Below are 57671 nucleotides of genomic sequence, written 5' to 3'. Positions count from 1 at the left end.
CCAGGTCTTCCGGTACACCGGGGACCAGGACGTCGCGAACCCGTGGAAGAGCGTCAACGGCAGCCTGAAGCGCATCGCCGTGGGCTCGCGGACGAACGTGTGGGGCGTCGACCCCGGCGGCAGCATCTATCGGTACACCAACAACGACGCCAGCGGTGGCAATCCGTGGATCAAGATCCCTGGCACGGCCGTCGACATCGCCGCCGGCGTCGACGGCACGGTGTGGCACATCAACAGCGGGGGCGAGATCTACCGGTACACCGGCGACCAGCCGAGCTGATCCCCGACCGTTCATGAGCGCCTCTGAGGCGGACGGGACGTGGCCCCCTGGTCGGCGAACGGGACCCGGCCACGGCGACGCCGGACGGCTCGCCATCCACCCACGCAACCGGGCGGACTGCTGACCGAGTTCACCTGGTGCACCACACGCCGCAGCACCCTGTCTGACTCGCTGATGAGCAGCTCAGATGGGGTGCGGCGGCGGCTTTTCGGCGTGGTGTCAGATGTCCCGGAAGATCTCGATCTGTGCTCCCACCGAGTTCAACCGCTCCGCCAGTTCCTCGTACCCCCGGTTGATGACGTACACGTTCCGCAGCACGGACGTGCCTTCGGCGGCCATCATCGCCAGCAGGACGACCACGGCGGGGCGCAGTGCCGGTGGGCACATCATCTCGGCCGCGCGCCAGCGGGTCGGGCCCTCCACGAGGACCCGGTGGGGGTCGAGGAGTTGGAGTCGACCGCCGAGCCGATTGAGGTCCGTGAGGTAGATGGCGCGGTTGTCGTAGACCCAGTCGTGGATGAGGGTCTGGCCCTGTGCGACCGCGGCGATGGCGGCGAAGAACGGGACGTTGTCGATGTTGAGGCCCGGGAAGGGCATGGGGTGGATCTTGTCGATCGGCGCTTCCAGCTTCGACGGCCGCACGGTCAGATCCACCAGCCGGGTACGGCCGTTGTCCGCCGTGTACTCGCTGGAGCGGTCGTGGTCGAGGCCCATCTCCTCCAGTACCGCGAGTTCGATCTCCAGGAATTCGATCGGCACCCGGCGGATGGTGAGCTCGGATTCGGTGACGACGGCAGCGGCCAGCAGGCTCATCGCCTCGACCGGGTCTTCGGAGGGCGAGTAGTCGACATCGACGTCGATGGTCGGCACGCCGTGCACGGTCAGCGTCGTCGTGCCGACGCCGTCGACGCGTACGCCGAGGGCCTCCAGGAAGAAGCACAGGTCCTGGACCATGTAGTTGGACGACGCATTGCGGATCACCGTCACCCCGTCATGGCGGGCAGCCGCCAACAGGGCGTTCTCGGTCACGGTGTCGCCGCGTTCGGTCAGGACGATCGGGCGGTCGGGGACGGTCGTCCGCTCGACCTGTGCGTGGTAGAGGCCCTCGGTGGCCGTGATGTCGAGCCCGAAGCGACGCAGCGCGATCATGTGCGGTTCGATGGTGCGGGTGCCGAGGTCGCACCCGCCCGCGTAGGGCAGCCGGAAGGACTCCACCCGGTGCAGTAGCGGTCCCAGGAACATGATGATCGAGCGGGTGCGACGAGCGGCGTCCGCGTCGATGGCGTCCAGGTCCAGTTGGGCCGGGGGCACGATCTCCAGGTCCACGCCGTCATTGATCCAGCGGGTGCGCACGCCGATGGAGTTGAGGACCTCCAGCAGACGGAAGACCTCTTCGATGCGTGCCACACGGCGCAGCACCGTGCGGCCCTTGTTGAGGAGGGAGCCACAGAGCAGTGCCACACAGGCGTTCTTGCTCGTCTTGACGTCGATCGCTCCGGACAGACGACGTCCGCCCACGACCCTCAGATGCATCGGGCCGGCGTAACCCAGGGACACGATTTCGCTGTCCAGCGCCTCGCCGATGCGCGCGATCATCTCAAGGCTGATGTTTTGGTTGCCACGCTCGATACGGTTAACCGCGCTCTGGCTGGTGCCGAGAGCATCGGCGAGTTGAGTCTGTGTCCAGCCGCGATGCTGCCGAGCGTCACGGATGAGCTTACCGATACGTACGAGGTAGTCGTCTGCCATGAGGAGGAGGCTATCTCAGATATGAGATGAAGCGCACGATGGGGGTGGCGTTCGGGTGAGCTTGCGGCGAGCCCCGCTCGCAGTTTGACGGTCCGTCGGGAGGGCTCGTGCGTCAAGCGGTGCGGGTCCATTCGGGTGTTGGGGGCGGTGTTCGGGATCCTGTCGAGAGTTCGCCGGGCGGTGTTGGGCTCGGGGGAGTCCAGGGCATGAGGGGCGGGCAGGGTGGGCTTCTGCCGTGAAGTCGCTGAATGGCTCTCATATCCGGACAATCATCACGATGGACGGTGATGGTCGTGATGTGTGCCGATGGGGCTCGGATCGGGCGCGGGGGCGATGTGCCCCGCGGCCCGGACGGTGGTCCCGTCGGTCTGTTCGATGGTCGTCGGAAGTCGACTCCGTCGCAGCGTGGTGCGCGGGTCTCGGCCCCCGCCATGGTGAATCGTCGCCGCCGGGACGGGTGGCCGCCGTGCTGGATCTGCTCTGACCTGGTGTGATCGTAGGTGGCGCCGCTTCTTGCGTTGGTGCGCTCCCGGGCGCGACGGAGGGCTGCATCGGGGTATGCGTGATACAGCACACCGCGCCCATCGGGCGCCCGGGCATGACCGAGCCGCACCGATGTACTAGAGTTATCTCGACATCGAGATATCTGCCGAAGACGTGCCAAGGGCCGCCACTCGGTAAGGGTTACCTAACTAAGCCCTACCTTAGCGGATCGGCGAGGAGCCGTGGCGGCAGCATGGACGTAGTACGCGCACATTGATGAAGGAGACTGTCGTGTCGGCGAACAGCTTCGACGCCCGCAGCACACTGCGCGTGGGCGACGAGTCGTACGAGATCTTCAGGCTGGACAAGGTCGAGGGCTCCGCACGCCTCCCGTACAGCCTGAAGGTGCTGCTGGAGAACCTGCTCCGCACCGAGGACGGCGCGAACATCACCGCCGACCACATTCGGGCGCTCGGCGGCTGGGACTCCCAGGCGCAGCCAAGCCAGGAGATCCAGTTCACTCCGGCCCGTGTGATCATGCAGGACTTCACCGGTGTGCCGTGCGTCGTGGACCTCGCGACCATGCGTGAGGCCGTCAAGGAGCTGGGCGGCGATCCGGCGAAGATCAACCCGCTGGCCCCGGCCGAGCTGGTCATCGATCACTCCGTCATCGCCGACAAGTTCGGCACCAACGAGGCGTTCGCGCAGAACGTCGAGCTGGAGTACGGCCGCAACCGCGAGCGCTACCAGTTCCTGCGCTGGGGCCAGACCGCCTTCGACGAGTTCAAGGTCGTACCCCCCGGCACCGGCATCGTCCACCAGGTGAACATCGAGCACCTCGCGCGGACGGTCATGGTCCGCAAGGGCCAGGCGTACCCCGACACGCTCGTGGGCACCGACTCGCACACGACCATGGTCAACGGCCTCGGCGTGCTCGGCTGGGGCGTCGGCGGCATCGAGGCCGAGGCCGCGATGCTCGGCCAGCCGGTCTCCATGCTCATCCCGCGCGTCGTCGGCTTCAAGCTGACCGGTGAGCTCACCCCCGGTACGACCGCCACCGACCTGGTGCTCACCATCACCGAGATGCTGCGCAAGCACGGCGTCGTCGGCAAGTTCGTCGAGTTCTACGGCGAGGGCGTCGCCGCGACCTCGCTCGCCAACCGCGCCACCATCGGCAACATGTCGCCGGAGTTCGGCTCCACCGCGGCCATGTTCCCGATCGACGGCGAGACCCTGAAGTACCTGCGTCTGACCGGCCGCTCCGAGCAGCAGGTCGCGCTCGTCGAGGCGTACGCCAAGGAGCAGGGCCTCTGGCTCGACCCGGCCGCCGAGCCCGACTTCTCCGAGAAGCTGGAGCTCGACCTCGCCACGGTCGTCCCCTCCATCGCCGGCCCCAAGCGCCCGCAGGACCGCATCGTCCTCGCCAACGCCTCCCAGCAGTTCGCGCTGGACGTCCGCAACTACGTGGACGACGACGAGGAGGCGGGCAAGGAGTCCTTCCCCGCGTCCGACGCTCCGGCTTCGGCGAACGGCGTACCGACTCGCCCGACCACCGTCACCGCCCCCGACGGTTCGACGTACGAGATCGACCACGGCGCCGTCACCGTCGCCGCGATCACCTCGTGTACCAACACCTCGAACCCGTACGTCATGGTCGCCGCCGCCCTGGTGGCCAAGAAGGCGGTCGAGAAGGGCCTCACCCGCAAGCCGTGGGTGAAGACCACGCTCGCCCCGGGGTCCAAGGTCGTCACCGACTACTTCGACAAGGCGGGCCTCACCCCCTACCTGGACAAGGTCGGCTTCAACCTCGTCGGCTACGGCTGCACCACCTGCATCGGCAACTCGGGTCCGCTGCCGGAGGAGGTCTCCAAGGCGGTCAACGAGAACGACCTGGCCGTGACCTCGGTGCTCTCCGGCAACCGCAACTTCGAGGGCCGGATCAACCCGGACGTCAAGATGAACTACCTGGCGTCCCCGCCGCTGGTCGTCGCGTACGCCATCGCGGGTTCCATGAAGGTGGACATCACCCGCGAGGCGCTCGGTGTCGACACCGAGGGCAAGCCGGTCTACCTCCAGGACATCTGGCCGTCCGAGGCCGAGGTCAACGACGTCGTTGCCAACGCCATCGGCGAGGACATGTTCAACAAGTCCTACCAGGACGTCTTCGCGGGTGACGCCCAGTGGCAGGCGCTGCCGATCCCGACCGGCAACACCTTCGAGTGGGACGCCGAGTCCACCTACGTCCGCAAGCCCCCTTACTTCGAGGGCATGCAGATGGAGACCACCCCGGTCGAGGACATCGCGGACGCCCGGGTGCTGGCGAAGCTCGGTGACTCGGTCACCACCGACCACATCTCCCCGGCTGGTGCGATCAAGGCGGACACCCCCGCCGGCAAGTACCTCACCGAGCACAAGGTCGAGCGTCGTGACTTCAACTCCTACGGCTCGCGCCGGGGCAACCACGAGGTCATGATCCGCGGTACGTTCGCCAACATCCGGCTGCGCAACCAGATCGCACCCGGCACCGAGGGCGGCTTCACCCGCGACTTCACGCAAGAGGGCGGCCCGGTGGCGTTCATCTACGACGCCTCCCGCAACTACATCGACCAGGGCATTCCGCTGGTGATCCTCGCGGGCAAGGAGTACGGCTCCGGCTCCTCCCGCGACTGGGCCGCCAAGGGCACCGCACTGCTCGGTGTGAAGGCCGTCATCGCCGAGTCCTACGAGCGCATCCACCGCTCGAACCTGATCGGCATGGGTGTGCTGCCGCTCCAGTACCCGGAGGGCGCGTCCGCCGAGGCGCTGGGCCTCACCGGCGAGGAGTCCTTCTCCTTCACCGGTGTGACCGAACTGAACAACGGCGTCACCCCGCGCACGGTCAAGGTGACCACCGACACCGGTGTGGAGTTCGACGCGGTCGTCCGCATCGACACCCCTGGTGAGGCGGACTACTACCGCAACGGCGGCATCATGCAGTACGTCCTGCGGAACCTGATCCGCGGCTGACCCACGGCACAGCTGAGAGCCGCATCTCGCGAACTGCGGGGTGCGGCTCTTCGCCGTACCCGGCCCCGATGGATTGGGCCCCTATATATAGGGAGTGCTCCGCGGCCTTCAGGGGGCCGGCGGTCCGTCGATGAGCCGGCCTTCCCCGTCGTACACCCAGGGGTTGGCCCGGCACCCCTTCAATCCCTTGATCTGCTGCATCATCGCCGGTGCCGGCTCACCGCTTCCCGGACAGGTGCGATGACCGTGGCCGAGGACATGGCCGACCTCGTGATTGATGATCAGGGCGTGGTAGTCGTCGGGCCGGTTCGGATACTGGTCGCTGAGCTCTATCCACCGCCGCACGTTCACCACGAGATCGGGGCGGTTGGCGCAGTTCACCTGGCCCCGCGTGTTCAGCCCCCAGGCCCCGCAGAGCTTGTCCGTGGTCGCGGGCGACGCCACGTGCACCAACATGTCGTACGGCGGTGAGTCGACCCGCTGGAAGGACGCCTCGCCCTTGCCGGTCCAGCCGCGGGGGTCCCGCAGGATCCCGTCGACCTCGGCGGCGATCGCGTCCACGTTCAGGCTGGTGCCGCCCTCCAGACTCACTCCGTACCGGATGAGGCGACCCCCGTTGCCGGCGCGAGAGCCGGTGCCCTTGGCCCAGGTGTAGGTGCCGGAGCCCTGCTCCCGGTAGGTCGCCGGACGTGAAGGTGTGGGGGAGGCGCGGGCCTTCGGAGCGGACGCGGTGGGGGCGAGCGGTGCGGCCGTGGGGCGCGGAGGGCGATCGGTCCCGGTCGGAGGGCCCTTGCCACTGCTGTCGGCGGACGGGTCCGACGGGTCGAACAACACCGTGGCGGCTCCCCACACCAGGGCTCCGGTACCCATCACGGTGGCCAGCCCGGCCAGGACCGGTCCGGTGAAGGGCCGGGTGCGGCGTTCGGGCGGGTGTCGGCCGCGCCCCGGCCCACCAGTCCCATCGGCCCGGCCCGTGCGCCGGCCGGAAGCGGGGCGCCGGCGGTTCCGCGGGGAAGCGAACCGGGTTGGTGACATGAGTCGTATCCACCTCGGGGCCGGGGACGGGGGCACTCATAGGGCTTGAGGGTCTGGAGCCCGGTTAGGTCACCTCCCGATGCCATGTTGTGACCAAGGGCACGTTCGATACCGCAACAAGGTAGATCGGAAGGTGGCAAATCGAGGGCGGGTGCAGTGGTCTCCTGCCCTTCGCCCTGTGGTCAGCCCCCAACGTCGTTGTCGGACGGCCCGGTTGGTCGGCGCCCTCCCGGTTCGCCCGTCCGGGATCGGGCCGGCCCTCGTGTCGAACTCCGGCCCTGCTGCCTGGGCGTTCTCGAACCTCGACCGGTCTCGGGCCGGTCTCGGGCCGGTCTCGGGCCGTACTTGGGCGGGCCTGGGCGGGCCTGGGCGGTCTCGGGCGGGGAGTGCGTTCGCCCGGACCGAGGAGTCGCTTCGGGGCTTGTTCGACGCTTCCTCGGCGAAGGGTTGGCCGGCTATGTCAGCTGATGTCTGTCCTGACCATTGCGAACCAGTGAAATTCGACCATATGGATCAATTGATTGCCATCGTCGCATGTCGCCTTGATTCTTCATCGGTCTGATCCATTGACTCAATAACATGTACGCGCCATCGAGTCGGGGCCCTTCCGTGCATGAGTCGATATCGCCCGGAATTCCCCGTGGGAAGCGGGTCATCTGCCCCCGAATGGTGCTTCCGTGCGCCCTGCCGGGGATTGGGACATTGCTCGTCGGGTAGCGGATGGTGATCGACCTGGAACGGGGTGGAATGTTGCCGTGCCGGATGATCTCGGGAGTCGGCGTTGCGCCCGAAGAAAGCGCCATCACGCCTGCCCAGTTCCCCATTACCGGCGGGTATTGCCCCTCTGGTCATGCCTCGCGACCGCCCGCTCGCCCCATGGGCGGCAGGCTTCGGCCATCAAATGAATCTTGGCCCGCCCAGGTGGGCGTTGGATCAGACAACGTTGTCCATTGTGGAACAGGGCGGTGCCAGAGGGTTGAGCGTTGCGCGATGTCAAGCCTGTCCCTGCGGTGTCGCAGTCGGAATATGGGGGTCCGCGAAGAATGCTGTGCTCGAATGGCCGCTCACGCGTGTCAGATATCCCCGAGGTCTCAACTCGGGAAAGACTGCCGACCAACCTTGCTTTCGATCTTGCTCCGTTGACGTGAAGTGGACTATACCTATCGGCACCCGCCCAGCTGTCGCACACACTGACGGGTCAGGGGGGACGGGGCCGGCCAGCAGTGTGCCTATTCACTGCTGCCGCGATCCGATCTCACCTGTGATCGTGCACGACCCGAGCTTCACTGATTTTCCTTCGGGAAAGCACAGCAACTGACTGCGGTAACGGGGCCCTTCGCCTGAGGCGACACGGACGGGCGACCGGTTCACCGCCTGAGTCCTGATGAAGGCGAGGACTTGAGCATGGGATCCACTTCCGCCCACAACAATGGGGGCCTCGGCCGTCGAGACGTGATCAAGCGTTCAGCAGCGCTGGGCCTGATCACTGTTCCCACGATGGGCTTCCTCTCCGCCTGTGCCACCGGTGGTGGCGGCGACAACGACAAGAAGACCGACGCGCCCAAGGGCGAGACCTCGGCCGAGAACCCGCTCGGCGTGAAGAACGGCGCCCCCCTGGAGGCGTTCATCTTCAAGGGCGGCCTGGGCGACCAGTACGCCAAGGACGCCGAGGCCGACTACAAGACGAAGTACAAGGCCGAGGTCAAGCACACCGGTACCCAGCAGGTCGGCCCGAAGCTCACCCCGCGCTTCGCCGGTGGCAACCCGCCGGACGTCATCGACAACTCCGGCGCCGACCACCTCGACATGAACAAGCTGTCCGGCCAGGGCCAGCTCCAGGACCTGAAGGCGCTGCTCGACGCGCCCTCGATGGACGACCCGACCAAGAAGATCCGGGACGTCATCCACCCGAGCACCCTGGAGAAGGGGATGCACGGCGACAAGTTCGACGTGCTCTACTACGCCTTCACCATCTACGGCACCTGGTACTCCCAGAAGCTGCTGGACGACAAGGGCTGGACCTACCCCAAGACCCTCGACGAGATGGTCACCCTCTGCGGCGAGATCAAGAAGGCCGGCATCGCGCCGTGGACGTACGCGGGCAAGTTCCCCTACTACGTCCACTTCAACCTGTTCGGTCAGATCGCCAAGATCGGGGGCATGGACGCCTGGATCGCGATCGACAACCTGGAGCCCAACGCCTGGACCAACAACGACGCGGTCAAGCAGGTCGCCGAGCACTACGAGGAGCTCGCGGCCAAGAAGTACTTCCTGGAGGGCAGCCAGGGCCTGACCCACATCCAGTCCCAGACGGCCTGGACCAAGAACAAGGCCGTCTTCATCCCCAACGGCTCCTGGGTCGAGAACGAGGCCGCCCCCACCACCCCGAAGGACTTCGGGATGTCGGTCGGCGCCCTCTTCGACGGGACGGGCGACAAGATGCCCACCGCGACCCTGCGCGGTGAGCCCAGCGAGCCGTACATCGTTTCGGCCAAGGGCAAGAACCCCACTGGCGGCATGGAGCTCCTTCGCATCATGCTCTCCAAGAAGCACGCGCAGAACTTCGCCACCAAGGTGAAGTCCCTGACGTGTGTGCAGGACGCCACCGAGGGCATGACGCTCTCTCCTGGTCTTGCCTCTGCCAGCAAGGCCGTGAAGGCGGCCGGCGCCAACCTGATCAGTCTTCAGCTCCAGGAGTGGTACCCGGCTCTCACCGACGAGAAGATCGGCGGCTTGACCGGCCAGCTGCTCACCGGAGACCTGAAGGCCGCGGACTGGATCAAGAAGACCCAGGCGGAGGCGGACAAGGTCGCCAAGGACTCCTCCGTCACGAAGTTCAAGCGCACCAGCTGACCTGACACGGACGTAGTCCATCGAAAGAGGGGAAGGGCCGGGAAGCACATGCAACACGGCAAATACCGATTCATCGTGGGCTTCCTGGCCCTACCTTTGATCATCTACGGGATCTTCGTGATCTCACCGTTCATCCAGGCGTTCCAGATCTCGCTGACGGACTGGTCGGGCCTGGTGGGCTCCTCCAAGTTCGTGGGTCTGGACAACTTCGAGCGGCTCTGGGAAAGCGACGACTTCTGGAACGCCCTGCGCCACAACGTCTACATGTTGGCGCTGGTCCCGGTGATCACCCTGGGCATGGGACTCTTCTTCGCCTTCATGCTCAACGTCGGCGGCAAGCGGAAGAAGAACGAAGTCGTCACCGGTGTGACCGGCTCCAAGGTCTACAAGTTCGTCTTCTTCTTCCCCCAGGTCATCTCGATCACCATCGTCGCCGTGATCTGGTTCAACATCTACAACCCCGACCCGAACGACGGAATGCTCAACTCGCTGCTGGGCGCGGTCGGGTTGGACGGCCTCCAGAACGCCTGGCTCGGCGAGAAGAGCCTTGCGCTCTGGTGCATCAGCGCCGTCATGGTCTGGGGTCACGTCGGCTTCTACGTGGTGCTGTTCTCCGCGGCCATGGCCTCCGTCCCGCGGGACATCTACGAGGCGGCGCTGTTGGACGGCGCCAACCGGTTCCACACCTTCTTCAAGATCACCCTCCCGCTGCTGTGGGACACGGTGCAGACCGGCTGGGTGTACATGGGCATCATCGCCCTGGACGCCTTCGCCCTGGTCCAGATCATGTCGGTCAACATGGGCGGCCCCGACGGGGCCACGGACGTCATGCCGCTGAGGCTCTACCAGACGGCCTTCCGCGACAGCCAGTTCGGATATGCGTCCGCGATGGGAATCGCGATGCTCATTGTCACGATGACGTTCGCACTGCTCACCATGCGCCTCGCGCGGCGTGAGCGGATTGAGTACTAGGGGTACAGCGGATGACGACCGAAGAAATCGATGTGGTGGCGAAGCGGGAGATCACGCCCGATCCGCCCGCCAAGGCCCCCGGCCCGAAGGACAACCGCACCACCGAGGGCGGGGTGCTGAACGTCTTCTCGCACGGCATCCTCATCGTCTGGGGGCTGATGGTCGGCGTGCCACTGCTCTGGGTGCTGTGGAGCGCGTTCAAGGACAGCAACGGGATCCTGTCCGACCCCTGGGGCCTGCCCACCTCCCTGCGCTGGGAGAACTGGTCCAACGCGTGGGACGACGCGAACATGGGCCAGTACTTCATCAACACCAGCATCGTGGTGGGCGGCTCGGTCGTCGGCACGATGGTGCTCGGCTCCATGGCCGCCTATGTGCTGGCGCGCTTCACCTTCCCGGGCAACAGGTTCATCTACTACCTGTTCGTCGCCGGAATGTCCTTCCCCGTCTTCATGCTGGTGATCCCGCTCTTCTTCGTGATGCGGGACTTCCCCGGCACCTCGCTCCTGGCGTCGTACCACGGACTGATCCTGGTCTACATCGCCTACTCGCTGCCGTTCACCGTCTTCTTCATGACGTCCTTCTTCCGCACCCTGCCCGCCTCGGTGGCAGAGGCGGCGATGATCGACGGTGCTTCGCACACGAGGACGTTCTTCCAGGTCATGCTCCCGATGGCCAAGCCCGGACTGATCAGCATCGGCATCTTCAACTTCCTGGGGCAGTGGAACCAGTACCTGCTGCCGATGGTCCTCAATCAGGAGGAGGACAAGTACGTCCTCACCCAGGGCCTGGCGATGATCGCCCTCCAGCAGGGGTACGAGAACGACTGGGGCGCCCTGATGGCGGGCATGATGATCGCCATGCTGCCGGTGCTCGTGGTCTACACGATCTTCCAGCGCCAGGTGCAGTCGGGTCTGACGGCGGGCGCGATCAAGTAGCCCTCCGGTTCTCCGCGCGGCCCTGACCCTCCGCGCATCGAGCGCCTCGTACCCCGAACACGCGGGCACGGACACGACCGACCGAGCGAAGACCCCCGCCCACGGCGGGGGTCTTCGCCGTCTCCTGGTCCCCGCGGGCTTGACGGAACGATCCCCCGGCAGTGAGGTTGGCCTTCAGAAGGTGGAGACAAGAAGGACGCTCCGCAGGGCCTCGCCGATGCACGGCACGATCGGGGCGCCCGGCGGGCAGGAGTGGACGGACCGATGCAGACTCCGGGATCGCAGACCTCCTTGCACCGGGCCAACCGCGAACGCGTCGTACGCGCGGTCCGGATGGCGGGGTCCCTCACCCAGGCCGAGATCGCACGCAGCACCGGTCTGTCGGCGGCCACGGTCTCCAACATCGTCCGCGAGCTCAAGGACGGCGGAACGATCGAGGTCACGCCCACCTCTGCGGGCGGTCGACGGGCGCGCAGCATCTCGCTGAGGGCGGATGCCGGCATCGTCGTGGGTCTGGACTTCGGCCATGACCGGCTGCGGGCCTCGGTCGCCAACCTCGCCCACCAGGTCCTCGCCGAGGAGTCGCAGCCGCTGCCCCCGGACGTCTCCGTCACCGAGGGCGTGGCCCGGGCCGAGGAACTGGTCGACCGTCTCGCCGCCACCACGGAAGTGGGCCGGCAGAAGCTGCTGGGGGTGGGGCTGGCCGTCCCGGCTCCCGTCGACGCGCGGTCCGGGGTCCTCGGCCCCACCTCGATGCTCCCGGGCTGGAGCGGCACGGACCCGGGCACGGCCCTCGCCGAGCGGCTCGGTGTCCCCGTCCACACCGACAACGACGCCAACCTCGGTGCGCTGGGCGAACTGGTCTGGGGCGGTCGCGGCGTGCGGGACCTGGCGTACGTCAAGGTGGGCGGCGGCATCGGTGCGGGGCTGGTGATGGAGGGCAGGGTCTACCGCGGGCCCGGTGGGACGGCTGGCGAGATCGGGCACATCACGTTGGACGAGTCGGGGCCCGTCTGTCGCTGCGGCAACCGTGGCTGCCTGGAGACCTTCGCCGCCGAGCGCCCGGTGCTGTCCCTGCTCACGCCGAGCCACGGGCCGGATCTCACCATGGAGGAGGTGGTCCGACTGGCCCTCGACGGTGATCTCGGCTGTCGTCGGGTCCTCGCCGATGCGGGCCGTCACATCGGCAGCGGGGTGGCGGGCCTGTGCAATCTGCTCAACCCCGCCCTGATGGTGCTGGGCGGCCCCATGGCCGCGGCGGGAGAGCTCGTCCTGGCGCCGATCCGGGAGTCGGTCGCCCGCTATGCGCTCCCCAGTGCCGCCCGACAGCTCACGGTGGTGTCCGGCGCACTCGGCGCCCGGGCCGAGGTGCTCGGTGCGCTCGCCCTGGTGCTCGGTGAACTGGGTGACGCCGACCTTCTGGACGAGGGGCGGACCCCCGCCTTCCGCTGAGTCCCTGCCCCTTTCCTTCGAGCCCCACCGCAACCGTTTCGGTGTGGGCTCACAGCGGACCCGCCCGAATGCACGTGTTCGGAGGAGAAACTCATGGCAGCGTTGTCATTGCGTTGAGTGTTGAAGCCTTGATGTCGGAGGCAGGAGTTCCGGATCCCTTGACCGCCCCCTGACCGATGGCCGGTCCCATGACGGGCCCGCTTGGATCCGACGGGTGGGACACCTCACACGTCCCCGGATGCCGGGAACCGCAGGGCCCGTCGATGCGTGGACTCGCACGAGGGGCGTGGGTCGGTGGCACCGCGCCGCGTCCGTACATCCCGATCTCCCGCACCGCTCGCCCCGGGGCGAGGCGGCCCGCATTGTCACGGACCGGAGTGGGTATCCGCCATTGGCGTGAGGCAGAACCCACCGCCCGATGACCAACGCCGGTCGCGGAACATTAGACTCGGTCAAATCGGCACTCCCGGCCGGTTCGATACGCAACGCTCGACCAGCTCAATACGCAAGGAGGCACGGGTGGCACTGCTTACCCGTATCAAGGGACCGCGCGATCTGGACCGACTCAACCCGGAGCAGCTGGATCAGCTGGCCGAAGAGATCCGGACCTTCCTCGTGGACGCCGTTTCCAAGACCGGAGGCCACCTAGGTCCCAACCTCGGCGTGGTCGAGCTGACCATCGCCCTCCACCGGGTCTTCGACTCCCCGAAGGACAAGGTCCTCTGGGACACCGGGCACCAGAGCTATGTGCACAAACTGCTCACCGGCCGTCATGACTTCTCGCGGCTCAAGATGAAGGGCGGCCTCTCGGGTTACCCGGCCCGCGCCGAGTCCGACCACGACATCATCGAGAACTCACATGCGTCCACGGTCCTCGGCTGGGCCGACGGCCTCGCCAAGGCCAACGAGGTGCTCCGGCGGGACGACCACGTCGTCGCCGTCATCGGTGACGGCGCGCTCACCGGCGGCATGGCCTGGGAGGCGCTGAACAACATCGCCGCGGCCAAGGACCGCCCGCTCGTCATCGTGGTCAACGACAACGAGCGCTCGTACGCTCCGACCATCGGCGGTCTCGCCAACCATCTGGCCACCTTGCGCACCACCGACGGGTACGAGCGGTTCCTCGCCCGCGGCAAGGACATCCTGGGTCGCACCCCCGTCGTCGGCAAACCGCTCTACGAGACGTTGCACGGCGCGAAGAAGGGCCTCAAGGACTTCATCGCCCCGCAGGGCATGTTCGAGGACCTCGGCCTGAAGTACGTCGGCCCGATCGACGGCCATGACATCGAGGCGTTGGAGTCGGCGCTCGCCCGCGCCAAGCGCTTCGGCGGCCCGGTGATCGTGCACTGCCTCACGGAGAAGGGCCGCGGCTATCAGCCCGCCCTCCAGGACGAAGCGGACCGCTTCCACGCCGTGGGCAAGATCCACCCCGACACCGGTCTGCCCATCGCCAGCTCCGGTCTCGACTGGACGTCCGTCTTCGGCGAGGAGATGGTCAAGCTCGGGCAGGAGCGCGAGGACATCGTGGCGATCACCGCCGCCATGCTCCAGCCCGTCGGCCTGGACAAGTTCGCCAAGGCGTTCCCGGACCGCGTCTATGACGTCGGCATCGCCGAACAGCACGGCGCGGTCTCCGCTGCGGGCTTGGCGACCGGCGGGGTCCACCCGGTCTTCGCCGTGTACGCCACCTTCCTCAACCGTGCCTTCGACCAGGTGCTGATGGACGTGGCACTGCACAAGTGCGGGGTCACCTTCGTACTGGACCGCGCGGGTGTGACCGGCACCGACGGTGCCTCCCACAACGGCATGTGGGACATGTCGATCCTCCAGATCGTCCCGGGTCTGCGGCTCGCCGCGCCCCGTGACGCCGACCAGGTCCGGGCCCAACTCCGCGAGGCCGTCGCCGTCGACGACGCACCGACCGTGGTCCGCTTCTCCAAGGGCGCGGTCGGCCCCGCGGTCAAGGCCGTGGGGCGCATCGGCGGGATGGACGTACTGCGCCACGCGGGCACGGACACCGCCGAGCGGCCGGACGTCCTGTTGGTCTCCGTCGGCGCGCTGGCGCCGATGTGTCTGGAGATTGCCGACCTCCTGGACAAGCAGGGCATCTCCACCACCGTGGTCGACCCGCGTTGGGTCAAGCCGGTGGACGAGGCGTTGGCACCGCTCGCCGAGCGCCACCGGGTGGTCGTCACCGTCGAGGACAACATCCGTGTCGGCGGTGTGGGTTCCGCGGTGGCGCAGTCCCTGCGGGACGCGGGCGTCGACGTCCCCCTGCGTGACTTCGGCATTCCGCCGAGGTTCCTCGACCACGCCACCCGCAACGAGGTGATGACGGAGATCGGTCTCACCGCTCCCGACATCGCACGTCAGGTCACCGGGCTCGTCGCCAAGTTGGACGGACGGTTCGCCGATGAGTCCACCACGGCCGGCGAGGCGGTGGAGCCGGTGCGCGACTGACACGTCTCGCGCTCCTGCAACGGAGCGAGCGTGTGAGGCATGAATCGGGCCGGGAGGGTCACCCTGGATGGGTGGTCCTTCCGGCCCATTCGCGTGAACCCCACCCGAAGGGCCGCCCGAGGGCCATCGACCGTCCCGATCATGACGGGACGACGAGCGTGGAGGTGCGCGGTGAGCACACACACAGACCCCACAGGCCGAACGGGTGTCTTTCGAACCAAGAGCATCGAGCAGTCCATCCGCGATACGGAGGAGCCGGAGCACGCGCTCAGCAGATCGCTGTCGGCGCTGGACCTCACCGTCTTCGGAGTCGGTGTCATCATCGGCACCGGCATCTTCGTCCTCACCGGGGCGGTGGCCAAGGAGAACGCGGGACCTGCGACCGCGATCGCCTTCGCCGTGGCCGGTGTCGTCTGCGGTCTGGCCGCCCTGTGCTACGCGGAGTTCGCCTCCACGGTCCCCGTCGCGGGGTCGGCGTACACCTTCGCCTTCGCCTCCCTGGGGGAGCTGCCGGCCTGGATCATCGGCTGGGACCTGGTGTTGGAGTTCGCCCTCGGTACGGCGGTGGTGGCCGTCGGCTGGTCCGGCTACGTTCGCTCGCTCATGGACAACGTGGGGTGGCACCTGCCCGACGCCCTCTCGGGGACGAACCACGAGTACGGGTTCGCCTTCGACCTGTTGGCGTTCCTCCTGGTCCTCGTCCTCACCGGTGTCCTGGTCCTCGGGATGAAGCTCTCCGCCCGGGTGACCTCGGTGGTCGTCGCCATCAAGGTGGCGGTCGTCCTGATCGTCATCATCGCCGGAGCCTTCTTCGTCAAGGCGTCGAACTACAGCCCGTTCATTCCGCCGGCGGTCAAGTCCGAGGGACAGTCCGGGCTCCAAGAGCCTCTGATCCAAGTGATGTTCGGGTACGCCCCGACCAATTTCGGCGTCCTCGGCATCTTCACCGCCGCCTCGGTGGTGTTCTTCGCCTTCATCGGCTTCGACGTCGTGGCGACGGCGGCCGAGGAGACCAAGCTCCCGCAGCGGGACATGCCGCGCGGCATCCTGGGTTCGCTGTTCATCTGCACGGCGCTGTACGTCGCCGTGTCCATCGTCGTCACCGGGATGCAGCACTACACCGAACTGTCCATCGACGCGCCCCTCGCCGATGCGTTCAAGGCCACCGGACACCCCTGGTACGCGGGGGTCATCAGCTTCGGCGCCGCGGTCGGCCTGACGACCGTCTGCATGATCCTGCTGCTCGGCCAGACCCGGGTGTTCTTCGCGATGAGCCGCGACGGACTGCTGCCGCGGTTCTTCTCCCGGGTGCACCCGCGGTTCAGGACGCCCTACCGGGCGACCGTACTCCTCGGTGTCGTGATCGCGATCATCGCGGGCTTCACCAGCATCGAGGAACTGGCGACGCTGGTGAACATCGGCACCCTCTTCGCCTTCGTGGTGGTCGCGGTCGGCGTGGTGATCCTGCGCCGCACCCGCCCCGACCTACCGCGCGCCTTCCGCACCCCGCTCGTGCCCTGGCTGCCGATCGCCTCGGTCGCCGCCTCTGTCTGGTTGATGCTGAACCTGCCCACCGAGACCTGGCTGCGCTTTGGCATCTGGATGTTGTTGGGGGTGCTCGTCTACTTCTGGTACGGCCGACGCCACAGCCGACTCGCGCCCCACCGCAGCACGTCGGGTACATCTGCCACGTCCGGCACGTCCGGCACGTCCGGCACGTCCGGCAGCAAGGAGGGGTCGTAGTACGGAAGCGAGGCCCTGGGCACGTGGCCTAACCCGCCGCGGGACCATACACCGTCCGCGGGCCCACGGTCTGGGCGCCCATCTGCGTCACCCGTAGTCGCAGCCCGCGATCCGCCGTCACCACCACACAGGGGCGGTCGCGGGCCTCGGCGGCGAGCTGGACGATGTGATCATCCCCACTGCCCCCGGCCTCGCTGACCGTCACCCCGGGGACCGATTGCACCCCGCGCGCCGCACCTTCCACCACGAGCACGACCTCCAGGTCACCGTGGATCCCGGGGAAGCCGTTCGGCGCCGAGGCGGCCAGTCGGTCCCGTAGCCGCCTCGCCGCCGCACGCCGATCCCGCCACCAGCCGTCGGGGACCGACCCGACCACATTGGCCCCGTCCACGATCAGCAGGGTCGTCGGGCCGTCCGCCATCAGCGCCCGGCCCAGGTGGCGGTCACGGTGTTCACGGCCGCGACCGCGCGGTCGGTGCGCCGCTCGTTGGTGCGCAGTCGATTGCTGAACTCGACGTGGAGGAAGGGGATGCCATCGGCCGCGGCTTTGCGTCCCTGCACATTGGTGCGGCCTTCCAGGGGGCAGTCGCGCACCCAGCCCCGGCACACCGCGAACCCGCGTGCCTTGAGGGCGTCGGCGAGGACGCGGCCCTCGGCCAGGGCCGCCTTGCCCTTGCCGGTGGAGGCCACGACATCATGATCGGGTACGGAATCGTCGGCGAAGCCGTGGACCTGCACCCCGGGCAGCCCGCGTTCGGTGAGTTCGTCGCAGACGGTGTCGAAGACCGTGTCCGTGCGATGCGCAACGTCGGCCTCGTCGTCCTTACCGGCTTTGCGATGCGCACCAGCAATCACCAGTGCGCCGCCCGGTGAGCCGCGGAGCACCTGGGCCCCGAGCCGTTCGGTGTTCTTGTCGGCAACGGGGTGGGGGACCTGGATCGACCATCGGATCGGCCCGTCGAGCGCCAGATAGACCCGACCCCAGCCGCGTGCCTTCGACGAGTTCTCCTTGCGGTCGGCGATCTCGGCGAAGGACCGTCCGGTGACCTTGTCGGAGACCGTGCGCACCTCGAACCCGATGCTGGCCAGGCGCTGCTTCGCCCGCTCGGGTTGACCGTCGATGAAGAGCCCGACACCCTCGGCGGCGGTCTTGCGGTCGGCCCGTGTGGGCGGTTGATAGCCGCGCTCCTCGGCGAAACCGGCGGTGTACCGCCCGATCCGTTGCACGAGGTCCTCGTCTACGGCTGTTGCCCGGCCGCGGTCGTCCTTCTCCCCCTGGGATGCGTCTCGTTGGGAGCGTTCCTTTAGCACAAGAGTCATGGTGATTGCGAGCGTGATCGTCAGCGCGATCATCATTGTTGCAATCGTTATCGTCTTGGTCCGGTTGACCATCATCGTTGTATAAAGATAGCCGAGTGATGAAACGCCCCTACCGCCGGTCGATGACGATCTCCGTGGCTCTCGTGGTGACGCTTTCCGGAGCCGTCGCCTGTGGCCCGTTCGGTTCCGATGACAAAGCCGTTTCCGGCGAACCCGCCTTCACGGTCGCCGCGGCCGGGGACATCCTTCCCCATCCCCAGTTGATCGAGCAGGCGCGCAAGGACGCGGCCAAGACCGGCAAGGGAGAGGCGGGGCTCGACTTCGACCCGATGATGGAGGGGATCAAGCCCGTCATCAGCAAGGCGGATCTCGCGATCTGCCACTTCGAGCCCGTCGCGGGCAAACCCGAGGGGCCCTTCGTCGGCTTCCCCGACTTCATCGTGCCGCCGCAGATCGCCACCACGATCAAGAACGTGGGATACGACACGTGCTCCACCGCGTCCAATCACGCACTCGATCACGGGGTGAAGGGTGTCAAGGACACCCTCGACGCCCTGGACAAGGCGAAGCTGAAGCACACGGGGACGGCGCGCACGGAAGAGGAGGGCGACCGCACGCTGATCATGGACGTGAAGGGCGTCAAGGTGGCCCATCTCTCGTACTCCTCCATGTTCAACGGGCGCGAGGTCCCCAAGGACGCCCCCTGGACGGCCAACCTGATCGACTTCAACGCGATCTCCGCGGCCGAGAAGAAGGCCAGGATGGAGGGCGCCCAGGTGGTGATCCTCAGCCTCCACTGGGGACGGGACAACTGGGCGAACCTGAGCAAGACCCAGCTCACCCTGGGCCCGCAGATCGCCAAGCGGACCACCATCGACCTCATCGTCGGCCACCACACGCACATCGTGCAGCCGATGGAGAAGGTGGACGGCACCTGGATCGCCTATGGACTCGGCAATCAACTCGCGCGCCACGATGTGCCCTCCGGCCTCAGTGAGGAAGGCGTCATCGGTTGGTTCGAGTTCATCAAGAAGGGCAAGGGGTGGGACGTGCGCGCCCGCTACGTGCCCACGTACGTGGACATTCCGCCGGACCCGGACGACGCCGGCAATGTCCCGAAGGACGCGGTGAAGGACCATCGGCTCGTGGACGTGGCCCGCATTCTGCGGGAGGACGACAAGCTGACCAAGGAGCAGCGGGCCCGCTATCGACTGGCTTTCGAGCGCACCGCGGGCACCATGCTCAACCGTGGCGCGGAGGGCGACGACCTGAAGCCGTTGCAGTCCCTTCCTGACTGAGCAAGAGGCGTTTGAGGTCACATTCGCTGAAACTTGTACAACCCTTTTACCGTATTGTCAGTCAGATCCTTCCGGCGCTGCACTTTCGTGCTGCGCTGCGCATTCCCGTGCCCTCCTGCCGTTGGGCGGCCCCGATGCGCAAGGTTTTCCATGAGAGGAGCCCCCTGTTGGCCGCTTCGCAGTCGAAGCGGCGGCACAAGGTCCGCCGACGGGCCGACATGTCGCTATTGGGCGGTATTCGTCCACCTATAGCAGTTCTGTCGGTTCTGCTCCTCGCCCTCGCGGGCATCACCGCCCTCACCCTCGGACGGGTCGACCAAGAACGCGTTCCCAAGGCCGTCCTGAACTCCCAGCAGTACTTCGCCGAGGACGGCGCGATAGCCCTGCGCGCCTCCATCGACGAGAGCGTCACCGACCTCACCCGGACCGCAGACCTCTTCAGCGCCTCGGGGCCGGTGTCTCCCGATGCGGTGCTCGACAAGATCGGCAACGTCTACCAAAAGTGGATGGGCACCGCCGTCGTCGAGATCGAGTCGGGCAAACTCCTCGCCGCCCGCGGTGAGAACGTCCCCCTGACGGTGGTCGACCGCTCCAAGCTCTCGGAGAAGAACGGCCTCGCACCCCGGATGGTCCGACTGGAGAACGGCGAGACGCGACTGCTCGCCTTTGCCGTCCTCACCTGGAAGGGCGAACCCCAGAAGCTGCTCGTCGCGTCCAGCAGCCTTCGTTTTCCCGGGATCAGCCTCGGTAAACTCCGCGCCATCGCCGTGATCGACGAGCGCGCCCAGGTCCTCAGCAGCGACGGCATCGACCCCGCCGAGCAGGTGATGACCGACTTCCAGCGGCTGGAGATCAAGGACTCCAAGAAGCAGCTGAAGGCGTTCTCCCAGTACGCGGCCAAGAAGGCCAAGCAGAACCCCCTCCAGTCCAAGGAGCCAGGCTCCGGCGGCTTCAAGGGCGTCAGCGGCAGCATCACCGGTGAACACTTCGCGGGCGACCGGCTCGTGGCCGGGTACGCCACCCTCGCCGCACCCGAACCCGGTGGTGCCACCGTCGCCACCAGCCTCGGCCTGACCGTCATCGCCATGGTGAAGATCGCCGACCCGCCGATGGCAGCGGGCGGGCCCGGGTTCGGTCTCGCCGCCGCCGGTGCACTGCTGCTGATCGGGGGCATCACCGTCGCCCTGCTCCTCGGCACCGTCCAGCGCCCGCTCATCAGGCTGTACCTGGAGAGCCGCCGGCTCACCCGGGGCGACCTCACCCGTCCCGTCACCGTGCCCAAGTACGGTGAAGCGGCCCGCATCGGCGATGCGCTGGAACGCATCCGCCGTCAGCTCAACGGCGAGGCCGACCCCGAAGGGCCGCCCCGCAAGCGACGCCTCGGCGCCCGCCCCCTGCTCGCCGTCGCCGCCGTCCTCCTGCTGGTCTGGTCGGCGCCTTTGATGCTGCTCCTCAACCGGGCGGGCGACTCCGTCGTCGTACCCCAGCAGATCATCAACGACCAGCGCGAGCGCACCGACACCCTCACCGACCGGGTGCGGCGCGCCCTCAACGAGGGCCATGCCGACCTGCTCTCGGTGGCCTCCCTGGTGGGCAAGGACACCGAGCGCGCCGAGATGACCGAGGTCCTGGAGCGCACCCTCGCCCAACACCTGCGCTACGAGTCGCTGTACGTGCTGGACAAGGAGGGCGAGGTCCTGGCCCGAGCGGGCGGCGATCCGCGCAGCGACGGCGTCGCTCCCTCCACCCAGCCGGTCCGCATCCTCGACAGCAAGGCCAAGGAACCGGTGATCATCGGTACGGCCGAGATCTCCGGGCGCGGCGGGGCCGTCGTGGGCGAGTTCCGCATCGACTTCCTCAACTCGCTGCTCAAGCGCCCCGGCCTCGGACAGGTGCGGGTCGTGGACGCCGAGCGCAGGGTCATCGGCGGCAACACCGGCTACCTCGCCTTCGAGAAGCTGGCCAACGGTCGTCTCGATGCGCTCGTCGCCGGCTCCAACCAGAAGGTCGGCCTCAGCGCACGCCCCAGCGGCGTCCTGTACCGCACCGGCGACGACATCCAGATCGCTGCAGCCGCACCCTTCGTCGGCGGTGGCGCCGCCAAGTCGCTCGGCTGGACCGTGGTGAGCTACCAGCCCGCCTCCGGCCTCGCGATCCCCGAGTACAGCCTGCAGAACCGCACCGTCCTGGCCGGACTGCTCGGCATCACCGCCGCAGCGGCCTGCCTCGGCTGGCTCCACATCGTGGTGGTGCGCCCGCTGCGTGCCGTCACCGACCAGGCCGAAGCCCTCGCGGGCGGAGACCGCCGTACCGTCCTCTACCCCCGTCACCACGACGAGGTAGGAGCCGTCACCCGCAGTCTGGAACTCCTCCGTCAGCAGTTGTCGGAGCTCCGCAAGCGCGACGGCGCCAAGACGCCGGCCGGAAGGAACTGAACCACCGTGCTCTTCCTCTACACCGTGCTGGTGGTGTGCAGCGCGATCCTGCTGGCGGCGGGCGTCGTCGAGCAGCGGCGGCACTACACCAACCTTGACCAGATCCCCACCCGGGTCCTGGTCAACGGCATCCGCGGCAAGTCGTCGATCACACGGCTGTGTGCGGGGGCGTTGCGCGGCGGTGGGCTGACCACCGTGGCCAAGACCACCGGAACCGCGGCCCGGTTCATCCACCCGGACGCCACCGAGGAACCGGTCTACCGCAAGTTCGGCATCGCCAACGTCGTGGAGCAGATCGGGATCGTCCGCCGCGCCGCCGCGTACCGTCCGCACGCCCTCGTCATCGAGTGCATGGCGGTGATGCCGGCGCTCCAGGAGATCAACCAGTCGAAGCTGATCCGCTCCACGATCGGCGTCCTGTGCAACGTCCGTGAGGACCACCTCGCCGAGATGGGTCCCACCCTCGACGACGTGGCCCGCTCGCTGTGCCGCTCGATGCCCGAGGACGGCATCTGCGTCACCGCCGAGAAGGACCGGTACCACATCCTCCAGGAGGAGGCCGACGCCCGTAACTGCAAGCTGATCTACGCCGATCCGGAGACGGTCAGCGACGAGGAGCTGCGCGGCTTCAGCTGGTTCACCTTCAAGGAGAACGTGGCGATCGCCCTCACCGTGGCGGACCTGTTGGGCGTCGAGCGCGAGACCGCCCTCCAGGGCATGTACGACGCCCCGCCGGACCCGGGTGTCCTCTCCGTCGAGCGCTATGTCACCGAGGACGACAAGCGGCTGCGGTTCGCCAACGTCTTCGCGGCCAACGACCCCGAGTCGACGCTGATGAACATCAACCAGCTGCTCGACCTCGGCGCCATCCACCGGCCCCTGAACGTGGTCATCAACTGCCGCCCCGACCGGGTGGAGCGCAACGGGCAGATGGGCGAGATCATCCCCGACCTCGACCCGGAGAAGGTGTTCGTGATCGGGCACCCGGCCAAGTCCGCCATCGACGCCATCCCCGCGGAGTTCCGCTCCCGGGCGGTCGACCTCGGTGGCGATCGACGTGACCCCGAGGAGTTCATGGCCGCGCTGATCGCCCAGCTCGGTCCCAACTCCTCCCTGGTCGCCATCGGCAACATCCACGGCCAGGGCGAAGTGCTCCTGGAGCACCTCGCCGAGCTCCCGGCCGACGAGACCCCGGACGACAGCACCACGCCGGGCGGCAAGCGGCCGGCCGCGGCCGAGAGCGCTGCGGTGCCCGAGCGCACCGTCGACCCATCGGAGACGATGCAGCTCTACGCGCCCCGGATCGACCCGTACCAGCAGTACTCGGAGGCGTACGAGTCCCGGTACTCCACCCAGCAGATGCCGCGCGTCGTGATCCCGGAGCAGCCCACCGGGGGCGATCACCACCAACAGCAGCACTACGCCGCCCCGCAGCAGGACTACCAGCCCGCGCCCGGCCCGCAGGGTGACCCGGCGGCACCGAGGGAACCCTGGCCCACCACGGTCCACAACGGCCCCGCACCCTACGGTGAGCAGCCGCAGGAGCGCGGCCTCTTCGAACCCCGCCGTCCGCCCGCCCCGCCCGCCGACGACCATCAGTGGCACAGCCCAGGAGACCAGCGTTGATCCCGTCCGTCCTCACCCCAGAGATCGCCGCCATCGGCATCGCTCTGGGCCTGCTCTTCTCGCTGGTCTGCTATCTGACGACCAATCTCTCGCCCGGCGGAATGATCACCCCTGGCTGGTTGGCGCTCACCCTGGTCGAGGACCTCCAGCGGGCGGCCATGGTGCTCGGTGTCACCGTGCTCACCTATGTGTCGACCCTGGTGATGCAGAAGTTCATCATCCTCTACGGCAAGCGCCTGTTCGCGGCGGTCGTGCTCACCGGTGTGATGCTCCAGGCCACCGTGATGATCATCCTCTCGCTCGAATTCCCGCTGATGTACAGCAACCAGACCCTCGGATTCATCGTTCCCGGCCTGATCGCCTACCAGCTGGTCCGCCAGCCCAAGGGACCGACGCTGTTGGCGACCGGTTCGGTCACGCTGATGGCCTATGTCGTCCTCACCGCCGGAATCCTCCTCGGCGTCATGCCGACCGCCTGATCACCCAGTGGAGCCGATCCCATGAGCCCCAAGAAGAAACGCCCCGTCGTCCACGGAGTCACCGTCCTCGCGCTGCTCGCCGGCAGCGCGTACCTCACCGTGGAACTCCGCAAGGACGAACAAGCCAAGGCGCCCAAGGTGCAGGCGGTCACCGACACCCCCAAGCTCCAGGGTGCGGCGGCCGGGAAGAGCGGCGCGCAGACCTGGGAGCGGCTGAAGAACCCCGAGCGCTCCGTGCTCCGGGACGGCAACGGCGAGGTGCTCGCCACCTTCACCGACAAGGCGCGAACCGCCACGCTGAAGGGCCCCTCCCGCACCTTCTCCGAACCGGCCAACACCAAGACCCGGGTGGTCACGGAGAACTGGGTCCGGCTGATGCCGGAGCCGTGGCGCAAGGGCGCCGAGAAGGAGAAGTGGTTCAAGGACTGGTTCAAGGAGTTCTTCGGCAGCGAAGAGGACGACATCTTCGCCATGGGCTTCCAGTACGTCCAGGACCAGCCCGTCAAGAAGGACGACGAGGGTCTCGCGTACGCGGGAGACGCCAACTTCGGGCCGCTGAACCCCAACGGAAGCTCCGGCAACGACCTCCGTGAGGAACTGTCCGACTTCTACGACTACCTCGGGATCTCGTACACCTTCCGGGACGGCGTCACGGCCCAGTCGGAGACCCGGCGGGCCCGCTCCGCGGACTGCTCCGGCTTTATGCGGCTCCTGTTGGGCTACCGCGCCCGGTATCCGCTGGCCTCGTCGGACAAGTCGGGCGACGGACTGCCGCGCACCGCCAACGGCATGGCGCGTTCCGACCTCGGTGCCAACGTCATACCGCTGACCAGCGTGGGCCCCGAGGGCCGACCGAAGTCCATCGACCTGCTCCAGCCCGGTGATCTGGTCTTCTTCAAGCTGGACGCCCGTACCAAGCAGCGCCTCGACCACATGGGGATCTACCTGGGCCATGACACGGAAGGAAACATGATCTTCCTGTCCAGCCGGGAAGAGGTCAACGGCCCCACGATCGGCGATAAGGGCGGCGCATCGCGTCTGAACGGCAACGGCTACTACGCCAAGACGCTGCGCAGCGCCAAGCGCCTCTGAGCGACCCGCACCTGCGTGGAGGGCGGTACGGAAGCTTCCGTACCGCCCTCCACGTGTTCAGCCGGTCCGTCAGGCGGGCACGCTCGCCACGCCCGCAGCCAGGAACGGCTTTCCGTTGACCCGCTCGGACACGCCTTCGCGGTCCAGGTACGGGGTGATGCCGCCCAGGTGGAAGGGCCAGCCCGCGCCCGTGATCAGACAGAGGTCGACGTCCTGGGCCTCGGCCACCACGCCCTCGGCCAGCATCAGCCCGATCTCCTCGGCCACCGCGTCCAGCACCCGGGCCCGGGTCTGCTCCTCGGTCAGGACCACATCGCCCTGGACCAGCAGGGCCGCGACCTCGGGGTCCAACTCGGGGCGCCCGGAGTCGTACACGTAGAAGCCGCGCTTGCCCGCTTCGACGACGGCCTTGAGGTTGGGGGAGACCGTGAAGCGGTCGGGGAAGGACCCGTTAAGAGTCTCGGATACGTGCAGTCCGATCGCCGGACCGACGAGTTCCAGCAGGACCAGGGGGGACATGGGCAGCCCCAGCGGCTCCACGGCCCGCTCCGCCACGACGACCGGGGTGCCTTCGTCGATGACGTTCTGGATCTCGCCCATGAAGCGCGTCAGGATGCGGTTCACGACGAACGCCGGTGCGTCCTTGACCAGGACGGCGGTCTTCCGCAGCTGCTTCGCCACGGCGAAGGCCGTCGCCAGCGAGGCGTCATCGGTCTGCTCGCCGCGCACGATCTCCAACAGGGGCAGGATCGCCACCGGATTGAAGAAGTGGAAGCCGACGACCCGCTCCGGGTGCTTCAGCTTCGACGCCATCTCGGACACGGACAGGGACGAGGTGTTGGTCGCGAGGATCGCATGGGCGGGGGCGACGGCCTCCACCTCGGCGAACACCTGCTGCTTGACCGTCATCTCCTCGAAGACGGCCTCGATGATGAAGTCGGCGTCCGCGAAGCCCTCCGCCTTGTCCAGCACACCGCTGACCAGGGCCTTGAGCCGGTTGCTCTTGTCCTGGTTGATGCGTCCCTTGTCGAGCAGCTTGTCGATCTCGCCGTGGACGTAACCCACGCCCCTGTCGATCCGCGCCTGGTCGATGTCGGTGAGCACGACCGGCACCTCAAGGCGGCGCAGGAACAGCAGCGCGAGTTGGGAGGCCATCAGGCCGGCGCCCACGACGCCCACCTTGGTGACCGGGCGGGCCAGGGACCTGTCCGGGGCGCCGACCGGGCGCTTGGCGCGCTTCTGCACCAGGTTGAACGCATAGATTCCACTGCGGAGTTCGCCGCCCATGATCAGGTCGGCGAGGGCCCGGTCCTCGGCGTCGAAGCCGGCCTGGAGGTCACCGTCCTTGGCGGCGGCCACGATGTCGAGGGCCCGGTAGGCGGCGGGGGCCGCGCCGTGCACCTTGGCGTCGGCGATCGCGCGCCCGCGGGCCACGGCCGCGTCCCAGGGCTCCCCGCGGTCGATCTCGGCGCGCTGGACGGCGATCTCGCCCTTGAGGACGGCAGCGGTCCAGGTCAGCGACTGCTCCAGGAAGTCAGCGCCCTCGAAGATCGCATCGGCGATGCCGAGCTCGAAGACCTGGCGCCCCTTGAGCTGACGGTTCTGGTTGAGCGAGTTCTCGACGATGACCGTCACCGCGCGGTCCGCGCCGATCAGATTCGGCAGCAAGGTGCAGCCGCCCCAACCGGGCACCAGCCCGAGAAACACCTCGGGCAGCGAGAAGGCCGGCACGGCGCTGGAGACCGTACGGTACGAGCAGTGGAGCCCGACCTCGACGCCGCCGCCCATCGCCGCGCCGTTGTAGTACGCGAAGGTGGGCACGGCCAGCCCGGAGAGCCGCTTGAAGACATCGTGGCCGCCCTTGCCGATGGCGAGGGCGTCCTCGTGCCGCTTCAGCAGTTCCACGCCCTTGAGGTCGGCGCCGACGGCGAAGATGAACGGCTTGCCGGTGAGTCCGACACCGATGATCGAGCCCTCGGCCGCCTCCTGCTCCACCTGGTCGATCGCCGCGTTCAGGTTGGCCAGGGACTTCGGCCCAAAGGTGGTGGGCTTGGTGTGGTCGAGCCCGTTGTCCAGGGTGATCAGGGCGAACCGGCCCGCGGCGAGCGGCAGATCGAGATGACGCACGTGGGCGCTGGTGACCACCTCGTCGGCGAACAGTTCGGCCGCGCCCTTCAGCAGCTCAGCGGTACTCACTTGTCGCCTCCGTTGAAGTGGGGGTTCTCCCAGATGACCGACGCGCCCATGCCGAAGCCGACGCACATGGTGGTCAGGCCGTAGCGGACCTGCGGCTGCTCCTCGAACTGGCGGGCCAGCTGGGTCATCAACCGCACGCCCGATGAGGCCAGCGGGTGGCCGAAGGCGATGGCGCCGCCGTACTGGTTGACGCGAGCGTCGTCGTCGGCGATGCCGTAGTGCTCCAGGAAGGCCAGCACCTGGACGGCGAACGCCTCGTTGATCTCGAAGAGGCCGATGTCGTCGATCGACAGACCGGACTTGGCGAGTGCCTTCTCGGTCGCGGGGATCGGTCCGTAGCCCATGACCTCGGGCTCCACACCGGTGTACGCGAACGAGACCAGCCGCATCCGTACCGGCAGGTCGTGTTCGCGGGCGAACTCCTCGGAGGCGATCAGGGACGCGGTGGCGCCGTCGTTGAGGCCGGCCGCATTGCCCGCGGTGACCCGGCCGTGGGGCCGGAAGGGGGTCTTCAGCGCGGTCAGGTTCGCGAGGGTGGTGCCCGGGCGCATCGGCTCGTCCTCGGTGGCGAGACCCCAACCGGTCTCCCCGCCCTCGGGGTTGGTGCGACGCACCGAGATCGGCACCAGGTCCTGCTGGATCTTTCCGTCCGCGTACGCCTTCGCGGCCTTCTCCTGGGAGCGCACCGCGTACTCGTCGGCGCGCGCCTTGGTGATGGTCGGGTAGCGGTCGTGCAGGTTCTCCGCGGTCATGCCCATGAACAGGGCGGACTCGTCGACGAGTTTCTCGCTGACGAACCGCGGGTGCGGGTCGACTCCCTCGCCCATCGGATGGCGGCCCATGTGCTCGACGCCGCCCGCGATCACCGCGTCGTACGCACCGAAGGCGATGGCGCCCGCGGTCGTGGTGACGGCCGTCATCGCGCCCGCGCACATCCGGTCGATGGAGTAGCCGGGGACGGACTGCGGCAGTCCGGCGAGGATGCCGGCGGTGCGCCCGAGGGTCAGGCCCTGGTCGCCGATCTGGGTGGTGGCCGCGATGGCCACCTCGTCGATCCGGGCCGGGTCCAGGCCGGGGTTGCGGCGCAGCAGTTCCCGGATGGCCTTGACGACGAGGTCGTCGGCCCGGGTCTCGTGATAGATGCCCTTCGGGCCCGCCTTGCCGAACGGGGTGCGGACGCCGTCGACGAAGACGACGTCCCTGACGGTACGAGGCACGATGGCTCTCCTCCAGGGTGCGGGTGGCACTGCTGCGGGGGCGCGGCTGAGCGCGCGCTTTCCTTCCCCCATGCTACTTGCGGGTAACCATCGTGCCCAGTCCCCTCCCCGGGAGCGTCGAAGGTCACAACCGTGGGGCCGTAGACGCGGGGCGCTGTGACCGTCGGGATGCGCGGTGCTCCCGGGCAGCACAAAAGAACCGTGCCACGGCCCGGGTGGGCGGTGGCACGGTTCACGGGCGGGTCCGGTCAGGCGGTGGCCGTCACCGCCTGCGCCAGCAGCGGCGCCACCAGCTCGACCTGCCAGGGGCGCGCCCCGAGCTCCGTGAGCGCGTGGGACACGGCCTCGACGGAAGGGTCGGCCGGGGGCTCCCAGCACACCCTGCGGACCGTGTCGGGCGTGATCAGGTTCTCCTGCGGCAGATTGAGTTCCTCGGCCAGTGCCGTCACCGCCGTCCGCGCCGCCGAGAGCCGCGCTGCCGCGGCCGGATCCTTGTCGGCCCAGGACCGCGGGGGCGGCGGGCCGTTCAGGGGCTGACCGGGCTGCGGCAGTTCCGCATCGGGCAGCGCCTTCGCCCGGTCGACCGCCGCCTGCCACTGCTCCAACTGTCGACGCCCCATCCGATGGCCGAAGCCGGGGAGCGCCGTGAGCGCCTGTACGTTCGGCGGCACGGACAGGGCCGCCTCGATGATGGCGCTGTCGCTCAGCACCTTGCCCGGCGAGACGTCGCGCCGCTGCGCGACCCGGTCCCGGGCCGTCCACAGCTCCCGTACGACCGCCATCTGACGGCGCCGGCGCACCTTGTGCATCCCTGACGTGCGCCGCCAGGGGTCCTTGCGCGGCGGGGCGGGCGGGGCGCTGGCGATGGCGTCGAACTCCTGGTGGGCCCAGTCCAGCTTGCCCTGCCGGTCCAGTTCCTTCTCCAGCGCGTTGCGCAGGTCGACGAGGAGCTCCACGTCGAGGGCCGCGTACCGCAGCCACGGCTCGGGCAGCGGACGGGTGGACCAGTCCACGGCGGAGTGGCCCTTCTCCAGGGCGTAGCCGAGCACCGACTCGACCATCGCACCCAGTCCGACCCGGGGGAAGCCGGCCAGTCGCCCGGCCAACTCGGTGTCGAAGAGGCGGGTCGGGACCATGCCTATGTCCCGCAGGCAGGGCAGGTCTTGGGTCGCTGCGTGGAGGATCCACTCCGTGTCGGAGAGGACCTCGCCCAGTTCCGACAGGTCGGGGCAGCCGACCGGGTCGATCAGTGCGCTGCCGGCGCCTTCGCGGCGCAGTTGCACCAGATAGGCGCGCTGGCCGTAGCGGTAGCCGGAGGCGCGCTCGGCGTCGACCGCCACCGGGCCAGTGCCGGCGGCGAACGCTGCGATCACTCCGGCGAGCGCAGCGGCGTCCGCGACCACCGGGGGGATGCCCTCTCGGGGCTCCAACAGGGCGACGGGAGGTACTTCGGCTGCGACGCCGTCGTCCGGGGGAGCGCCCCCGGTGGTTCGCAGTGCGGTCTTAGCTGCGGGGTCATGGGCGTCGGTCACGTGTCAAGGGTATCTGTCAGCGGAGCGCGCCCGTCGACGTAACGTTCCGTCGACGGGCGCGTACGGGATCGCGCGGGGTTGAGGGGTCAGTGGATGATGCCCGTACGCAGGGCCACGGCCACCATGCCGGCGCGGTCACCCGTGCCGAGCTTGCGTGCGATCCGGGCGAGGTGGCTCTTGACCGTCAGGGCGGAAAGTCCCATCGAGACGCCGATCGCCTTGTTGGACTGGCCTTCGGCGACCAGTCTGAGGACCTCGACCTCGCGGCCGGACAGCTCCCGGTAGCCGCCCGGGTGGCTCGGAGCACCCGGGGGGCGGCGGTGGCCGAGACGGGCCGCTGCGGAGCCGATGGGGGCGGCGCCGGGGCGGGTGGGGTGCCCGATGTTGGTTCGGGTCCCGGTGACGACGTATCCCTTGACACCGCCGGCGAGCGCGTTGCGCACGGCGCCGATGTCATCGGCCGCGGAGAGGGCGAGGCCGTTGGGCCAGCCCGCCGCGCGGGTTTCGGACAGAAGGGTCAGCCCGGAACCGTCGGGCAGATGGACGTCGGCAACGCAGATGTCGCGCGGGTTGCCGACGCGGGGACGCGCCTCCGCGATGGACGACGCCTCGATCACATCGCGCACACCGAGCGCCCACAGATGGCGGGTCACGGTGGAGCGGACGCGCGGGTCGGCCACGACGACCATGGCCGTCGGTTTGTTCGGGCGGTAGGCGACCAGGCTTGCGGGCTGCTCAAGTAGAACGGACACCAGGCCTCCTGAGGAAGGTGCGGGACGGGCCGGCTCGGGGATGAAGCCGGGGCGAACCGTGCAGTTAGGGTCACTGACCTCTTCGGCACCGAAGCCGGTCGCCTTTAGAGAATGATCACGATTTGGTGAGTAACAATTGGTGCAATTAGGACGGGTGATCGATCATCCTACGAATGAGCTGACGGGTTGTTACCCATGGGGCCATCGCTGATGAGGGGCGTTGTGGGACCGCTGAATCCGCCCCGGAAGGGTGTGCCGGGTGAGGCGGTTTCCCCAGGGGGAGCGGTCGCTCCGAAGGCGGGTCGGCGCCGAGCCCGATCCAGGTCGGGTGGCGCGACAGCCCTATCGACCGACGCACTGTTGCGTCAGCCGAGGTAGCCGCATCGGTTGAGCTGACCGTACCGCCTTTTGCCGCTGACCATGGCGTACGTCGCGGCGGGCGGCCGGGCACCGGGCGCCGGCTCGTGAACGCCCGGGCGGGTGCGGCACCGCACCCGGGCCGTACGACAACCCAGTGGGGGTGCGGTCCGCCCCGGCATAACGGTGCTGCCGCCCTGGCGTGACAGTGCTGTCGCACCGGTTCAACGGTGCTGCGGCCCCCGGCGCTGGGGCAGTGACACCACCGGGGCACCCGGCTCCACCCCGACCGCGGCCGGCGGGAGCCCGGCGATCTGGCAGAGCAGATCGCACCAGGCCGCCAGGTGCGCGGCCGTGTCGGGCACCCCGTCACGGCCCTCGCGGGGCGTCCAGGACGCCCGGATCTCGATCTGGGTCGCGGGCCGGCGTTCGGCCAGCCCACCGAAGTAGTGCGATCCGGCGCGCGTCACGGTCCCGCTGGGCTCTCCGTACGCCAGCCCTCGGGCCTCCATCGCACCCGTCAGCCACGACCAGGACACCTCGGGCAGCAGGGGGTCGGCCGCCATCTCCGGCTCCAGCTCCGCACGGATCAGGGTCACCAGCCGGAACGTGCCCTGCCAGGCGTCGTGCCCGGCCGGATCGTGCAACAGCACCAGCCGCCCGTCCGCGAGGTCCTCGTCGTCCTCCACGACCGCGGCCTCCAGCGCGTACGCATGGGGGGCGAGCCGCTGGGGCGGGCGCGTGGGGTCCACTTCGATCCCGGGCCGCAGCCGCGCGGAGCGCAGCGCTTCGACCGCGAGCCGGAACGGGCGGGGCACGGCGTCCTGCGTACCGTCGTCAGCACTGTCCTTGTCGCCCTTGTCGTCCCCGCCCGAGCTGGTCGAACCGGATGATGCGTGATGTGACTGATCAGACTGGTCAGAATGATCCGAATAACGTCCCTGAGCCGCGGCCATGCGGGGAAGAGTAGGCGGAACGGGCCCTGAGCGCAGGGAAGGACACCCGGGCCGGGGCAGCCACTTCCACCCGGCGTGCGAAGATTTGGGGCGTGAGCGTCAACGACCGCCCCACGGGCGAGCAGCCGAAGCCGTACGAATCCGCCTTCCTCAAGGCGTGCAGGCGGGAGCCCGTCCCGCACACTCCGGTCTGGTTCATGCGGCAGGCCGGCCGTTCCCTGCCCGAGTACCTGAAGGTGCGCGAGGGCACGGCGATGCTGGAATCGTGCATGCGGCCCGAGTTGGTCACGGAGATCACGCTCCAGCCGGTGCGCCGGCACAAGGTGGACGCCGCGATCTACTTCAGCGACATCGTGGTCCCGCTCAAGGCGATCGGTCTGGACCTCGACATCAAGCCCGGAGTCGGCCCGGTCGTCGCCGACCCCATCCGCACCCGCGCCGACCTGACCCGGCTCAGGGACCTCACACCGGAGGACGTCTGGTACGTGACCGAGGCGATCGGCCTGCTCACGGCCGAGCTCGGCACCACCCCGCTCATCGGGTTCGCCGGCGCACCCTTCACGCTCGCCAGCTACCTCGTGGAGGGCGGGCCCTCCCGCAACCACGAGCACACCAAGGCGATGATGTACGGCGACCCGCAGTTGTGGGCCGATCTGCTGGACCGGCTCGCGGAGATCACCTCCACGTTCCTGAAGGTGCAGATCGAGGCCGGAGCGAGCGCCGTCCAGCTCTTCGACTCCTGGGTCGGCGCGCTCGCACCCGCCGACTACCGGCGCTCGGTGATGCCCGCCTCGACCAAGGTGTTCGACGCGGTGGCCTCCTACGGAGTGCCCCGTATCCACTTCGGCGTGGGCACCGGTGAGCTGCTCGGTCTGCTGGGCGAGGCCGGCGCCGACGTCGTGGGCGTGGACTGGCGGGTCCCGCTGGACGAGGCCGCCCGACGGGTCGGCCCGGGCAAGGCGCTCCAGGGCAACCTCGACCCCGCGGTGCTCTTCTCCAGCCGGGAGGCCGTGGAGAGCAAGACCCGAGAGGTGCTCGACGCAGCCGCGGGGCTGGAGGGCCACATCTTCAACCTCGGTCACGGCGTCCTGCCGACGACGGACCCGGACGCCCTGACGCGTCTGGTGGCTTCGGTCCACGAGCAGACGGCCCGCTGAGCGGACGCCCGCCGGACGAACGCACCGTGCGAACAGGTACCTCCGCGTGAGGGGCCGTGTCCACCAAGGCCATTGACGGACCGTCAGCGGCTTTGGTGGACCCGGTGACCCATCAGCCCGCCCGCACCGCCGTCGCCGCCTTGCGGGCGGCCACCAGCACCGGGTCCCAGACCGGGGAGAACGGCGGTGCGTACCCGAGGTCCAGTGCCGTCATCTGCTCGACCGTCATCCCCGCCGTCAGTGCCACCGCCGCGACGTCCACCCGCTTCGCCGCACCCTCACGACCCACGATCTGCACGCCCAGCAGCCGACCCGTACCACGCTCGGCGATCATCTTCACCGTCATCAGCGCGGCCCCGGGGTAGTAGCCGGCCCTGCTGGTGGACTCGACCTTCGACGTCACGTACTGGAGGCCCACCGCCGACGCCTCCCGCTCGCGCAGACCGGTGCGGGCGATCTCCAGCTCGCAGACCTTGCTGACCGCCGTGCCCACGACCCCCGGGAAGGTGCCGTAGCCGCCGGCCACGTTGGAGCCGATGATCTGGCCGTGCTTGTTGGCGTGGGTGCCGAGCGGGACATGGCGCTCCCGGCCCGAGACCAGATCGAGCACCTCGACACAGTCGCCGCCGGCCCAGATGTGCTCCTGGCCGCGCACCCGCATCGACAGGTCGGTGAGCAGGCCCCCGTGGACGCCCAGCGGTAGCCCCGCGGCCTCGGCCAGCGAGGTCTCCGGCTCCACGCCCATGCCGAGGACCACGACGTCCGCGGGGTGGACGGCGTCACGGGTGGCGACCGCGCAGGCCCGGCCGGCCGCATCGACGTGGATCGCGGTCACCTCGGCGCGGTTCACGGTGGTGATGCCGAGACCGTCCATCGCCTGGTGCACCAGGGCACCCATGTCCGGATCGAGCGTCGCCATCGGCTGCGCGCCCCGGTTGAGCACCGTGACCTCGAAGCCCCGGTTGAGCAGGGCCTCGGCCATCTCCACCCCGATGTAGCCGGCACCGATCACCACCGCACGGCGCCCCTCGGTCCCGGCGAGGGTGTCCAGCAGCGCCTGGCCGTCGTCGAGGTTCTGCACCCCGTGGACGCCGGGGGCGTCGATCCCCGGCAGCGGTGGGCGCACCGGCCGCGCCCCGGTCGCCAACACGAGCTTGTCGTAACCGGTCCATGACTCGGCGCCGCCGTCCACATCGCGCGAGCGCACCCGCCCCCGGGCCGTGTCGATCTCCACGACCTCCGTACGCATCCGGAGGTCGATCGCGCGCTCGCGGTGCTCGGCGGGCGTACGGGCGATCAGATCGGCGCGGTCGTCGACCTGACCCCCGATCCAGTACGGGATCCCGCACGCCGAGAACGAGCTGAAGTGGCCGCGTTCGAACGCGACGATCTCCAACTCGTCCGGCCCCTTGAGCCTGCGTGCCTGCGATGCGGCCGACATGCCGGCCGCATCGCCTCCGATGACCACCAGTCGTTCGACCGTTCTGGGACTCGTCATGCCCACACGCTACGGGGGAGTGCCTGGTCAGCTGCCGTCAGGCTCCTCCCGTTCGGTCCGCGGGGGCGTCGAGGCGTACGCCGGCAAGGCCGAGGGCGAAGGCTCGGGGGCGGGCTGCCGCCGGTTCAGCCGGGGACGCACCGCCCACCGCCACAGCGCGTACAACAGGCCCAGCAGCGCCGCGAACGGCGCCACCGCCCCGAGCACCACCACGGTCCACCGCAACGAGGTCACCAGGGCGTCCCAGCCGCCCTCCAGCGCATCCAGGAAACCGGGATCGCCCTCGTCCTCGTCCTTGGGGTCCGCGGATTCGGTGAGCGTGAGCTCGATCGTCGACAGGCTTGTGCGGTCCTTCAGCGAAGCCTGCCGGGCGAGCAGCGACTCCAGCTCCGCCTGGCGGCTGCTGAGCTGCCCCTCCAGGGTCACCACGTCGGCGAGCTTGTCCGCCCGGTCCATGAGCGCCCGCACCCGGGTCACGCTCGCCCGCTGGGTGGCGATGCGGCTCTCCACGTCGACGACCTCGTCGGTCACGTCGGTGGCGTTCGAGGTGCGCAGCAGCAGCTTCCCCGCGCCCGCCAACTCGGCCAACACCCCTTCGTACCGTTCCTGCGGTACGCGCAGGACCACCCGGGTGTCCATCTCGTCATCCCCGATGCGTTCGGTGGACTCCTCGGCGACATGGCCACCGGCCCGCTCGGCCGTCCTGCGGGCCGCGGTCAGCGCCTTCACCGAGTCCTTGACCTGCACCCGCAGTTCGGCGGTCCGGATGATGTGTGACGGCGCCAGCTTGAGGGCCGGTGCCCCCTTCTCCACCCCCTGCGGGCTGCCGGCCTTCGGATCGGTCGCCGCTTCCTTGGCTCCGCCCGCAACCCCCCGCTCGACCGAGGAATCGGCGGCATCAGCGGATTTGTGGTCCCCGTCGCCCGCAGCGCAACCCGCCACCGCGAGCGAGGCGGTCAGCAGTAGTACGGCGCACGTACGTCGTGCACGCATATGGCCCCCCATATCGATTCCGTCGCTGGATATCGCCCTTTCGACGGCGGCACTCCCGGTCCGGTTTCCTCCTCGCGGTAGCGAACCGATCACGGTAAGGACTCGAATCGGCTCGCAGCGCCCCGGCCCGATCGGACCCCGACCCGACCCGGTCGGTCTCGGTCGCTTAAGGCGGCCCACAGTCGGTCTGAGAGAGTGGAGACATGCAGTCTTCCCAGGACACCCGTACCGGATCCCGTACGGACGCCGGGCACGTCGTCGTCATCGGAGGCGGGATCACCGGGCTCGCCGCCGCACACCGACTCGTCGGCGCGGGGGTCAGGGTCACCCTCCTCGAATCCACCGACCGGCTCGGCGGCAAACTGCTCGCAGGAGAGATCGAAGGCGCCCCCGTGGACCTGGGCGCCGAATCGCTGCTCGCCCGCCGCCCCGAAGCGATCGACCTCGCCCGAGCGGTCGGCCTGGGCGACCGGCTCCAGCCGCCCGCCACGGCCACCGCCGCACTCTGGACCCGCGATGCGCTGCGCCCCATGCCCAAGGGGCATGTGATGGGCGTCCCGGCCACCCCCGAAGCGCTCGCCGGCATCCTGTCGCCCGAGGGCGTCGAGCGGATCGCAGCGGAACGCGACCTCCCTCCGGTCGAACTCGACGAGGACGTCGCCATCGGCGCGTTCACCGCCGAACGCCTCGGCCGTGAGGTCGTCGACCGGCTCGTGGAGCCGCTCCTCGGCGGCGTGTACGCGGGAGACGCCTACCGGATCTCCATGCAGGCCGCCGTCCCCCAACTCTTCGCCGCAACGCGGGAACAGGGCTCCCTGCTCGCGGGCGTCCGGGAGGTGCAGCGCCGCGCCAGGGCCCAGCAGCAGGACGGGCCCGTGTTCCTCGGCATCGAAGGCGGCGTCGGCACCCTGCCCGACGCGGTCGCCGACGCGGTCCTCGCAGCGGGCGGAGAGATCCTGCACCGCACGCCCGTCCGCGCCCTGAACCGCCGCTCGGACGGCTGGGAGGTGCTCCTCGCGGACCGGAAGATCACCGCCGACGCCGTCGTCCTCGCCGTGCCCGCCGGCCCCGCGGCAACACTCCTCGCCGCCGAGTCCCCCGCCGCAGCCGCCGAACTCGACCGGATCGAGTACGCCTCGATGGCCCTGGTCACCTTTGCCTTCCGGCGCCCCGAGCTGACCGGCCTCCCCGCCGGCAGCGGCTTCCTCGTCCCTCCCGTGGACGGCCACACCATCAAGGCATCCACCTTCTCCACCCAGAAGTGGCAGTGGGTCGACGACCGCTCGCCCGAACTCTTCGTCCTGCGCGCCTCCATCGGCCGCCACGGCGACGAGGAGCAGTTGCAGCGCGAGGACGCCGAACTGATCGACATCGCGCTGAACGACCTTCGACGGGCCGCAGGCGTCACGGCCACCGCAGTCGCTTCCACCGTCACCCGCTGGACCCACGGTCTGCCCCAGTACCCGGTGGGCCACCCCGCAAGGGTCGGACGCATCCACCGGGAGGTCGCCAAACTGCCAGGTCTGGCGCTCTGCGGGGCGGCGTACGACGGCGTCGGCATCCCTGCCTGCATCGCCGGCGGGCAGCGGGCCGCCGACGAGATCCTCGCCACGCCCACCCTGACGCAGGGCACCGTTCGAGGCGCGGGACAATAGCCCCATGAGCGCACCAGAAAAGATCCCGAACGCCGGCAAGAAGGCCAAGGACCTCAACCAGGTCATCCGCTACACGCTGTGGTCCGTCTTCAAGCTGCGCGACGTGCTGCCCGAGGACCGCTCCGGCTACGCCGACGAGGTCCAGGAGCTGTTCGACCAGCTCGCCGCCAAGGACATCACGGTGCGCGGCACCTATGACCTCTCCGGGCTGCGCGCGGACGCCGACGTGCTGATCTGGTGGCACGCCGAGACCTCGGACGAGCTCCAGGACGCGTACAACCTCTTCCGCCGCACCCGCCTCGGCCGGGCGCTGGAGCCGGTCTGGTCGAACATGGCGCTGCACCGCCCCGCCGAGTTCAACAAGTCGCACATCCCGGCCTTCCTCGCCGACGAGAACCCCCGCGACTACGTCAGCGTCTACCCCTTCGTCCGCTCGTACGACTGGTACCTGCTGCCCGACGAGGACCGTCGGCGCATGCTCGCGGACCACGGCAAGATGGCCCGCGGATACCCGGACGTGCGCGCCAACACGGTCGCGTCGTTCTCCCTCGGCGACTACGAGTGGATCCTGGCCTTCGAGGCGGACGAACTGCACCGGATCGTCGACCTGATGCGTCATCTGCGGGCGTCCGAGGCCCGGATGCACGTCCGCGAGGAGGTCCCCTTCTACACGGGCCGCCGCAAGGAGGTCTCCGAACTGGTGGCCTCGCTCGCCTGACGGGCCCGGCCCGCTCCCGGGGCATAGCGCCCCGGATACGACGAAGGCCGGGACCGCACACCAGCGGCCCCGACCTGTCCGACCCGGAAGGTCAGACGGCGTTCGGCAGCCTGCGCTGCTCGCCCTGCCGCTCCAACGACACCGGGTCCGGCTCCGGGTGCGGCGCGCACGACGCGCGCCGCACCGGCGTCCTCCCCTGGAGCAGGTACTCCTCCAGATGGGCGTTCACACAGGCGTTGGCGCCGCCGCCGATGCCGTGCGTCCCGGCGTCCTCCTCGGTGATCAGGACCGCACCCTTCAGCCGGCGCGCCAGTTCCTTCGCACCCTCGTACGGGGTCGCCGCATCCCGCTCCGCCGCGAGGATCAACACCGGAGGCAGCGCACCCCGCCTGGTTCCCACGTCCAAGGGCTGCTGGCGCGGCCCCTGCCAGAAGGCGCAGGGCAGGTTCATCCAGGCGTTGTCCCAGGTCTCGAAGGGCGCGGTACGGGCGAGTTCGGTGTTGTCCCGGTCCCACACCGCCCAATCGGTCGGCCACGGGGCGTCGTTGCACTCGATGGCGGAGTACACGGCCCGTGCGTTCTCCGACTCCTTCGCCGCCCCGGACCGCGGCGCCGCCCGGGCGACCAAAGGCTTCTCGTTGCCGCGCAGGTACTCCGCGAGCGCACCGGCCATCGGCACCCAGTAGTCGTCGTAGTAGCCGGCGCCCAGGAACGCCCCGTGCAATTCGCCCGGCCCCACCGTGCCGCCCGCCGGTTCCACGGCCAGTTGGGCGCTCGCCCGCTCGTAGCTGCGCGCGACCGCTTCGGGCGTGGCGCCCAGGCCGTAGACGTCGTCGTGCTTGGCGATCCAGACGCGGAAGTCGGCCCAGCGGCGTTCGAAGGCGGTGTTCTGGTCGAGGTTGCTGCGGTACCAGATCTTCTCCGGGGCCGGGTTCACCGCCGAGTCGAAGACCATGCGCCGTACGTGGGAGGGGAAGAGGGTGGCGTAGATCGCACCGAAGTAGGTGCCGTAGGACGCGCCCATGAACGTCAGCCGCTGCTGGCCGAGCGCCGCCCGCAGCACATCGAGGTCACGTGCGTTGTTCAGCGAGGTGTAGTGCCGCAGCGCGCTGCCGTTCCTGCGGGCGCAGCCCTCGGCGTACGCCTTGGCCTCGGCGATCCGCTGCTGCTTTTGGGCGGGGGAGGGGTGGGTCGGGTCCGGGGTCGGGCCCTCGTCGTGCTCGGACGGCTCTTCGCAGGACAGCGGTGCGGAACGGGCGACACCGCGGGGCGCGTAGCCCACCAGGTCATAGGCGCGGGCGATGCGCTTCCACTCCGGGAGCTGGCCGGCCAGGGGGAAGTACATGCTGGACGCGCCGGGACCGCCGGGGTTGTAGACGAACGCGCCCTGGTACTCGTCCCGGTCGCCGCTCGCCGGCACCCGACTGACCGTCAGAGAGATCTGTCGGCCCGACGGCTGTGCGTAGTCCAGCGGTACCGTGACGGTGCCGCACGTCACCCGGGCAGGCAGCCGCTCGACCTCGGGGCAGACGCCGAAGTCGATGCCCGCGGTGGCCGCGCGTGCGGCTGCGATGGCCGTGCCGTGCGACTCGGCGGCGGCGGTGGTGGCTCCGCCCGCCGGTGCGACGACCAGCGCGCTGACCACCAGGGAGCCGAGGCCGACGAGGACCCCGTGTTTCGCCCGTACTCTCATCCAGATCCCTTCGTCGCCCGCCGTCTTCCGTACGTGTGCGGACGGCGGTCAAGGGATCGATCTTTCGTGGCCCGTCGGGGTGAGTAAAGCACCGCCGAACGGTGTCGCCCGTCAATGACTCCGATGCGCCCTTCGACCTCCGGTGCGCCCCCTACAGCATCCCCATGACACCGCCACGACAGGGGACCCGCACAACAGGGCAACAGGCCCCCTCCCGCTGTCGGGTGCGGTGCAAGGAGGCCCCTTTTTTGAGGGGAGGGTGCGGCTGTCGGCGCTTGCGCGGCCATGCTCCGGCGGGTCAGCCGCAGCCACAGCCGCCGCACCCTCCGCAGCTGCCTCCGTCACCGCCGCCGTCTCCTCCGCCCCCGCCGCCGTCACCGCCTGCGGTGGTGGCGATGGCCACGGGCACCACGATCGAAGCGGCGAGAAGGGTCCGCAACACCGGATTCTGTGCACCGCTCGCCCCCGACACGGCCACGTGCTGCCCGGGGGCCATCGAAGCCGAGGACCGCCGGCGGTAGGCGCGCAGCGCCCTGCGCCCCGCGGTCGTCGCCCGTCGACTGACCCGGCGGGCCATCAGATGGCCGGTCACGATGCCCCAGACCAGAGCCGGCAGCACCAACACCACGAACGGCAGTTCGGGGCGCTCCCAGTCGTGGGTGTGGCTGACGACGGTGAGCGCGGTAGCGGTGGTGAGCCCCATCCAGCACAGGACCGCCTGGCCGTGTCCCCACACGACGGGGCCCGAGCCGAGACGACGGAGGGGGATCAGCAGCCCGCGGTCGGTCAGCCCGCTGCTGATGTCGGTCACCGCGGGCTTGCGCATCACCGTGTACCGCAGGGTGTTCAGCCGGTGGTCGTCGGAGTTGGCCAGGTGGGCGAGGACGGCCCGCTCCACGGGGTCGCGGGAGATCTTGCGGGCGACGATGACGATGCCGGGTCCGCCTATGTTCAGCCGCCCGTCCGCGTGCATGGCCGAAACGGCCGTGTCCACGACCCGTGAGGGCCCGCCGCCGAGGAAGGCCGCCTCGTACACACTGCGGATCTCCTCCGCCACTCCGCGGGCCTTGCTGTCCCGTTGGGCCCGGATGACGGTGACGATCAGCGGGATCGACGAGGCCGCGATCGCGATCCAGACCAGTACGGCTGCTGTGTCCATGCACTACCTCCGGAGGAGTCTCGTCCGCGTCGCCCGGGCGATCCGGGTGGCGCGCGTGGGTGGCCGGGGTGCGATGCGATCCTCCCACCACCGGGTGAGGAGGCGCCGGGCCCGGGCGTCGGTGGGACGGCCGGAAATCAGTAGGTGTTCGACGAAGGCGAGCGCGTCCTGCCGGTATCCCGCGTTCATCGGGCGGCCTTTGGCATACGTGAGGAACGCGGGCCGGTAGCCGCGGCCGAGGATGTCGGGCAGTTCGGGTGCGATGCGGGCGACGACGGAGGCCCGCTTGGCGGCGAGCGCTCGCCGTTGCACCCGAAGCCGCTGGTGGTCGAAGCCCTCGGGGGCCGGTCCTTCGGCAACCAGGGTGGTCAGGAGCGCCGCCTGGGCGATCCCGAGCCGGTCCCGGGCCCTGGGGTCGGCGGGCTCCTCCGGGCGCTCGTGTCCTGCCGGGCTCGCGGGTGTGGAGCGGTCCGCCCGGGGGGCCGGCGCTCCTCCTCGTACCGCCTCCCGGATCGCCGCCAGTTCGCCCGCGAGCGCACCGTGCACCTGGTCAGTTGGCGGAAAGTCGTCGTCCCGCTCCAGCAGCACCCCCGGGGGGCTGACCCGGGAGGCGAGTTCCCGCAGCACGTCCAGGACCGGTTCGGTGACGGGATGGGCGTGGGTGTCGTGCCAGACGCCGTCCCGCTCCTCGCCACCGGCCACATGGACGTACGCGATCGCCTCCACCGGCAGTTCCGCGAGCGCCTTCGCCGGGTCCTCACCACGGTTGACGTGGTTCGTGTGCAGGTTCGCCACGTCGATCAGCAGGCCCACACCGGTGCGCTCGACCAGTTCGGCGAGGAACTGCCCCTCCGTCAGCTCCTCGTCCGGCCAGGAGATCAGAGCGGCGATGTTCTCCAGCGCCAGCGGTACGGGCAGCGAGTCCTGGGCGATCCGAATGTTCTCGCAGAGGACCTTCAGGGCGTCCCGGGTCCTGGGGACCGGCAGCAGATGGCCGGCCTCCAACTGCGGGGACGCGGTGAGCGCCCCGCCCGCCCGGACGAAGGCGATGTGTTCCGTCACCAGGGGCGCCCCCAGCGCCGTGGCCCGCTCGGCGAGGTCCTTGAGTCTCTTCTCGGATGGCCGGTCGGCGCCACCGAGCCCCAGGGACACCCCGTGCGGGACGACGGTCAGACCGCGGTCCAGCAGCCGGGACAGTGACTCGGGCAGATGACAGGGGCAGATGTTCTCCGCCACCACCTCGACCCAGTCGAGCCCCGGCAACTCCTCCACGGTCTGCGCTATCTCCGGTCGCCAACCGATGCCCATGCCCAGTGCCATGCCCGCCCCCTGGTGTGTCCCAACTCCCGGTCGCACCCCCGCTACCGCTGGGGAGCGTGGTGGTGTCATCGCCCTGTAAGGACAGGGTAAATCCCGGGGATGAGACGTTCAGAGGTTGATTTGAGGTTCCCGACCAGTAGGGATTGCGAGGTCAGGGGCTGAGCGAGGGCTCCGGCCTGGCGGTGTTGATGGCCTCGTGCGGGCCCGGGGGTACGGACGGCTGAGAGGTCAGTTGCTGCCTTCCGTTGGGCTCCACGGGCTGGGGCGCGGCGGGTGCGTTCCCGTCCGGTGGAGGCGGACCGGTCGGACTCGCCTTCGCCCCGCCGGCCGCCTCGTTGGCGATGGCGTCGAAGTCGACCATCCCGGTGCCCTCCAGCATCGTGATGTGGTCCAGCACGGTCTGGTTGGCATCGCTCGCCAACTGCCGTATCAGCGTGTTGCGCGTGGTGTGCCGGACCTGGGCGATCAGTGAGAAGACCTTGCCGTGGGCGCTGCGCAGCAGATTGGCGAACTTGAACTCGTACTCCCGACCGCTCGCCGCCGACAACTCCCGCAACCACGCCTGCTGCTGCTCGTTCGGCTGGTTGGGCAACTCCACGCCGAGCTTGCCCGCCACCTCACGGGCCCGCCGGTCGAGGTCGGTGTGACCGACGACGAGATGGTCACCCGTGTCCTTGATCGCCTTGGTCGGGGCGCGTTCGATCGCTTGCTGACCTGCCGGCAGCTCCCACAGCCCGGCCAGCCGGACCTTCACCAGGAAGTCCCGGTCCGTGGCCGACAGCGGGCCCCACTGCGTCGCCACGGTCGAGGCGTTCAGATTGTCCTGACCGGTTCCCGAACGGTCTGCGTACGACCACACCGGGAAGGCCAGGGCCCCCACGGTGGCGACCAGGGCCGCGATGATCAGAGCCGTCCCGTTGATGCGCCGCAACAAAGTACCTCCCGAGCCGATGTGCCACAGGCCAACCAACCGTCAACGGGGCCTGGGCGCCATCATTTTGGCGGTACTGAGAGGTACGCAACCCATCCGTCGGGCGTTCAGGGGTACAGGGCCGGATGATCGGCGATCACGGTCCGTGACCCGGCTTCGATCTCGGTGAAGCCGGCGTCCCGTACGACGGGCAACCCACGGGAGACGAGGCCCGCCCAACGCTCCGCGTCCGCCGAGCGCACGGCCAGCGCGAAGGGCACGGGCCCTGCGGACGCCCAAGCGGTGCGCTCGGCGTCCGACAGCTCCCACCAGGCCAGCTGGGCGCCGTGCCCGGCCTGTGCCATCGCCTTGCCCGCCGACATCTCCACGTCCGGGCTGAGCCACAGCACCGGTACGCCGGGCTCCGGCGGCGCGGGCGGCTCGGGGTCCTCCAGATCCGTTCCCGACACCTGGAGCTTGGCGAGTTCCTTGGGCCAGCCGTCCAGCGGGACCGGAGGGAAGACCCGCACCTCGCACTCCCGCCCCTCGACGGTGATGCCCGGCAGGGCGGACGCCTTGCGCCACTCCGCACCGCGTGCCCGCCGCACCACCTTGCGGATGCGCGCGTCCTGCCAGTCGCGGACCGCACGCGCCCACTCGCCCTCGCCGGTCGACCGCTCGTCGCCGAGCAGGGTGAGCACCGCGCGGGCCGCGGTCTCCAGGGCGTCCGTGCGCGACGGGGGCGCGGACTTCTCGATCCGCACCACCAGGGGCAGGACGAACTGCGGTGCCGCGTCGCGATCCGTGTGCTCGGGGCGCTGGGCGTCCTCTGCCTGCCCGGGGCGCTCGGGGCGCTCGTGATTCTCGGCGACCTCGTGCTGGAACGGACCGTCCTGGCGGAGAGGGGCGTCCGAACCCGGAGCGATCCGGGGATTGGTCGGTTGTGCGTTTTCGCTGCTCACACGGGCCAGTGTGCCAGCAGTGCACGGTGCAACCATGGGAACGCCTTGGCGGAACCCCGGCCTCCGGGTAAGGATGCACTCCATGAAAAGCGACCTCTTCGCCTCCGAGAACATGGCGCAACAAGCCACCGTTCCCGGAATGACCCAGCAGAACGCCAAGTCGATCAAGTACGCCGTCAACGGCGAGATGCATGCGCGCCAGGGGTCGATGATCGCCTTCCGGGGCAATCTCCAGTTCGAGCGCAAGGGTCAGGGCATCGGCGGGATGCTCAAGCGTGCGGTCACCGGTGAGGGGCTGCCGCTGATGGCCGTGCGCGGCCAGGGCGAGGCATGGTTCGCCCACGAGGCCGCCAACTGCTTCATCGTCGACATCGAGCCGGGCGATGCCCTCACCATCAACGGGCGCAACGTCCTGTGCTTCGACTCGACCCTCTCGTACGAGATCAAGACGGTGAAGGGCGTCGGCGCGGCCGGTGGCGGACTCTTCAACAGCGTCTTCACCGGTCAGGGCAAGCTCGCCGTCATCTGCGAGGGCACCCCGATCGTCATACCCGTCTCCGCCCAGCAGCCCGTCTACGTCGACACCGACGCGGTCGTCGGCTGGAGCGCCAGCCTCACCACCTCGCTCAATCGCTCGCAGTCCTTCGGCTCCATGATCCGCGGCGGCTCGGGCGAAGCGGTCCAGCTGATGCTCCAAGGTGAAGGCTTCGTCATCGTCCGGCCCAGCGAGCTGGTCCCGCAGAAGGCGGCGTCCAACTGATACTCCAGTCGGTCGGCCGCCGCTACGGCCTGCGCGGCCCCTGGGTCCTGCGCGGAGTGGACCTCGAACTTCCCGCACGCACCCTGGTCCGGATCTCCGGGACCAACGGCACCGGCAAATCCACCCTGCTCCGGCTGATCGCCGGGATCGACGCACCCAGCGAGGGCCGGATCGAGGGCCGGCCCCGCACGGCGTACGTCCCCGAACGGTTCCCCGGCGTCCTGCCGTTCACCGCCGTGGGCTATCTGCGCCACATCGGGCGGATCCACGGTCTCGACCGCCGCACGGCCCGTGCCCGTGCCGACGAGTGGCTGACGCGCTTCGGCGCCGCCGAGCACTCCGGCACGCCCCTGGCCGAGCTCTCCAAGGGCACCAGCCAGAAGGTGGCCGTCGCCCAAGCGCTCCTGGCCGAGCCCGAATTGCTCGTCCTGGACGAGGCGTGGACCGGACTCGACGCGGCGGCGCGCGCCGAACTCGACCGCGCCGTCGCCGAACGGGTCGCGTCCGGAGCCACCGCCGTCTACGTCGACCACGACCCACTGCGACTGGCCGACGCCGCCGACGTGGTCCACTCGGTCAGCGCCGGCACCCTCATTCCCGCACCGGATTCGATACCGGGCGCCCCGCCCCCCGCGGCAACGGCGGCGGGACCGCAGGTGCAGGTCATCGCCACCGGTCCCCCCGGCGCACCACCGCCCGACGGGCTGCCGGGAACCCCCGAACACGAGGTCCGACCCGACGGCGACATCGTGTTCACGGTCACCGCCCCCTACTCCGACTCGCTGCTCAGAGCCCTGCTCTCGGCCCGTCCGCCCTGGCACGTCCGCCAGGTCGAACACCGCGAGGCCACGAAGGTGAGCCAAGGATGAGTGCGCTCTTCGCGCTGCTCGGCTACCAGTCCGCCCTGCTGCTGCGCTCCCAGCGCTGGCTGCCGCCGTTCCTGCTGTACGGGATCATCCTCGCCGTGGGCATCCAGCCGGGCCGGCCCGTACTCGACGCGCTCGGCTACTCGGCCGCGGCGCTGCTGCCGGTCACCGCCTGGCTGGTGCGTGTCTGCGTCACCCAGGAGCCCACCTCTGCCCGGGACATCACCTCCGCGGCGGCCAGCCCGCAACGCGTCCAGTTGGCGCCGCTGCTCACCGCGCTCATGGGCGCGGGCCTGCTGGGATGCGTGGGCACCACGGTGGTCGTGCTCGTCAGCAAGGCGATGGGCGCGGACAACCAGACCGTGGTGCCCCTGCCGGAGGCGACCTTCGCAGGACTGCTGGCGGCTGCGGTCTGTGCGCTGACGGGGGCGGCGGTCGCGGCGCTGTGCACCAGGCCGTTGCTCTACTCGCGCGGTTGGTCGCTCGCCCTCACCGCGCTCGGTTCGCTGCTCGCCCTGGTGACCACCGGGTCGCCCGCCAAGTACGCGGTGACCACACTGGTCTCCGGCTCCCGGACCGGTGACCCCCGGCTGCCCCTGCTCGCCTTCGCCGGGGCACTGCTGTTCGCGGCCGTGGCGGGGGCGGCGGCCTGTGCGATGGGTCCGCTGCGCGGCACCGACGTGGCGACGGAGGCCGGCGGCTGACGGCGCAGGTCCCTCCCGGCCGTGGCGGGGGCCTCCCGGCCGGGGACGGCCGCTTCAGCGACCGTTGAGCACAGCCCTTAGGCTCGGTGTCATGGACCAGTCGGACGAGGCGTACTGCGCACCATCGGAGCGACCCGGGGCGGCACCGGCATCGGGGCAGCCCCTGGCGGAATGCGTGCTCTGTCGTGAGCCGACCGAGTACCCGGAGTCGACGCGGGGCGCCACGCTCTGCCCGGTCTGCGAATGGCAGGAAGCCCAGCGGTCGGCCTGCTCCGGCTGAGAGCCGCCCGACGGGCTACCCGGTGGCGGACCCGCGCATCACGTCGGAGACCTTGACCATGCGGTAGCCGCGTTCCCTGAGCTTCGGCACGATGGTGCGGATCGCCTGCTCGGTGACGGGCGCCGCGCTGCGCGTGCAGTGCATGACCACCACGGACCCGGGCGTCACACCCGAGAGCACCTGCTCGGCCACGGCGTCCGCGTCGGTGGCGAAGGCGTCCCCGCTGACGACGTCCCACTGCACGGCCGTGACCCCGGTCGGTGCGATCGCGCGCAGTGCGGTCGTGTCGTAGCAGCCCCCGGGGAACCGGAAGTACGGCACGACCCGTTCCGCCCCGACCGTACGGAACGCGCTGAACGCCCGTTCCACATCGGCCCGCATGGCGTCCTGACCGACGGTCGGCAGACCGTAGCAGGGGGCGGCGAAGGCGTGGTGGCTGTAGGAGTGGTTGGCGATCTCGAAGAGGGGATCGGTGCCGATCGCCTTCGCCTGCGCCGGGTACTCCTCGGCCCAGCGTCCGGTCATGAAGATCGTCGCTGGGACCTTGAGGCGTTGCAGGGTGCTGATGAGTTCCGGGTTGTCGAAGCGCTCGCCGCGGGCCGCCCGCGGGCCCTGGTCGGCGGTCATGTCCGCGTCGAAGGTCAGTGCCACGGTCTTCGGGGCCCCCTTCCCGGCGGGGGCGCGTTCGAAGACCGGGGTGAGACCGGAACGGGGTCGGGCGAGTTGGGGCGCGGGTGCCGCCCCGGGGGCGACCCGGGGGTCTGATCCCGCGCGGGGGGTGGCCTTCTCCCGCTGGTCGGGAGTCTCCCGTGCACCGCCACAGGCGGCGAGCACCGTACCCAGGACCACCACGGCGAAGAGTCTTCGTACGGAAATGATCACCGAATGAAAATATATGATCAGTCGGTCAATCTAATGATATGTCGCTTCTGTGTCGGGACTACGATCCATACGCCGGAACCCGCCCCCAGGAGGAGTGACATGGCCCAGGTCTCCACCGCCGGAGTGCTCGCCCAGTGGACCGAGGTGGCCGACGCACCGGCCGACCGCGGTGGCGCGCTGTGGCGGCTCGCCGCGACGGGACGGCAGGTGGACGCCAACGTCATCCGGCTGCCCGCTGGCGAGCGGGTCGAGACGCACCGCGAACCGGACCTCGACGTACTGCTCTGCGTGCTCAGCGGCAGCGGCGAAGTGGAGACCGACGGTCGGCGCCAGCCCCTGGAGGGCGGCAGCCTCGTCTGGCTGCCGCGCGGTGCTCGGCGATCGCTCACGGCGGGCAGCGAGGCGCTCGTCTACCTCACCGCACACCGCCGTCGCCCCGGCCTCGCCATCGCGGGCGCGGATGGGCAGGGCTACGAGGGCGGCGAGCCGGCCTGCATGCTCAACCGCATCTGCACGGCCTGCGATCGGCCGGCGGACGACCCCGAGGCCCGGTTCTGCGCACGATGCGGAACCCGACTCCCCTCCTGAGAAACCCCCCTCTGAGCCCCCCTCAGCCGGTGCGCCCGACCTCGGTCGGGACGCACCGATGCCGGCCGCTCCGACGGATTCCGCATGTCTTCTGACGAACCATCATGCAATTCACCCGTCTCCACATTGAGCACATCGCCCGACTCATCCGTACCAAGGGGCGGACGCGTCCTCCGGTGTCCAACCGGATCGGACCCCATCACCCCCCACAGGAGGCGGCGAGTTGACTCACAGGCGCATACCCAAGCGGAAGGCGGCTCTGGCGGGAGCCGCAGCCATCAGCATCACTGCCGCAGCCGTGCTGCTGCCCCAGGCATACGCTTCCCAGGACGGCTCTGAGGGCAAAGGGCCCGCCGCCCCGAAGACCCTGAGCGCGAGCTCGGCCGCCGAACTCCTCCAAGAACTCGACGGCGCACTCGGCGACTCCTATGGCGGCGCGTACTACGACGCCGAGAAGAAACGACTCGTCGTCAACGTCGCTGGCGACGACAGCAAGGCCATGGAACGGGTGACGAAGGCCGGGGCGGTCGCCCGCGGTGTGCGCAACAGCGCCGGCACCCTCCTCAGCGCACGACAGACCCTGGCGCGCGAAGCCACGATCCCGGGCACTTCCTGGGCCCTGGATCCCCGGACCAATCAGGTTCTGGTGATGGCCGACCGTACGGTGACGGGTGAGCGTTGGGACAGATTGGAGTCCGCGGTTCAGGGGCTCGGCCCCGGCGTCGCGCGCATCAAGAAGTCGGCGGGGGAGTTCAAGCCCTTCCTCGAAGGTGGTGACGCCATCTTCGGCGGAGGCGCGCGCTGCTCGCTGGGCTTCAACGTGACCCTCCAGGACGGCGGATCCGGCTTCCTGACCGCGGGTCACTGCGCTGTCGCCGCCGAGCGCTGGTCCGAGACGCAGGGCGGTGCTCCCGTCGGCACCGTACGGTCGGCGACCTTCCCCGGAGCCGGTGACTTCGCCCTCGTGACCTATGACGACCCGGCGACGGCGGCACCGAGCAGCGTGGACGTCGGAGGCGGTGAGCTCCTGCCGATCAACAGGGTCGCCGAGGCCACCGTCGGACAGGACGTGTCCCGGATGGGAAGCACCACAGGACTGAGGGACGGGCAGATCACCGGGCTCGACGCCACCGTGAACTACCCGGAGGGCACCGTCACCGGGCTCATCCAGACCAATGTGTGCGCGGAGCCCGGCGACAGCGGCGGTGCCCTGTTCGGCCAGGACGGCAGTGCGATCGGTCTGACCTCGGGCGGTAGCGGCAACTGCTCCAGTGGTGGTGAAACCTTCTTCCAGCCGGTGACCACGGCACTGGCCGCAGTGGGCGCCCAGATCGGCGACGGCACGGGCTCCGACACCGGCGGTGGAGCTGACGGTGGTGGTGAAGGCGGTGAGGAAGGCGCGGATCAGGGCGCTGACGGTGGTGGCGAGGGCGGCGAAGAGGGCGCGGATCAGGGCGCTGACGGTGGTGGCGAGGGCGGCGAAGAGGGCGCGGATCAGGGCGCTGACGGTGGTGGCGAGGGCGGTGAGGAAGGCGCGGATCAGGGCGCTGACGGTGGTGGTGAAGGTGGCGAGGAAGCCACCGGTGGAGCCGCAGGCACGGATTCCGTGTACCGGTTCTGACCTCGGAAGGCGCAGATCGGGACGTCGACACCCCGGTCCGCCCGCAAGGGCCGTTCTGCTACCTCGGGCGGGATGCCGACCCCGCCCGTTGGTCCTCGCCCTTCGAACGGACCGGTCCCGGTGAAGCAGACGACGTGTGCTCCTGACTCTGCTCCGATGTCAGCCCGCCCAACCGGGGGGGCGTGTCGACCGGCGTCCGTGAAGACGCCCCGGGTGATGACACCGGAAGCCGAGGGGAACTGCACTGCCCGCCTCGAACCACTGGGGCGGGCAGTGCCGTGTCGCTGCGCAATGCCCCTGCTGTGTGCCGCACCAGTGCGCTGGGAACGACCTAGCGCCAGGGGCCGGTGACCGCGAACGTCGTCCCCGGTCGATAGACGTTGACGTACATCGTCTCGCCGTCCGGTGCGAAGGTCACCCCGGCGAACTCCCCCCAGCGGGGCGCCTGCGGGGTGCCGATGGACTGGCGGTTGCGCGCCACCGCATACACCGCACCCTGCCGGGTCAGCCCGTAGACGTGCTGTCCGCCGTCCCCGTCCTCGCACACCATCAGCCCACCGCTCGGGGCGAGGCAGATGTTGTCGGGTGACTCACCGGGCAGTTGGACGTCGGTGCCCGGGCCGAACACGATGACCAGGGTGAGCCTTCGTCGCTCCGGCTCGTAGCGCCACACCTGGCCGTGGTGGTCACCCGCCGATCCCTCCGCGCTGCGCGCATAGCTGGAGACGAAGTACACCGAGCGCCCGCCCCAGTAGCAGCCCTCCAGCTTCTGGGCGTGGGTGATGCCGCCCGTCCCGAAGTCCTGGAGCCGGATGGGCGTCTGCTGTGCCTGACCGTCGGGGACCGGTACCCAGGCGATTTCCTCGAAGCTGGCCCCCGGCTCGTCGATCGCGGAGAGGTCGGCCACCCCGGGCACCCGCATCGCCTGGAGCGTTCCGCCGGCGCGCAGTGAGCCGGGGCCGCCGAGCGGCTTGCGCGGGAGGAAGCGGTAGAAGAGGCCGAAGGGCCGGTCGAAGGCGTCCTCGGTCTCGTACACGATTCCGGTACGGGGGTCGATGGCGACGGCCTCGTGCTGGAAGCGGCCCATGGAGGTGAGCGGTACGGCGCCGGTGCGATGGGGAGCGGTCGCATCGACCTCGAAGACGAAGCCGTGGTCCTGGGTGTATCCGTTGGTGCCGGCCTTGTCCTCGTTCTCCTCGCAGGTCAGCCAGGTTCCCCAGGGGGTTAGGCCGCCTGCGCAGTTGACGGCGGTACCGGCGATCGCAACGCGTTCGGCGAGCACCTCGCCGTCGTCGTCGAGTTCCAACGCCGTACAGCCGCCCTTGGCCGCCGGATCGTAGGTGAGCCCGGTGACCGTGGGGACGCCGAGGCGGGCCGAATGCTTGTTCTCGTGATTGCGGACGAGATGGGTCCGGCCGTGACGGCCGCGGAACGCTCCCATGCCGTCGTGGTTGCCGGGGACGACTCCCTCACCCGAGCGCAGCGGGTCGCCCTCGCGGGAGAGGACGCGGTAGTGGAAGCCGTGCGGGAGGTCGAGCAGTCCTGCGGGGTCGGGGACCAGCGGGCCGTAGCCGTGTTTCCCGGAATGACTGCTGCCGACCGCGGTGCCGGCGAAGAGTTCGGACAGGGCCCCCGCGAAGGCGATGTGCGTGCCCAGTAAGCCTGCTTGAGCCAGAACATGACGTCGTGTCACTGACATGTGGCGCTCCCTGCTGGGGGACAGGATGTGACCCGCACCGGTTTACCACGCCTTGTGAGGCAGGTGAACAGTGCGGGCCACAGCGCCTTATGTGTCGCGTGGTGCGACAGACCCCGCGGCTACGCCAGTTCGGCGGTCAGCGTGATCGTCGTGCCCGTGAGCGCCTGGCTCACCGGGCAGTTCTTCTTGGCGTCCTCGGCCGCGGACGCGAAGGCGTCGGCGTCCAGACCGGGCACCTCGCCCCGCACGGTGAGGTGGATGCCGGTGATGCCCTCGCCGGGCTGGAAGGTCACGTCCGCCTTGGTCTCCAGCCGGGTGGGCGGGTTGCCCGCCCCGGTCAGCCCGTGCGAGAGGGCCATCGAGAAGCAGCTGGAGTGGGCGGCGGCGATCAGCTCTTCGGGGCTGGTCTTGCCATTGGCCTGCTCGGCGCGGGACGGCCAGGAAACCGGCTGTGATCCGATGCCGGAAGAGTCGAAGGTGACGGTGCCCGAGCCCTTGAGGAGCTCGCCTTCCCAGACCGTGTGCGCCGTGCGCGTGGTGGCCATGCTGATGGTTCCCTTCTGACGGAAAAGCTGGGTGGAGCAGGGTTACATCCCCGAACCTAGCGCCCTGTCAGACCCTTTGCGTCACGGGCCAGCGCTGTCAGCCGGGAGATGGCGCGGAAATACTTCTTGCGGTAGCCGCCGTTGAGCATCTCCTCGCTGAACAGCCGGTCGAAGGGCTGTCCGGAGGCGAGCACGGGGACCTCGCGGTCGTACAGACGGTCGGCGAGTACCACCAGCCGCAGTGCGGTCGACTGGTCGGGCACCGGGCCCACGTCGGTGAGGCACACGGCCTCGACGCCGTCGATCAGTGCGCCGTACCGACTCGGGTGCACCTTGGCCAGATGGGCGAGGAGATGGGGGAAGTCGTCGAGCGATGAGCCGTCGGTGGCGTACGCGCTCTTGGCGACCACCTCGTCCGAGTACGGCAGTGGTGCCTCGGGGAGGCCGCGGTGGCGGTAGTCCTCGCCGTCGATGCGCAGCGGCGTGAAGTGGGCGGACAGCCCCTGGATCTCGCGGAGGAAGTCGGCGGAGGCGAATCGGCCCTCGCCGAGCTTGCCCGGCAGGGTGTTGGAGGTGGCGGCGAGCGCCACTCCGGCCTCCACCAGTTTGCGCAGCAGGGACGAGACGAGGACCGTGTCGCCGGGATCGTCCAACTCGAACTCGTCGATGCACAGCAGCCGGTGTCCGCTCAGGGTCTGCACGGTCTGCTGGAAGCCGAGGGCACCGACCAGATTGGTCAGTTCCACGAAGGTGCCGAATGCTTTCACCGCGGGCTCGGCCGGGGTGGCGTGCCACAGCGATGCCAGCAGATGGGTCTTGCCGACGCCGTAGCCGCCGTCGAGATAGATGCCGCGTACGGGAGTGGGCGCGGCGGGCTTGCGGCTGAACCACCGGCGGCGGCCCGAGCCGGTGGCGTGGGCCCCACCGCCGAGGCCGGCCGCGAAGGTGCTCAGGGCGGTGACCGCCGCGCTCTGGCTCGGCTGCTGGGGATCGGGTACGTAGGTGTCGAAGCGGACGGCGTCGAAGCGCGGCGGAGGCACCATCTCCGCGACGAGTCGGTCGGCAGGGACGTACGGCTCGCGGGCGCACAGCGAGATGGGTACCGCTTCGGTTATTGCGCTGGTGGCACGGGTCGACACAAGGTCCAACTGTAAGCGCCATGCCAGACTGCTTCCTATGCGACGCCTGCTCCCTGTGACCGATCAGACACTCGGCCCGGACCGCGAATGGTCCCTGGACGAGTTGGCTGACGCCTATGCCTACCCCGTGGGAACGGGCGGTTCGGGCACCCCCTGGTTGCGGGCGAACATGGTCTCCTCACTGGACGGGGCGGCCCAGCACGACGGTCGTTCCCAGCCCCTGTCGTGCACCGCCGACATGCGGATCTTCGGCACGCTCAGGGGGTTGGCGGACGCTGTCGTCGTTGGTGCAGAAACGGTACGCCAAGAGGGTTACCGGCCGGCCAGGGCCCGGGACGCCTTCGCGGCCCGGCGTGCGGCGGCGGGCCAGGGTCCGGCGCCGGCGATCGCCGTGGTCAGCGCCTCGCTCGGGCTGGACTTCTCGCTGCCCCTGTTCACCGAGCCGCTGGTGCCCACCGTGGTGCTCACGGGTGCGGCGGCCCCCGCGGACCGCGTCCGGGCGGCCAGGGACGCGGGCGTCGACGTGGTGGTGGCCGGGGACGGACCGGGTGTGGAGCCGGAGAGGGCGCTCGCGGCGCTCGCGGAACGCGGTCTGGTCCGTCTGCTCACCGAGGGCGGGCCGAGGCTGCTGGGCCAGTTCGTCGCCTCGGGCACCCTCGACGAGTGCTGTCTGACCCTCTCGCCGACCATGACGGCGGGTGCTGCCCAGCGGATCGCGGGCGGGCCGTCGGTGGCCGTGCCCGAGCAGTTCGCCCTTGCCGGACTGCTGGAGGAGGCGGGGTTCCTTTTCACCCGCTACCGTCGCATCTGACAATCAGCGGAATTTGCCGTTCCGGTTAGCTTCGGCTGGGCAGACTTACTCTCGCAGACCCCGTGCGGGCACGGGGAAGGATGGTTTCCGCAGAAGGGGTTCCGACGTGTTCACGAGCGTACTGATGATCGAGAAGCCCCTGACCTCGGAAGACGTGGACTTCGTCACCACCCTGCACGGGGCGGAGGGCGTGTCCTTCTTCGTACTGATGCAGCCGCGTGGAGATCAGGCCGACGTCCTGCTCCGCGCCATCGACGACGTGGCGCTCGGCGAGCTCGATCAGGCGGTCCACGAGGGGGACGAGCCCGAAGGGCACGAGGCGAAGGCACCGGCCGAACTGGCGCTCGAACACTCGGTGGCCGCCCTGCGCCGGGCCGGTTGCCAGGCCGAGGGCGAAGTCGTCGAGGACCACCCGCTGGACCGGCTGAAGGCCGTCGTGGAGGACAAGGGCGCGGACGAGGTGATCGTGCTGACCGCCCCGCACTACGTGGAGGAGTTCTTCCACCGCGACTGGGCCTCCCGGGCCCGTCACAAGGTCGGCGTACCCGTACTGAAGCTCTTCGCGCACAGCGAGTAGCCGCAGCCCCGGGGGGAGGGCACCCGCCCGGCCCGGGTGCCCTTCCGTCGGCGCAGCCGCTCCCACCCGTGGCGTGCGTCGCACGGCGGACGGCCGGTGCGCCGCCCGCCCCACCGCCAGCGCATAGGCTGGACCCGCCCGCACGTGCCCTCAGCAGCACGTCCGCGGCGCGGTCAGCACCATCCGTACACCGTGGGGAGACACACGCATGGCACCCGCCGTCCCTGGCACTCTGGAGCGCCCGCACTTCATCGGCATCGGCGGCGCCGGGATGTCGGGCATCGCCAAGATCCTCGCCCAGCGCGGAGCCAAGGTCGCCGGCAGCGACGCCAAGGACTCGCCCACGGCGGACGCGCTGCGCGCCCTCGGCGCGACCGTCCACATCGGCCACGCCGCCGCCCATCTCGCCGAAGACGCCAGTTGCGTCGTGGTCTCCAGCGCCATTCGCGCCGACAACCCCGAACTGGTGCGCGCCGCTGAACTCTCCGTCCCGGTCGTCCACCGCTCCGACGCCCTCGCCTCGGTCATGACCGGACTGCGGTCCATCGCGGTCGCGGGCACCCACGGCAAGACCACCACCACCTCCATGCTGGCCGTCGCCCTCTCCGGGCTCGACCTGGGCCCCTCCTATGCCATCGGCGGCGATCTGGAGGGCCCCGGGACGAACGCCAGCCACGGCGGCGGCGATATCTTCGTCGCCGAAGCGGACGAGAGCGACCGCAGCTTCCAGAAGTACGACCCCGAGGTCGCGATCGTCCTCAACGTGGAGCTGGACCACCACGCGAACTACGCCTCGATGGACGAGATCTACGAGTCGTTCGAAACCTTCATCGGCAAGGTCGTCCCGGGCGGCACCCTGGTGATCTCCGCCGACCAGCCGGGCGCGGTCGAACTGACCTCCCGGGTGCGCGACCGCTCCGGACTCAACGTCGTCACCTACGGCGAGTCCGAGAACGCCGACGTACGCATCCACAAGATCACCCCGCGCGGGCTCACCAGCGAGGTCACGATCCTGCTGGCGGGCCGCTTCCTGACCTTCACCGTCTCCGTCCCCGGCCGGCACTACGCCAACAACGCGGTGGCCGCGCTGGCCGCCGGAGTCGCCCTCGGCATCCCCGCGCACAACCTCGCATCGGCGATCGGCGGCTACACCGGGGTCAAGCGCAGGCTCCAGCTGAAGGGCGAGGCGGCCGGTGTCCAGGTCATCGACTCCTACGCCCACCACCCGACCGAGATGACGGCCGACCTGGAGGCCATGCGCTCCGCCGTCGCCGCCGGCACCCGGCTCCTCGTCGTCTTCCAGCCGCACCTCTTCTCCCGCACCCAGGAACTCGGCACCGAGATGGGACAGGCACTGGCACTCGCCGATGCCTCCGTCGTCCTAGACATCTACCCGGCGCGCGAAGACCCGATCCCGGGCGTCACCAGTGAGCTGATCGTCAATGCCGCCTTGGCGGCGAGCGCTGCTGTCACCCCTGTCCACGACAAGGCGGCCGTCCCGGCCGCGGTCGCGGGAATGGTCAAGCCCGGAGATCTCGTTCTCACCATGGGCGCCGGAGACGTCACGGACCTCGGTCCGGCGATCCTGGCGCACCTGACGCACTCGGGCCCGGCGAACTGAGGGAGCAGCTTCATGGCGTACGACATCGAAAAGCCCGACGAGCAGTGGCAGACGGAGCTGAACCCCGCCGAGTTCCAGGTCCTCCGCAGGGCCGGTACGGAACCTGCCTTCACCGGTGAGTACACGGACACCAAGACGGCAGGGGTCTACTCCTGTCGCGCCTGCGGCGCGGAGCTGTTCCGCTCGGACACCAAGTTCGAGTCCCACTGCGGCTGGCCGTCGTTCTACGACCCCAAGGACACCGACGCCGTGGAACTCATCGAGGACCGTTCCCACGGGATGTCCCGCACCGAGGTGCGCTGTGCCCGCTGCGGGTCGCATCTCGGCCATGTGTTCGCGGGAGAGGGCTATCCCACCCCCACCGACCAGCGGTACTGCATCAACAGCATTTCCCTGCGGCTGACACCGGACGAGTGACCGGAAGGCCCCCGCGGGGCCTCACCGCACCGGGTGTGAAGCAGGCCGCGGGCTCTGTGCGGCGCTCAGGGCGGCCTCGACGGCTGCCAGTGAGTGCCGTGCTCCGCCCTTGGCGCGATATCAGTGTCCCGAACCACCTGGCGCCCCTACGGGGGCAGTCTTGCGGTCATGGACCCCGACCAGAGCCTTCTCGCCCTTCTGGACGCCGCTGACCGGGCGCCCGGAGCCGCGCGGCTCCGGCAGCGCTCGTACGCGTTGCTGCGCTGTACTGCGGGCGCCCGGGTGGTGGACGTGGGGTGCGGCGGCGGGGTCGCCGTCGCCGAACTCGTCGGACGCGGGGTGACGGCGGTCGGTCTGGACCGGGACCCACGGCTGGTCGCGGCGGCACGTCTGCGCCATCCTTCCTGTGAGTTCCACGTGGCCGGCGCCGATGCCCTGCCCTTCCCGGACGCTTCCCTCGACGGCCTGCGCGCCGACAGGTTGCTCCAGCTCTCGACGGACCCCGCACGTTCCCTCGGTGAGGCCCGTCGGGTGCTCGCACCCGGTGGCAGGGTCGTCCTGACCGGCCAGGACTGGGACCTCCTGACGATCGACAGCCGGGACACCGCCCTCACCCGCACCCTGCTCCGGGCGCACCCCGACCGGGTGCCCAACCCCCAGGCCGTCCGCACGTACCGGAACCTGCTCTCGGAGGCGGGGTTCGACCACATCACGGTGGAGGTACACACCGCGGTCCACACCGTGGTGGAGGCGCGCCCGCTGGCCACCGGCTCGACGCAGACCACGCATGACGCAGGCCCGGGCGCATGGGCGCCGGAGCAGGAGGCCGGGGGAGAGAGGGATCGGTTCTTCCCCGCGGTACCGA

47 protein-coding genes (2 of these 47 cut by a window edge) are annotated in these 57671 nt (G+C 69.5%); 27 read left to right on the top strand and 20 right to left on the bottom strand.

Annotated elements, in window-relative coordinates; translation table 11 throughout:
- Positions 1 to 280: the 3' end of a tectonin domain-containing protein gene (locus ABZ348_RS14595; RefSeq protein ID WP_358932866.1), read on the top strand. The gene continues 470 nt to the left of window position 1, outside the view; the window shows 280 of its 750 coding nt (coding positions 471-750); its start codon lies off the left edge, out of view; it ends in the stop codon at positions 278 to 280.
- Positions 281 to 499: 219 nt separating this feature from the next.
- On the opposite strand, the gene ABZ348_RS14590 is transcribed toward ABZ348_RS14595, so the two are convergent.
- Positions 500 to 2029, bottom strand: coding sequence for a UDP-N-acetylglucosamine 1-carboxyvinyltransferase (locus ABZ348_RS14590; RefSeq protein WP_358932864.1), 1530 nt, complete (start codon positions 2027 to 2029; stop codon positions 500 to 502).
- A 774-nt stretch (positions 2030 to 2803) separates the two neighbouring features.
- Here ABZ348_RS14590 and acnA point away from each other — a divergent pair.
- Positions 2804 to 5518 carry an aconitate hydratase AcnA gene (gene acnA, locus ABZ348_RS14585; protein WP_358932862.1) on the top strand — a complete coding sequence of 905 codons (2715 nt, stop codon included), beginning with the start codon at positions 2804 to 2806 and terminating at the stop codon, positions 5516 to 5518.
- A gap of 108 nt (positions 5519 to 5626) precedes the next feature.
- Here the strand turns inward: acnA and ABZ348_RS14580 are convergent, their stop codons facing one another.
- Positions 5627 to 6553, bottom strand: coding sequence for a DUF3152 domain-containing protein (locus tag ABZ348_RS14580; protein WP_358932861.1), 927 nt, complete (start codon positions 6551 to 6553; stop codon positions 5627 to 5629).
- A 1404-nt stretch (positions 6554 to 7957) separates the two neighbouring features.
- On the opposite strand from ABZ348_RS14580, the gene ngcE reads away from it, so the two are divergent.
- The 6 genes from ngcE to ABZ348_RS14550 all read left to right on the top strand — a co-directional run bounded on the left by ngcE (position 7958) and on the right by ABZ348_RS14550 (position 16971).
- The gene (gene ngcE / locus ABZ348_RS14575; protein WP_358932859.1) at positions 7958 to 9406 is read left to right on the top strand and encodes an N-acetylglucosamine/diacetylchitobiose ABC transporter substrate-binding protein; all 1449 of its coding nucleotides are present in this window, start codon (positions 7958 to 7960) and stop codon (positions 9404 to 9406) included.
- Positions 9407 to 9454: 48 nt separating this feature from the next.
- Complete coding sequence (locus tag ABZ348_RS14570; protein WP_358932857.1) at positions 9455 to 10378, top strand: sugar ABC transporter permease; 924 nt, start codon at positions 9455 to 9457, stop codon at positions 10376 to 10378.
- Positions 10379 to 10389: 11 nt separating this feature from the next.
- Positions 10390 to 11316 (top strand): carbohydrate ABC transporter permease, encoded by a 927-nt coding sequence (locus ABZ348_RS14565; RefSeq protein WP_358932855.1) that lies wholly within the window; start codon positions 10390 to 10392, stop codon positions 11314 to 11316.
- A gap of 264 nt (positions 11317 to 11580) precedes the next feature.
- Entirely contained in the window at positions 11581 to 12768 is a 1188-nt protein-coding gene (locus tag ABZ348_RS14560) for an ROK family transcriptional regulator (RefSeq protein WP_358932853.1), read from the top strand.
- 519 nt (positions 12769 to 13287) lie between these two features.
- The gene (gene dxs / locus ABZ348_RS14555) at positions 13288 to 15228 is read left to right on the top strand and encodes a 1-deoxy-D-xylulose-5-phosphate synthase (protein ID WP_358932851.1); all 1941 of its coding nucleotides are present in this window, start codon (positions 13288 to 13290) and stop codon (positions 15226 to 15228) included.
- A gap of 171 nt (positions 15229 to 15399) precedes the next feature.
- Entirely contained in the window at positions 15400 to 16971 is a 1572-nt protein-coding gene (locus ABZ348_RS14550) for an amino acid permease (RefSeq protein WP_358932849.1), read from the top strand.
- A 28-nt stretch (positions 16972 to 16999) separates the two neighbouring features.
- On the opposite strand, the gene ABZ348_RS14545 is transcribed toward ABZ348_RS14550, so the two are convergent.
- Together ABZ348_RS14545 and ABZ348_RS14540 are read right to left on the bottom strand one after the other, a co-directional pair.
- Positions 17000 to 17392, bottom strand: a complete 393-nt coding sequence (locus ABZ348_RS14545) for an NTP pyrophosphohydrolase (RefSeq protein ID WP_358932847.1) — start codon at positions 17390 to 17392, stop codon at positions 17000 to 17002.
- On the bottom strand, positions 17392 to 18291 hold the full coding sequence (locus tag ABZ348_RS14540) for a hypothetical protein (protein ID WP_358932846.1): 900 nt from the start codon (positions 18289 to 18291) through the stop codon (positions 17392 to 17394). The genes ABZ348_RS14545 and ABZ348_RS14540 overlap by 1 nt, the downstream gene beginning before the upstream one ends.
- A 122-nt stretch (positions 18292 to 18413) precedes the next feature.
- Between ABZ348_RS14540 and ABZ348_RS14535 the strand changes: the two genes are divergently transcribed.
- From ABZ348_RS14535 to ABZ348_RS14515, 5 genes are all read left to right on the top strand, one after another.
- Positions 18414 to 19589, top strand: coding sequence for a CapA family protein (locus ABZ348_RS14535; RefSeq protein WP_358932844.1), 1176 nt, complete (start codon positions 18414 to 18416; stop codon positions 19587 to 19589).
- 218 nt (positions 19590 to 19807) lie between these two features.
- On the top strand, positions 19808 to 22024 hold the full coding sequence (locus tag ABZ348_RS14530; protein ID WP_358932978.1) for a cache and HAMP domain-containing protein: 2217 nt from the start codon (positions 19808 to 19810) through the stop codon (positions 22022 to 22024).
- A gap of 6 nt (positions 22025 to 22030) precedes the next feature.
- Positions 22031 to 23650 carry a poly-gamma-glutamate synthase PgsB gene (gene pgsB, locus ABZ348_RS14525; protein ID WP_358932842.1) on the top strand — a complete coding sequence of 540 codons (1620 nt, stop codon included), beginning with the start codon at positions 22031 to 22033 and terminating at the stop codon, positions 23648 to 23650.
- Positions 23647 to 24129, top strand: a complete 483-nt coding sequence (locus ABZ348_RS14520) for a poly-gamma-glutamate biosynthesis protein PgsC/CapC (RefSeq protein ID WP_329024393.1) — start codon at positions 23647 to 23649, stop codon at positions 24127 to 24129. The genes pgsB and ABZ348_RS14520 overlap by 4 nt, the downstream gene beginning before the upstream one ends.
- Positions 24130 to 24150: 21 nt before the next feature.
- Positions 24151 to 25221 (top strand): NlpC/P60 family protein, encoded by a 1071-nt coding sequence (locus tag ABZ348_RS14515; protein WP_358932840.1) that lies wholly within the window; start codon positions 24151 to 24153, stop codon positions 25219 to 25221.
- Positions 25222 to 25290: 69 nt separating this feature from the next.
- Here the strand turns inward: ABZ348_RS14515 and ABZ348_RS14510 are convergent, their stop codons facing one another.
- The 5 genes from ABZ348_RS14510 to ABZ348_RS14490 form a co-directional block, all read right to left on the bottom strand.
- Positions 25291 to 27417 carry a 3-hydroxyacyl-CoA dehydrogenase NAD-binding domain-containing protein gene (locus ABZ348_RS14510; protein WP_358932838.1) on the bottom strand — a complete coding sequence of 709 codons (2127 nt, stop codon included), beginning with the start codon at positions 27415 to 27417 and terminating at the stop codon, positions 25291 to 25293.
- Positions 27414 to 28634, bottom strand: a complete 1221-nt coding sequence (locus tag ABZ348_RS14505) for an acetyl-CoA C-acyltransferase (RefSeq protein WP_358932836.1) — start codon at positions 28632 to 28634, stop codon at positions 27414 to 27416. Before ABZ348_RS14505 ends, ABZ348_RS14510 begins: the two co-directional genes overlap by 4 nt.
- A gap of 248 nt (positions 28635 to 28882) precedes the next feature.
- The gene (locus tag ABZ348_RS14500) at positions 28883 to 30166 is read right to left on the bottom strand and encodes a ribonuclease D (protein ID WP_358932834.1); all 1284 of its coding nucleotides are present in this window, start codon (positions 30164 to 30166) and stop codon (positions 28883 to 28885) included.
- An 86-nt stretch (positions 30167 to 30252) separates the two neighbouring features.
- Positions 30253 to 30918 (bottom strand): response regulator transcription factor, encoded by a 666-nt coding sequence (locus ABZ348_RS14495; protein WP_017242457.1) that lies wholly within the window; start codon positions 30916 to 30918, stop codon positions 30253 to 30255.
- A 581-nt stretch (positions 30919 to 31499) separates the two neighbouring features.
- A complete protein-coding gene (locus tag ABZ348_RS14490; RefSeq protein ID WP_358932832.1) occupies positions 31500 to 32231 on the bottom strand; it encodes a DUF3000 domain-containing protein in 732 nt (243 codons plus the stop codon).
- 92 nt (positions 32232 to 32323) lie between these two features.
- Here ABZ348_RS14490 and hemE point away from each other — a divergent pair, with 92 nt between their 5' ends.
- Positions 32324 to 33388 (top strand): uroporphyrinogen decarboxylase, encoded by a 1065-nt coding sequence (hemE, locus tag ABZ348_RS14485; protein WP_358932830.1) that lies wholly within the window; start codon positions 32324 to 32326, stop codon positions 33386 to 33388.
- A 112-nt stretch (positions 33389 to 33500) separates the two neighbouring features.
- Here hemE and ABZ348_RS14480 read toward each other — a convergent pair whose 3' ends face one another.
- Both ABZ348_RS14480 and ABZ348_RS14475 read right to left on the bottom strand, forming a co-directional pair.
- Entirely contained in the window at positions 33501 to 34886 is a 1386-nt protein-coding gene (locus ABZ348_RS14480) for an FAD-dependent oxidoreductase (protein ID WP_358932828.1), read from the bottom strand.
- Between the two features lie 27 nt (positions 34887 to 34913).
- Positions 34914 to 35879 carry a DUF4349 domain-containing protein gene (locus tag ABZ348_RS14475; RefSeq protein WP_358932826.1) on the bottom strand — a complete coding sequence of 322 codons (966 nt, stop codon included), beginning with the start codon at positions 35877 to 35879 and terminating at the stop codon, positions 34914 to 34916.
- A gap of 203 nt (positions 35880 to 36082) precedes the next feature.
- On the opposite strand from ABZ348_RS14475, the gene hemG reads away from it, so the two are divergent.
- Both hemG and hemQ read left to right on the top strand, forming a co-directional pair.
- The gene (hemG, locus tag ABZ348_RS14470) at positions 36083 to 37534 is read left to right on the top strand and encodes a protoporphyrinogen oxidase (protein WP_358932824.1); all 1452 of its coding nucleotides are present in this window, start codon (positions 36083 to 36085) and stop codon (positions 37532 to 37534) included.
- A 4-nt stretch (positions 37535 to 37538) separates the two neighbouring features.
- On the top strand, positions 37539 to 38252 hold the full coding sequence (hemQ, locus tag ABZ348_RS14465) for a hydrogen peroxide-dependent heme synthase (RefSeq protein WP_358932822.1): 714 nt from the start codon (positions 37539 to 37541) through the stop codon (positions 38250 to 38252).
- A gap of 91 nt (positions 38253 to 38343) precedes the next feature.
- Here the strand turns inward: hemQ and ABZ348_RS14460 are convergent, their stop codons facing one another.
- From ABZ348_RS14460 to ABZ348_RS14440, 5 genes are all read right to left on the bottom strand, one after another.
- Positions 38344 to 39945, bottom strand: a complete 1602-nt coding sequence (locus ABZ348_RS14460; RefSeq protein WP_358932820.1) for an alpha/beta hydrolase — start codon at positions 39943 to 39945, stop codon at positions 38344 to 38346.
- Positions 39946 to 40243: 298 nt separating this feature from the next.
- Positions 40244 to 41104: a TIGR04222 domain-containing membrane protein gene (locus tag ABZ348_RS14455; protein WP_358932818.1), complete on the bottom strand. Its 861-nt coding sequence runs from the start codon at positions 41102 to 41104 to the stop codon at positions 40244 to 40246.
- A 3-nt stretch (positions 41105 to 41107) separates the two neighbouring features.
- Positions 41108 to 42424, bottom strand: a complete 1317-nt coding sequence (locus ABZ348_RS14450) for a DUF692 domain-containing protein (protein ID WP_358932816.1) — start codon at positions 42422 to 42424, stop codon at positions 41108 to 41110.
- Positions 42425 to 42575: 151 nt separating this feature from the next.
- The gene (locus ABZ348_RS14445) at positions 42576 to 43355 is read right to left on the bottom strand and encodes a DUF4142 domain-containing protein (protein WP_358932814.1); all 780 of its coding nucleotides are present in this window, start codon (positions 43353 to 43355) and stop codon (positions 42576 to 42578) included.
- 107 nt (positions 43356 to 43462) lie between these two features.
- A complete protein-coding gene (locus tag ABZ348_RS14440; RefSeq protein WP_358932812.1) occupies positions 43463 to 44296 on the bottom strand; it encodes a peptidyl-tRNA hydrolase in 834 nt (277 codons plus the stop codon).
- Between the two features lie 82 nt (positions 44297 to 44378).
- On the opposite strand from ABZ348_RS14440, the gene ABZ348_RS14435 reads away from it, so the two are divergent.
- The 4 genes from ABZ348_RS14435 (at position 44379) to ABZ348_RS14420 (ending at position 46906) form a co-directional block, all read left to right on the top strand.
- Entirely contained in the window at positions 44379 to 45056 is a 678-nt protein-coding gene (locus tag ABZ348_RS14435) for an AIM24 family protein (protein WP_358932810.1), read from the top strand.
- The gene (locus ABZ348_RS14430) at positions 45053 to 45925 is read left to right on the top strand and encodes an ABC transporter ATP-binding protein (protein ID WP_358932976.1); all 873 of its coding nucleotides are present in this window, start codon (positions 45053 to 45055) and stop codon (positions 45923 to 45925) included. Before ABZ348_RS14435 ends, ABZ348_RS14430 begins: the two co-directional genes overlap by 4 nt.
- Entirely contained in the window at positions 45922 to 46626 is a 705-nt protein-coding gene (locus tag ABZ348_RS14425; protein WP_358932808.1) for an ABC transporter, read from the top strand. Before ABZ348_RS14430 ends, ABZ348_RS14425 begins: the two co-directional genes overlap by 4 nt.
- Before the next feature lie 91 nt (positions 46627 to 46717).
- Positions 46718 to 46906, top strand: a complete 189-nt coding sequence (locus ABZ348_RS14420; RefSeq protein WP_358932806.1) for a hypothetical protein — start codon at positions 46718 to 46720, stop codon at positions 46904 to 46906.
- Between the two features lie 15 nt (positions 46907 to 46921).
- Here the strand turns inward: ABZ348_RS14420 and ABZ348_RS14415 are convergent, their stop codons facing one another.
- A complete protein-coding gene (locus ABZ348_RS14415) occupies positions 46922 to 47788 on the bottom strand; it encodes a polysaccharide deacetylase family protein (protein WP_358932804.1) in 867 nt (288 codons plus the stop codon).
- A 99-nt stretch (positions 47789 to 47887) separates the two neighbouring features.
- Here ABZ348_RS14415 and ABZ348_RS14410 point away from each other — a divergent pair, with 99 nt between their 5' ends.
- Positions 47888 to 48376 carry a cupin domain-containing protein gene (locus tag ABZ348_RS14410; protein WP_358932802.1) on the top strand — a complete coding sequence of 163 codons (489 nt, stop codon included), beginning with the start codon at positions 47888 to 47890 and terminating at the stop codon, positions 48374 to 48376.
- A 223-nt stretch (positions 48377 to 48599) separates the two neighbouring features.
- Positions 48600 to 49997, top strand: coding sequence for a S1 family peptidase (locus ABZ348_RS14405; protein ID WP_358932800.1), 1398 nt, complete (start codon positions 48600 to 48602; stop codon positions 49995 to 49997).
- Positions 49998 to 50328: 331 nt separating this feature from the next.
- On the opposite strand, the gene ABZ348_RS14400 is transcribed toward ABZ348_RS14405, so the two are convergent.
- The 3 genes from ABZ348_RS14400 to zapE form a co-directional block, all read right to left on the bottom strand.
- On the bottom strand, positions 50329 to 51696 hold the full coding sequence (locus ABZ348_RS14400; RefSeq protein ID WP_358932798.1) for an alkaline phosphatase PhoX: 1368 nt from the start codon (positions 51694 to 51696) through the stop codon (positions 50329 to 50331).
- 119 nt (positions 51697 to 51815) lie between these two features.
- Entirely contained in the window at positions 51816 to 52241 is a 426-nt protein-coding gene (locus ABZ348_RS14395) for an OsmC family protein (protein ID WP_250917414.1), read from the bottom strand.
- Between the two features lie 56 nt (positions 52242 to 52297).
- A complete protein-coding gene (zapE, locus tag ABZ348_RS14390) occupies positions 52298 to 53380 on the bottom strand; it encodes a cell division protein ZapE (protein WP_358932796.1) in 1083 nt (360 codons plus the stop codon).
- Between the two features lie 37 nt (positions 53381 to 53417).
- Between zapE and ABZ348_RS14385 the strand changes: the two genes are divergently transcribed.
- The 5 genes from ABZ348_RS14385 to ABZ348_RS14365 all read left to right on the top strand — a co-directional run.
- Positions 53418 to 54191, top strand: coding sequence for a pyrimidine reductase family protein (locus ABZ348_RS14385; protein ID WP_358932794.1), 774 nt, complete (start codon positions 53418 to 53420; stop codon positions 54189 to 54191).
- 106 nt (positions 54192 to 54297) lie between these two features.
- Positions 54298 to 54768 carry an indole-3-glycerol phosphate synthase gene (locus tag ABZ348_RS14380; RefSeq protein WP_358932792.1) on the top strand — a complete coding sequence of 157 codons (471 nt, stop codon included), beginning with the start codon at positions 54298 to 54300 and terminating at the stop codon, positions 54766 to 54768.
- A gap of 208 nt (positions 54769 to 54976) precedes the next feature.
- On the top strand, positions 54977 to 56389 hold the full coding sequence (gene murC / locus ABZ348_RS14375) for a UDP-N-acetylmuramate--L-alanine ligase (RefSeq protein ID WP_358932791.1): 1413 nt from the start codon (positions 54977 to 54979) through the stop codon (positions 56387 to 56389).
- Between the two features lie 12 nt (positions 56390 to 56401).
- Complete coding sequence (msrB, locus tag ABZ348_RS14370) at positions 56402 to 56806, top strand: peptide-methionine (R)-S-oxide reductase MsrB (protein WP_358932789.1); 405 nt, start codon at positions 56402 to 56404, stop codon at positions 56804 to 56806.
- A 168-nt stretch (positions 56807 to 56974) separates the two neighbouring features.
- Positions 56975 to 57671, top strand: partial view of a methyltransferase domain-containing protein gene (locus ABZ348_RS14365; RefSeq protein WP_358932787.1) — the 5' portion only. Its footprint extends 35 nt past the window's final position; 697 of the gene's 732 nt are visible here — the first part of the coding sequence; the start codon lies at positions 56975 to 56977; the stop codon falls past the right edge of the window.

It is taken from the genome of Streptomyces sp. NPDC005963, assembly GCF_040638655.1.
Taxonomy (GTDB): domain Bacteria; phylum Actinomycetota; class Actinomycetes; order Streptomycetales; family Streptomycetaceae; genus Streptomyces.
The sequence above is the reverse complement of the archived record's forward strand: the minus strand, read 5'-3'. Positions and strand labels throughout refer to the sequence as shown.

What these genes read in the sequence shown, in the direction of transcription:
- ABZ348_RS14590 (WP_358932864.1), bottom strand. Translation starts at nt 2,029, where the DNA reads ATGGCAGACGACTACCTCGTACGTATCGGTAAGCTCATCCGTGACGCT.
- ABZ348_RS14580 (WP_358932861.1), bottom strand. Translation starts at nt 6,553, where the DNA reads ATGTCACCAACCCGGTTCGCTTCCCCGCGGAACCGCCGGCGCCCCGCT.
- ngcE (WP_358932859.1), top strand. Translation starts at nt 7,958, where the DNA reads ATGGGATCCACTTCCGCCCACAACAATGGGGGCCTCGGCCGTCGAGAC.
- ABZ348_RS14570 (WP_358932857.1), top strand. Translation starts at nt 9,455, where the DNA reads ATGCAACACGGCAAATACCGATTCATCGTGGGCTTCCTGGCCCTACCT.
- ABZ348_RS14565 (WP_358932855.1), top strand. Translation starts at nt 10,390, where the DNA reads ATGACGACCGAAGAAATCGATGTGGTGGCGAAGCGGGAGATCACGCCC.
- ABZ348_RS14560 (WP_358932853.1), top strand. Translation starts at nt 11,581, where the DNA reads ATGCAGACTCCGGGATCGCAGACCTCCTTGCACCGGGCCAACCGCGAA.
- ABZ348_RS14545 (WP_358932847.1), bottom strand. Translation starts at nt 17,392, where the DNA reads ATGGCGGACGGCCCGACGACCCTGCTGATCGTGGACGGGGCCAATGTG.
- ABZ348_RS14540 (WP_358932846.1), bottom strand. Translation starts at nt 18,291, where the DNA reads ATGACTCTTGTGCTAAAGGAACGCTCCCAACGAGACGCATCCCAGGGG.
- ABZ348_RS14535 (WP_358932844.1), top strand. Translation starts at nt 18,414, where the DNA reads ATGACGATCTCCGTGGCTCTCGTGGTGACGCTTTCCGGAGCCGTCGCC.
- ABZ348_RS14530 (WP_358932978.1), top strand. Translation starts at nt 19,808, where the DNA reads ATGTCGCTATTGGGCGGTATTCGTCCACCTATAGCAGTTCTGTCGGTT.
- ABZ348_RS14515 (WP_358932840.1), top strand. Translation starts at nt 24,151, where the DNA reads ATGAGCCCCAAGAAGAAACGCCCCGTCGTCCACGGAGTCACCGTCCTC.
- ABZ348_RS14490 (WP_358932832.1), bottom strand. Translation starts at nt 32,231, where the DNA reads ATGGCCGCGGCTCAGGGACGTTATTCGGATCATTCTGACCAGTCTGAT.
- ABZ348_RS14480 (WP_358932828.1), bottom strand. Translation starts at nt 34,886, where the DNA reads ATGACGAGTCCCAGAACGGTCGAACGACTGGTGGTCATCGGAGGCGAT.
- ABZ348_RS14475 (WP_358932826.1), bottom strand. Translation starts at nt 35,879, where the DNA reads ATGCGTGCACGACGTACGTGCGCCGTACTACTGCTGACCGCCTCGCTC.
- hemG (WP_358932824.1), top strand. Translation starts at nt 36,083, where the DNA reads ATGCAGTCTTCCCAGGACACCCGTACCGGATCCCGTACGGACGCCGGG.
- hemQ (WP_358932822.1), top strand. Translation starts at nt 37,539, where the DNA reads ATGAGCGCACCAGAAAAGATCCCGAACGCCGGCAAGAAGGCCAAGGAC.
- ABZ348_RS14460 (WP_358932820.1), bottom strand. Translation starts at nt 39,945, where the DNA reads ATGAGAGTACGGGCGAAACACGGGGTCCTCGTCGGCCTCGGCTCCCTG.
- ABZ348_RS14455 (WP_358932818.1), bottom strand. Translation starts at nt 41,104, where the DNA reads ATGGACACAGCAGCCGTACTGGTCTGGATCGCGATCGCGGCCTCGTCG.
- ABZ348_RS14450 (WP_358932816.1), bottom strand. Translation starts at nt 42,424, where the DNA reads ATGGCACTGGGCATGGGCATCGGTTGGCGACCGGAGATAGCGCAGACC.
- ABZ348_RS14435 (WP_358932810.1), top strand. Translation starts at nt 44,379, where the DNA reads ATGAAAAGCGACCTCTTCGCCTCCGAGAACATGGCGCAACAAGCCACC.
- ABZ348_RS14425 (WP_358932808.1), top strand. Translation starts at nt 45,922, where the DNA reads ATGAGTGCGCTCTTCGCGCTGCTCGGCTACCAGTCCGCCCTGCTGCTG.
- ABZ348_RS14420 (WP_358932806.1), top strand. Translation starts at nt 46,718, where the DNA reads ATGGACCAGTCGGACGAGGCGTACTGCGCACCATCGGAGCGACCCGGG.
- ABZ348_RS14410 (WP_358932802.1), top strand. Translation starts at nt 47,888, where the DNA reads ATGGCCCAGGTCTCCACCGCCGGAGTGCTCGCCCAGTGGACCGAGGTG.
- ABZ348_RS14400 (WP_358932798.1), bottom strand. Translation starts at nt 51,696, where the DNA reads ATGTCAGTGACACGACGTCATGTTCTGGCTCAAGCAGGCTTACTGGGC.
- ABZ348_RS14395 (WP_250917414.1), bottom strand. Translation starts at nt 52,241, where the DNA reads ATGGCCACCACGCGCACGGCGCACACGGTCTGGGAAGGCGAGCTCCTC.
- ABZ348_RS14385 (WP_358932794.1), top strand. Translation starts at nt 53,418, where the DNA reads ATGCGACGCCTGCTCCCTGTGACCGATCAGACACTCGGCCCGGACCGC.
- murC (WP_358932791.1), top strand. Translation starts at nt 54,977, where the DNA reads ATGGCACCCGCCGTCCCTGGCACTCTGGAGCGCCCGCACTTCATCGGC.
- msrB (WP_358932789.1), top strand. Translation starts at nt 56,402, where the DNA reads ATGGCGTACGACATCGAAAAGCCCGACGAGCAGTGGCAGACGGAGCTG.